Here is a 53,113-nt window from a genome sequence, read left to right on the forward strand (position 1 = left end):
GCTCGGGCGGATACTTCCTCGTTCCCATGATGTCCTTCCTCGGTCTCCACATAAAACCTGGTTCGGAAGTGTCCGGAGAAACGGGGGAGGCTCAGCCCTGAGGATACGGAATGCTCACTGCAGCACGTTTCGGCGTCCGCGCGGATCAGGCGTTCAAAATGCGCGTTAACTGTCCCAGCAATCCAACACCGCCGTCGGCCCAGGCGGCGGGGAAGGGTCGTCGGCTCGGCTCACACCGGCGCTGAGCGACGGGCGGTGTCAGGGAGCGTCGGAGCGCTGCTGCGTCTCGGCCACCAGCAGTTCGGTCGGGTGGACTGACCCGTCGGTGATCGACCGGGCGAGCACCCGCAGCGTGACCCCCAGCAGGTGGGCGTGATCGTCGATCAGCGCCCGCGCCCGCCCGGGGGCGATGTCCAGGGTGCCGGCGACGATCCCGGTGGCCTGCCCCACGTGCACACGGTCGTTGAGTAGTGTCAGTGTCCGCTCCGACAGCCGGCCGACGCGGTGCTCACCGCACTCGTGGGTCAACTCCAGCAACGCCAGGTCGGCGAGAACGGTCGTCCGACGGCGGCGTTCGGAATCGAACGCGGGGGGTTCGGTGAACAGAATGTTGAGCCCACCGACCGTGTGTCCATCGAGGATCATCGGCACCGCGAGGATGGCCCGGAACCCGATCTCGGTTGCCACCGTTCGGAATTCGGGCCATCGGTCGGCGTCGGTGTCCAGATTCTGGACGGCGATGACCTCGGCGGCGGCGATGCATTCGGCGCACGGTCCGCTCTCGCTCTGTGATTGCAGCAGCTCCACCAGGCGGGCCCGCTCGTCGGAGGCCGCCACCACGGCGAGACCCCGCGGGGGTCGACGATCATGATTCCCGACGCGGCCGCCGACAGCAGATCGGCGCAGATCTCGGTGATGCGGTAGAGCACCGCACCCATATCGGTGTGCCCGTCCACGAGCGCACCGGTGATCTCCGAGATCGCATCGATCAAAGGTGACGGCGTGGACGACTGGTTCTCCTGCATGCGATCACCTCCTCCGTATCCATGATCTCACTCACCCAACTCGATCTCACTCACCCAACTCGTCGAAGTCGATGCGACGGGCAACCACGTCGCGGGCGAGGTCCAGGACCGACCCTCCACGTCCGAACGCATGCGCGCGCAGGCTGGTGAAGGCGTCGGCCAGGGTGATGTTGTGGCGGGCGGCCAGCATCCCGGTCGCGATGTGCACGTCGTGGTTGGAGCCGGGACGGCGGATCCACTCCTGATCGGCGGCCTCCGCCCGGTCCGTGCTCCCCAACAGGACCAGGGCGATCAGGTCGGCCAACGCGGCGGCGTCGGCGTGCACCCCCGCCGGCAGAGCCCCGGGCGTGCGCCGATACAGATCCACGGTGCCCAGCGCGATGGCGCCGAGTTGCAACGGAAACGCGAACACCGCCGCCACCCCCGCCGACCGCGCCGCCTCGGTGAAGACCGGCCACCGATCGTCCGCCACGGAAAGGTCGTCGATCAGCACTGGGTTGCCCTGGGTGAAGGCCTGTATCCCGGGTCCTTCGCCGAGGGTGTACTGCTGGTCCTCGAGCCGGCCCGCCCACTCGGCGCTGGCACCGAGCATGTCCTGGGCGGACGTGGTCGCCCGCAACGTCACCACCACCGCATCGATCCCGGCCAGCAACTCCGCACAGTTGCGGCACACCGACCGGCCCCAAGTGTCCTGTCCGGGGCTACCCGCGGCGCCGGAGACCGCCCGCCACAGCACATGCCGCCGGTCGTCCTCCACCACACCGTCCTCTTTCCTCTTTCCTCGCTGTCGCTCACCCTACGGTCGGGCCGGCCGACGGGGCACAGGACACCGAAGCGTCACCGCAAGAAAGACAACCACCGGCCGGTATCGACCCGAGTGCCCTTCTCGCGCACTGCCTACACGTGCACCTGTCCTGCCGGTGCCCGCCGAGCCGAACCGGCCCGGTCCCGTGTTTGCCCGCGCAGCACGGGGTATTCCCACGGCAGACACTCTGATGCTCCGGATCACCAGAGTCCTCGAGGCTGCACCAGTTCTGACCAGCAGCTGGTGCAGCCGCCCCAGGCGGATTGCCGGGAACGGCAACCGCCTTCGGCGAAACCATCGTCACACCACACGACCCTCGAGCGGCACCGGTACGCGGGATCGGATATTGGTAACAGCGCAGCCGGCGATCACGACGTTGATCTCGTGCGGACACTGATACTGATCGGGACGGCCCTCGGACTCGGCGCGGGCCTGGTGTGTACGAGCCTGTTCGCCTGGTGGTTGTCGTACCCGGTGCATTTCTACGTGGGCTCCTACGAACCGCTCGGTGCCGAGGGAACCACCGGGCATATGGACTCCGTGGACCCCGTACCCTTTCTCGCGGCGGGCCTCATTGTCAGCACGATCCTCGGAGCAGTGTCCGGTTATATCTCCGCGCGCCGCGGCTGGCGGCTGACGCGTCCGAGCGCCTACCGTCCGCAACCTTGACATCGTCAGGTGATGATGCCGGAGACTGCCGCTCAGGTGTCGTGGGACGCAGCGGAATCGGTTGCGTCTGCGGGGTCAGTGGTCGTGGTGGTGCACGGTCAGCAGCAGGTGATCGACTCGGCGCCGGAGCCCGGCCTCGTCGGGCTCGAGACCGGTGAGGCCGGCGACGAACTGTTCGGCGATCGTGCGGAGCCGGGTGTTGGTCTCCTGCGAGCGCCAGGTCAGGATGTCGAACGCCCGGTCTGCGCTGATCCCGTAGACCAGCATCAGCGCACCCTTGGCCTGCTCGATCACCGCCCGGGACTGCGCGAGTTCGGCGACCGCCTCGTCGACGGAGTCCTTCACATCGTTTTTGTGTGAGTCGGTGATGTCGATGTAGAACCCGGTCGTGCCGATCACCTGGCCGGTGTCGTCGTACAGGCGGTCGCCGACGACCACGACCTGGCGAACTGTGCCGGCGGTGTCGACGATGCGATGCTTGCTGCTGAATGGTTCGGCAGCGTTGATCATCCGATCCAGCACCTGGGCGACACGCGGGTGGTCCTCGGGATGCTTGTGGGAGAGCAACAATTCGGTGGTCGGCGTCACCTCGCAGGGTTGGTACCCGTGCATCTGAGCGACAGTGTCCGACCACTCCCACCGCTGCCCATCCAGGAAGAACCGGAAACTGCCCACCCGCTGCGGCTCGCCGCCACCAACCACCTGCTCTGAATTCACGCCTATTTCTTAGCGCATCGGTAGCCGGAAGGTTGCACGGGGCTATGGGGCCGTGACCAGGCCCACCGACCGCGCACGCCCGAACGAAACCCGCCCTTCGGGTGGCCGGCCGCGTCGAATGGAACGGTCGTGGCGTTCGGTCGTGCTGGAGTCTGGTCTGGGGTCCAGCGGTAGGCGCTGGGCGAGCACCCAGAGCTTTGGGCAGCGGTGGGTGTTTTGTCCAGGAACTGCTACCTCAGTAATGTTTTACCAAAGGAGCGGGGACTTCCGGCATACGCACAACCTCAGGGAAGGCGGTCGCAGATGAAATTCCGACAGCACCTGGACAGTGGTATCGGTGTCCTACGGCTGACGGTCGACGCGGGGCTCGCTCTCACATCGATGGTGGTCGCAGTTCCCGTCGCGTTCGTGGTCGGCAAGTCGGTGGCGATCGGACGGAGAATACGTGGGCAGGCGCCGCCCGCCGTGCCGCCGGAGTCGACGACGCACGATCTCGGGACGGTCGTCACATACCGGTGACGGACCGGGGGCGGCTGTTTATGCTCCGGGAGTGGTAGCTCAGGAGAAGGTGGGGAACACATGGCCGAGATGAGCGAGAAGACACCGGAACTCGGTGAGGCGCCGCGCGTCGGTGCCCGGGTCCGGGTCCGCAGGCTGTCGGAGACGGCGGCAACCGTGCGGTCGTCGAGGACTATGCCGACCTGATTCCTGGGCAGGACCGGGGGCACGAGTGGGCGCCAGTGCATCGGTGGGCGGTGGCCCTTGATGACGGGCGGCTGATTTTCGCCGACACCGATGACCTCACCGCTGATCCGTCACCTGATACTTCCGAGGCGCAAGAGGGCGATCGGGGTCGAGTAGCACTGTCGAGTAGCACTGAGGAGAGCCCGACGGGCTTGGCCACGCGAATCGGTGACTGTCCCGTGTGTACCACCAGGTCGCGGTGTCACCGAGGCCTTGCGCGGGCACGCGACGACATTCTCGGCCCGCGCGCGGCGAAGACGGCCCCGTTCAGGGGCCGAAAGGGGTTGGCGGCCGGCAAAAGGGGTCTGTTTGCAGCGCCGGGACCAGGAAGCCGGTCTGCAGCGTAGGAGGTGAGTACCCCATGCGCCCGCGGGTCGGCAGTCCGCCTGGACTGTCGGCGGACATGAAAAACTGCCCATAGGCGGACACGAAAACGCCCACAGGCGGACATGAAACTGCCCACTGGCGGACACGGGTTTCTGCCCACTGGCGGACACGAAACTACCCACCCGGGTCTGTCCGCCTGATACGGCACGTTCGATTTTCTTCCCGATCGCCTCCCCGGATCGGGGCCTCTCCTCGGGTTCGCTCGACGGTGCTACCACGCCGAGAATGCGAGCCCACCGAGGAGAGGCCACCGTGAAGTCTGCCAAGGAAGTCATGGAAATTCTTGCTGCCTACGACCTGACGAAGTCCTACCGTGCCGCCGCCGCACTGGCGGGGTGCTCCCATCACACCGTCGCCCGCCTCGTCGCCGAACGCGACACCGCCGATGCGCCGACCCCACCGCGGGAGAAGAGACCGATGCTGATCGACGAATATCTACCGAAAATCGAAGAATGGGTGGAACATTCGAAGGGCCGGGTCCGCGCCGACATCGCCCACGACAAACTGCTCGCCCTCGGATTCACCGGCACCGAACGCACCACCCGCCGTGCCGTGGCCCGGATCAAACGCGCCTACCGGCTCGGCCACACCAGGGTGCACAGGCCGTGGATCACCGAACCCGGCCTCTGGTTGCAGTACGACTTCGGCGACGGCCCGGTCGTCGACGGCACCAAGACGGTGCTGCTGTGCGCGTGGCTGGCCTGGTGCCGGCACCGGGTGGTGATCCCGTTGCGCGACCGCACCGCCCCGTCCGTCTATGCGGGCCTGGACCGGACCTTCCGCCGGATCGGCGGTGTCCCGACGTATCTGCTCACCGACAACGAGAAGATGGTCACCACCGAACACGTCGCCTCGGTCGCCGTCCGCAACCCCGGCGTGGTCTCCTTCGCCCGGTTCTACGGCCTGGTCGTCAAGACCTGCCTGCCCGCCGACCCGGCCACCAAGGGCGGGGTGGAGAACACCGTCAAGCTCGCCAAGGCCGACCTGGTGCCCACCGACCACAACCTCGCCGCCGAGTACGACAGTTTCGATGACCTCGAGGCCGCCTGCACCGCGTTCTGCGAGCAGGTCAACACCCGCCTGCACCGCACCACCCGCCGCATCCCGGCGGAGATGCTCGCCGAGGAACGCCTCCACCTGCATCCGGTTCCCGCCGCCGCACACACCGTGACCTGGGGTGTGACCCGCACGGTCCCGGACAACACACCGATGGTCGCGTTCGAGAACGGCCAGTACTCGGTGCCGCACATCCTGCGCGGGCAGACGGTGTTCGTCCGCGCGCACGGCGCCGGGGCCTCCGAACGGGTCGTCTTCGTCCACCACGGCGAGGGTGGGCCGGTCGAGGTCGCGCGCCACCGGCGGGCCCGCCCCGGTTCCCCGCAGATCTGCGACGAGCACTTCCCGCCGGCCCCGGCCGGGGTGCTGGGCCGTCAGCCGATCCCGCGGACCGACGCCGAACGCGCCTTCTGCGGCATCGGTGCCGGTGCCCGGCTGTGGTTGTGTGAGGCCGCCGAGGCCGGCACCGGGAAGATCCGCGTGAAGATGGAGCACGCGGTCACTCTGGCCAAGCTGCTCGGCGCCGACCGGGTCGACTGGGCGCTGGGGCACGCCGCCGCCTACGGCCGCTTCGCTGAGGGCGACCTGATGGCGATCCTCGATGCCCACCCCGCCGGCGCCGCCTCGGATCTGACCCATCGGGCCGACGAATCGCGGTCCCTGGCCCAGGGCACCAGCGGCTGGGCCGCCCTAGGTGACGGGGTTCCCGACGAGGAGGCCACCGAACTCTAGAGACACCACCCGCATGAACACGAAAAGCTCTGCACCACAAACTAATCGAGTTCACAGTCCGATTCAACCGGCACCCGAAGGAGACCCTCGTGACCACCGCACCACCGGCGGCGCCGCCGCTGCCGACCGACCTGGAAACCCTGCTGCACCGGCTGCGGCTGCCGCACATCCGCCGCGCCGCCCCCGACGTGCTGGCCACCGCCCGCGCCCAGCGGTGGGAACCCGCCGAGGTCCTCAAGGCGCTGCTCACCGAGGAGGCCGCCGGGCGGGAGCGCTCGGCGCTGGCCACCCGCCGCGCCGCCGCCGCGTTTCCCACCGGCAAGACCTTCGACGCCTGGAAACCGGAACTGTCGTCCATCCCGGCGCCGACGCAGCAGGCGCTGCGCACCCTGGAATGGATCGAGCGGCGCGAGAACCTGGTGGTCTGCGGCCCGTCCGGCACGGGCAAGACCTTCTTCCTCGAGGCCCTCGGCCAGCACGCCGTCGAACGAGGACGGAAGGTGTTGTGGTTCACCCTCGAAGACCTCGGCGCCCTGATCCGCCGGCACCGCGCCGACGACTCGGTCTCGGGGGCTCTGACCAAGCTGCTGCGCGCCGATCTCGTGGTCATTGATGACATCGGCCTGTTGCCGGTGGCCGCCGACGCCGCCGAGGGCCTCTACCGGTTGGTCGACGCCGCATATGAGAAACGCGCCCTGGCGCTGTCGTCGAATCTTCATCCGGCTGGATTCGACGAGCTGATGCCCAAGACCCTGGCCACCGCCACCGTCGATCGGCTCATGCACCACGCCCACCTGTGTCAGACCAGCGGTAAATCGATCCGGATGAGCCAAGCCCTCGCCGGCACCGGCGTCGACCCACTCACCTGACCACAACACAACACCGTGGGCAGTTTCGTGTCCGCCAGTGGGCAGAAACGGATGTCCGCCAGTGGGCAGAAACGTGTCCGCCTATGGGCAGGTTTCGTGTCCGCCAGTGGGCGGGAACGAATGTCCGTTGACACTGGACAACATTCGGCGTCCGCCTCGGGTGATTGCAGACCCAGCACGCGCGTTTCACCCCACTCGGGCCGAGCACGTCAGGGGGTGGAGACGACTCACCACACTCCCCATCGCCCGAAGATCGGGTGAACCCGATCCGGACCGGGAGTACCCCAACCGCCCCGACTGAACAGGACACCGATGTGGGCTTGGCGGTACCCCCTGCGGGGCGTAGTCGTCGTCCAGCCTGGACGTGTGCACCGCGATGAGCCGCGATCTTCACGCGGTGTTCGTTGCCACCACGGGGTGTGGTCGGGCACGATCGAAGGTCATGCGCGTGCGGAGGTGGCCCGAGACCCCGGCACCGGCCTGCGGCGGCAGCGAGGTGCACGGCCACCGTCTCCTGGCCACCGGTCACCATGTGACGCTGGATCTGACCCGAGTCGTCGCCTACGACACCGGCCTCGCCGTGCACCTGGGGTTGACCGCCACCGCCGGCCCGGCCCGGCGGGCCCGCCACCAGAGTCGTCCGTTGACCGACCCGCGGGACATGTCCGCACGGTGGTCCTTTCTCGACGTGTGGCTCGGCATCGATCATCTCGTGGTCGCCGACCCCTACCGTCCTCGCCCCGACGTCCACGCCTCGGCCCCCGGACGGTGCACCTACCGCACCGAACCCCAGTACTGGATCCCCACCGACTCTCAGGTGTCGGTCCAGGCGATCACCCTCACTGCCGAGTGGCGTGAGATCGGGTTGGAGCCCACCCTCGCCACCATCGCCCTCGACCGCCCCGTCAACCCGCGACGCACTCCGTCGCGATTCTGATCAGCTCCGCTCACCGCGCGAGAGCGAACCTCTTGCGGCCTCGGGCGCGGTGGGGAACCGGAACGCCAGCCGATCCACCAGCCTGTGCACCTCATACAGCTGCGCGCGCAGCCTCTGGGCGTCGGTCCGCGGCCGTTGCCCCTCACCCCGATCTACTGGGCCCGCTGCCCGTGCCTGCGCCTCGGCTGTTTCGATCCGGCCGCTCAGGGTGTCGATCTCGGCGATCAGCGCACCGAGGAACATCGTCGCCTGGGCAACATCGGGATCAGCATGGTCGATCGGTGTCATCCGGGGTCACTTTCTGTGCGCAACAACTCGTGGCCGGATGGCCGTCGGCGGCGGAGACCGCGCCCCGCGGCGGTCAGGCGCGGACATCGTGCGCCCGCGGCGGCCCTGGTCAAACCACGCACCCCCGCTCGCAGGGCGCACGGCCGACGGCGAGACCGAAATTGTCGATAGCCCTCGACGATATGAGGAGCTGGGCTGAGGCCTCCTCCCGAGTACCACTCCTGGATCTCCCTGCGCATCGGGCGTGCTTCGCGGGCGTAGAGCGGGAAGCACGCCGACTCCAGCGACAACGCTCTGGTGGGCGGCTGCTCGGTTGGAACACGCGCGATCTGGGCATGCGTCAGGTAATGGCACCGGGTGCTGCCGTGCCGAATGCGGTGACCGACGACAGGGAGGTAGCGATGAGCAGACCACTGACCGGCCGTGGCGGGGAGGACGACCCGCGCCGGGTCGAGCCCGGCATCGACGACCGTCCCGTCGATGGCCGTCCCGTCGATGGCCGTCCCGTTGTCGTCGAGGAGGAGCGGGTGGTGACCAAGCCCGCGCGCACGAGCGCGGCGGCGGCGTTCGCGCTCGCCATCGGGGTGGCCGCGTTCGTGTGTGTGCTGATCGTGATCCTCTCCCCGGTCGGGCTGGTCCTGGGCATCATCGGGGTGATCCTCGGGGTCCTCGGCCTGCGAGCGGCCCGCCGGGTGGGGATCACCGGGAAGGGTGTGGCGATCGCCGGGCTGGTGCTGAGCGCATTGGCGATCGTCATCTCGATCGCCTTCGCCGCAGGCGTGGTCACCGTCCTCAACAACGAGGGTGCCGTCGACCGGATCGAGCAACAGGTGGACCAGATGCGCGACAAAATCCCCGACCACGTCGAGGTCCCGCAACCCTGACGCCCCCAAACACCGGCTGAGAGAACATCGTGGTTACTGACACCTTGCCCGCCGACCTCGCCGGCACCATCCGGTGGATGACGTTGCCGCGCGGAATCCTGGCGGTGCTGTTCGGCGCCGGCGCGCTGGTCTGGCCCGGCATCACCGTATGGGGCCTGACCGTGGTCTTCGGTGTCTACGCGATTACGGACGGGCTGACCTCCGTCGTCTCGGCGGCGTCGTGCCGTGGTGACGGGCCGTGGACGTGGTGGGTGGCCGGGGGCGTTGCCGCCGTCGTGGCCGGGGGGTTGGCACTGGCCTGGCCCGACATCACCGCGCTCGCGTTGCTCTACGTGATCGCCTGCTACGCCATCGTTTCCGGGTTGTTCGGCGCCGTCGGCGCGCTCGAGGTCCACACCCTTGCGGGTCGACGGTGGATGCTCGCGGCCTGCCTTCTCGTCCTGTGCGGCGTCTTCCTGTTACTCGCGCCGGGTGCCGGCATCCTGGGCATCGCGGCGGTGGTCGGCGGGTACGCCATCGTGGTGGGCGCGGTGCTGATCGTCGGAGCAGTGCAGGTCCGCAACTGAAGAGACATCACATCACATCACATCCCAGGCCATCGCCGCCGCGGTGACGTCCGAGGGAGGCCGGTTGATCACGGGCCGCTAAAGACGTTCACCGGGTCACGCCGGTGACAGCGGACGGCACCGTCCCACCACCTCGCAGTGCTGTTGCTTTTCGCACCGCAACACTGAGAAGGGTAATCCGGACGCGGGCTGGATACGACGAGTGGTGCACGACCCGACTCCACGCCGGCCCAGGAGCCACGGGCTCCGCAACCTGACCGTGTGACGCCGCTACACACTGTGCGATTCGGGCCGGCCTGCCGATTGTGCACTCCACTATTGCGTCTGGGGGGTCGGGCGTATGTGAAACTGGACTGAAGAGCCTGTCTGAGGGGCTTCGACAGGTTCCCGCCTACCGTTCCGGGCGGGGCGGCAGTGGCCTTGCTGCCCGCGAAACGTGGCCCGTGCTGGGTCTGTACACGCGCCGCCGGCGGCGATCGGCGGGGTTCCTGCTGCCCACGAATTGAGATGTCGCCGTGACTAACTACTGAGCGTCAACCACGGGCGGCGCTGAGAACGGTTGACGGCGGCTCGCCCCCGCTCTTCCGTGGCGGGCCCGCGGCGACGGTCTCTCCCAATTATTCGACCGGTGTTGGTCATACGGTGAAAATGACGGGTGCGGTGCCGTGCCGCGGTCGACAACTCGAGCTACCTGCCGTGTCACGAATCCACGGAAGTAGTCGAGTTTCGGTGGGTCGACCAGACCGGGGAGTAGGAGGTCCCAGGCCGTGGCCAGACGGACGGGCAGATCGTCGAGGTGGCCGGTGGCCGCGGCCAGGAGGCGGACCCCGGCAAGGGTTTCCACCAAAAGTAGGGCGACGGCGTCGGGGTCTTCGTCGCGGAGATCGCCTTCGGTGAGGGCGCGGCGGGCGAGTTCTCGGTAGTCGGATAACCAGGCGGCGAGCAGGGTCGTCTCCGACCCGGGGCGGTCGGGAATCTGGGTGAGCAGGCGGAACGTCGCCGCGACCATGGGGTCGTTGACGGCGGGATCGAGCAGCAGGCACGAGATGCCGATCAGCGCGTCGACCGCGGGGATCCGGGAGGCGAGAAACGGTCCACACGCGATCTGGAATCGGGCACTGCCCGACTCGATGACCGCGCAGGCGAGGGCTTCCTTGGAGCCGAAATGGTCGTACAACGCGCCCTTGCTGACCTGAGCGTCGGTGGTGATCGTGTCCAGCCGGGCATCTGCGTAGCCGACACCGGTGAACACCGTCGCCGCTGCCCGTAGCAGCGCCTCACGCGTGATTTCCGCCCGCTTCTGCATCACGTGCCCTCCGAAAGGCGATTACCCATTTTTCGTCGGACCGATTACCCCTGTTCTCGTCCGGGAAATCGTCGACTTCGCGCCGCATATGTGCCGGAGACGAGAGGACGAGGTCCTCGACCTGAGAGCGCGGCCGGGAGGTCAAGGACCAGATCAACCTCGGCACGAACCGGCACGCCAGCGCCGTTTCGGCGGGAGAGGAGACCCGGTTCCTGCCCGGCCGACCATCAGCGTTCGCGGTAGAAGTGCGCATTTTTCCATCGCCGATCACGGGCAGAATCAGTTCCGAGAATGATCACGATGAACCTCGTCTCGCTGCGATGTGCATCCTCAACCTCGACCGAGCCCGGGGACTGGGCAATCGCATCGTGACACGCGCACGCTGAGAAATCGCTGAAAAACCGCCGGTGTTGCCGGGAACGGTGGGATGGGCCTCTGCTGCGAAGACCATCGCGGCAGTGATGACGCCGACGCGATGGCCGTGCGCTGGGTATCGCCGCCACGTTCGGGACGACCTGTGCGTTAGACGGCCAGAATTCTTCGAAAGGCCTTCTACCTATTGCTATTTCAAAGTTGGCTAGGAGCGGGAGATCTGAAGTCGGGGACACCCTACGTCACAGACGGACCCTTCGATGGGCGTGCCCAGTACCGCGCGACCATGAGCCGCCCAGATATCCTGACACCGCTTCACGGTCACCTCATCGGCCTCGGCGAGAAGGGCATCGAGGAGCGTCCTGGGATCCTCCCGCCACTCCTGCTCGATGGACCGGATTCCCTCGAACGTCGAACGGTAGCCGCGGAGGGGCCGGCCGCGGGTGTTACCAGTCGGCCCGCGCGTCAGGGGTGGAAATCGATCATTCGAGCCTCCCGTGCCCGGGCGTCACGGCGTCGTTCGAGTCGGCGCCTTCGTTGTGGTTCGGCGCTGCGGCGATGCCTTCGGAGCCGATACCGGTGCCGGTGCAGGTGCATTGGTTCCGGAACCTCGCCCCAGCCGAGGGGGCGGCGGTCGACGCACCGCTCGCCCGAAGTCGTGTTGCTGGTGGTCGCGGACAACGTTCACGGTAGCCGACCGATCACCTTGGGCGGTGGAACGCGCGATTCCCGTCGCGGTGAGTGGTGGTTTCCCTGTTGGGAATTCAGGGAAAGCGGGCGTCAGGGTCGGTGCTCGACCGGTCGGGACATCCGATCCAGGTTCTGCGGGTTGTCACCCCAGCCCGCGGGACCGTCCCTCTACTCTGGTCGCCGCGTTCTTTTCGTGGGCGGTGAGCAGTAGATGATCGAACCGGGTGCGCAGGCCCGGGCCGGGTTCGCACTCGCCGAGGCCGGTGACGAGCTGTTCGGCTAGGGTGCGGAGCCGGGTGTTGGTCTGCTGGGAACGCCAGGCGAGGACGTCGAAGGCGCGGTCGGCGGGGATGCCGTAGATCAGCATCAGGGCGCCCTTGGCCTGCTCGATCACCGCCCGCGATTCGGTGAGTGAGGCGACCGCCTCGTCGACCGACTTTTTCACATCGCCGTGGTAGAAGTCGGTGATGTCGATGTAGAACCCGCTCGTGCCGATCACCGTACCGGTGTCGTCGTGCAGGTGGTCGCCGATGACCACGACGTGGTGGACTGTGCCGGCGGTGTCGAAGATGCGGTGTTTGCTGCTGAACGGTTCGGCGTTGTTGATCATCCGGTCCAGGACCCGGGTAACGCGCGGCCGGTCGTCGGGGTGCTTGTGGGAGAGCACCATTTCGGTGGTCGGTGTCACCTCGCTGGGCCGGTACCCGTGCATCTCGGCGACGGCGTCGGACCATTCCCACCGCTGCCCGTTCAGGAAGAAGCGGAAGCTGCCCATCCGCTGCGGCTCGCCGCCATCGAACACCTGCTCTGAATTCACACGTAGTTTTTAGCGCATCCGGTAACCGGAGAGTTGAAGGGGTCCGCGCGGCCGTGACCGGGCCCACCGACCGCGCACACCGCGCCCATCGGGTCCGCACGGCCACCAGCTCTTGTTTTCCGGGAGAGCGCTTCGGGTACTGGGAGCTTCAGCGATGGTCCGTGAAGGAAGGACCGAGGCTTTCGCTACTACCGAACCCACAGGAGACACGATGCGCAAGACCATTGTCGCCACCTTTGCCGCTACCGCGATCATGTTCGTGGCGTCGGCGTAGCCCATGCCACCGTCCCGAAGCCGCAACCGGCGCCTCTGTCGTGGCGCAGCAGGCACAGGACGAGAACAGTGACAGCGAAGACAGCGACAAGACCGGGCTGTGGGGGCTTCTGGGCCTCGCCGGGTTGCTGGGGCTCGCCGGGCTCAAGCGTCGAAACGACCCGACGGCCAATGTCGGGACCGACCCGACCGTGCGGACCAACGTGGAGACCGACCCGCCTCGCCGCCCCTGACATTCTGCGCGTCGATGCCCCCGGCTCACGAGGCCGGGGGCATCACGTGTCAGCTGGCATAATCCCTCGCGATCAACCGGCGGGAGACTGGTATACCGGCGGGCGATCCGCCGCGATCGGCTCCCCGTGTGGGATGCATCGTGAGTGGGGTAACCGAGGTGGTGGCGCTGATAGCAAGCCTGATCGGCCGCCATCACCGGGTCACCGACTACGAGGTCGGACGGGAGAAGCTCCGCGAAGATGCCCGGGCTGCCCGGGCGTTCGGCGCTCCGATGATGGCCAAGGCACCCATACCTCCGCCTCAGGGCTCGATAGTGGCCGCAGGACGCCGATCACGTGGAAGGGGAAGGCCACCACCCTGGTGCGGTGTCCACCTGGCGGATGCCCGATCGATCATTGTGCGAAGTCGGGGGTGTCCTTCACCGGTGCGGTTACGGCGTGCACGATCGCGAAGGATGGTCACCCATCGTCGACAGCCCAACCTCAGTTGGTTCCTGGTCGTGTCGTCGGGTGTCTTTCGCGTCGAAGTAGTCGCCGCCCTTGCGTTTGACGTCGTCGGTTCCCCAGTCCCGGTGGTGCGGCACCGGAGTCATCCGGGGAATGTGCTTGCGGCAATGAATGTAGGCCTCGTCGACGTCGACGACCACCCACTGCTGCGGGGTGCGGCCCCTTCCACAGTCGCGGGGGAGACCGGGCAGGTGCGAGCGCAAGACCTCGTCCTCGACGATCCGGGCCGACCCGTTGATGTGCAGCCCGACGAGGTCGTCGACGAAGTCGACGAGCATGAGTCCGACGTGCGGGTTCTCGCGGATGTTGCCCAGGCTCGCCATCACACCGTTGCCCCGGTACTCGGGGTAGGCGAGAGTCGTCGAGTCGATCACGTGCAGAAAGCCGGGTGCGCCCGCGCGCAGGCTGTTGTCGCAGTTCCCGGTCGCGTCGGCGGTGGCGACGAACGCGAGCTCCTGGCGGCCGACGAAGTCGACCATGGCCGGGTTGAGGTGGTCGAGAACCTGGTCGTCGTAGAACCGTGCCGCACGACTGGCGGTGCCGTACCGGTTCTGCAGGTGTCGTTCTCCGGCACTTCCGATCTGACCCATCTGTCTCCCCGCTTCGGCATCGTTCGGCCGGTCCACCCTACGGGGGCCGATACCGCGCGCTTCGACACGTGCCGTGGCTGCGACTCCCATGACCTGCGAAGATGATCGGTCAATTCGGCTGCCTCACAGTCGAACCGAGACCCTCGTGAGCGAATCCGTCGAGGAGCCCGCGGCTGAGGATCGACACGCGACCGAGGGAGAGGGGTGAGCTCGAACTGGCTGTCTGACCATGACGACAACCGCAGCGTCCCACACCGGGCTGGCAGTGCAGTGGGCCGCCCCAGTCCGCGCCACTGCGTTGCGGCGGCGGGGTCGGGGGCACGCCCAGGTGGCTGCATGGTCAGCCACCTGGGCGTCCCTCAGCGCAATACCCCGTGTCGTCAGCCGAATCCGCTCGGATCCGGGTGAAGGTGTAACCGAGAAGCGGGACGTGCCTCCCACTCGGCGACCTGCGTGGTGGCGTTCGCATATCGTTCCGATGCCAGCGGGGGACGGGCGCCGATCGCGGACTCGACCAGCGCGCGGGCGACGTTCAGCACACTGAGGTGGTGACGGCGTGCGACATCGAGCAGTTCCTCGAACGCCTCGGTGTGGCCGCACCGGCGTAGGGCGATGAGAATGCCTTCGGCCAGCGACAGCGTTTCCCGGGCGTCCATCGCACGGTCGGCACCGACCCCGGCACGCCCGGCGCCCGGGTCAGGTTCGGAGACCGTCGACATGGCATCATCTCCCGCGCTGTGGCTTCACTTCGCCGGCCGCAAAAGTGGACTGCGCCCCACATGGGGCGTACCCGAGCACGGTGGCATCCACACAGAAGAGGATCTGTGCGCGCTTCCTCCGGGACCTCCGTCACCGGCGGCGTTGCCGCACACCGCACGGTCGTCGTATCCCGTCACCCACGACACGACCCCCTCCTCTCCGACCGCCAGGAAACCCGGACACTCGCGAATCCTGTACACGCAGGTCAGGCGACCTGACCCGATGTGGGTGTATTCGGTTCAGGTGCATCAGTGGGTGGGCATAGGGTGGGTCGAAGGCCAACAATGGCTGTTCGGTCCAGGTATCGATCAGTGAGGTGCGGTGATGAGCGATTCCGGCGACGGGAACATCGGTCGGACCATGGCTGACCTCGCACGCAGTCTCTCCGCCCCACGGACCCTCGACGAGCGTTTGCGAGCCGTCACCGCGACCGTGGTCGAGCTGATGCCCTGTGAGGCGTGCTCGGGCATTCTCCTGGTCTCCGGCGGCAACCACTTCGAGTCGGTGGCGACGACGTCGGACCTGCTTCCCGAACTCGACCACCTTCAGCAGGTGCTCGGTCAGGGTCCGTGTGTGGCGGCGGCGGTCAACAATCTGGTGGTGCGAACCGACGACTTCCGCTCCGAGCCTCGATGGCCGCAGTTCGCCGAGGCAGCGGTCGGCCTCGGCCTGCTCAGCTCGATCTCCGTTCAGCTGTACACCTCGGGCGGGAAGATGGGGGCGCTGAATCTGTTCGGATTCGAACCGAACGCGTTCGGCCCGGAGGAGGAAGCGACGGTCGAGTCCTTCGCCGCCCATGCCGCGTTGGCGTTGATGGCGGCCCGCACCGAGGAGCAGTTGCGGTCGGCGGTGGTCTCGCGCGATGTCATCGGGCAGGCCAAGGGAATGCTGATGGAGCGATTCGATGTCGACGCGATCCGTGCCTTCGAGATGCTTTCGAAGCTTTCGCAGGAAACGAATACCCGCCTCAGCGTCCTCGCGCAGAAGGTTATCGAGCGTCGCAGCTAGCGTGCCGATAGAGATCGGGGCCGGCTCCCCGACGAGGCAGGCGTGCTCACCCCGGCCACCGCGCTCGGCGATGTCCTGGGAGGAACCGGCGCAGCCTCGACGGTGAATACCCCGCTCACGCCGCCCTACGCACCCGCCTCCACCCATTTTCGGTGCCCCGTTCCCTGGCGTCCCTGGTCGGTGGGTTCGTCCGAGGTTCCCGACAGCAGAAGATTCCTGAACAACCTGATCGGGGGCGAAGCGTATGCCAGTGTTCGTTCCCGCGGCACCTAACGATCTCATGAAAAAATGAAAACTAGCATCCGTCAACAGGTGCTGACGAACAGCACGAGCAGTGCGGCTACCGCGTGCAGAACCAGCACCACACCATCGTGACCACGAGACTTTCCGTTGAATCGCACGTATCGGACTCCGCACGGCGCAGCACCATCCCGGCTGCGACCGTGGGTTGACGGCTGAAAGAGTAGCTGACCAGTGAACGGGCTGGTTCGGCGCAGGGCGGCGGATCCTCGTTGCCCGAAGGGTTCCTCTGCGCCGCCGCGCCCGGCCGGGTCAGGGGCGGTCGTGGGCCATTGTGCGGAGAAAGATGCGGAAGCTGGTGGGGAGCCGGTGGTCACCGGCCTGGTCGCGGACGAAGAAGCTCCGGCCGGCCTTGTGTGTGAGCAGGCGGGTGATGGCGAGGCTGAGGGTTCCATCGGTGGTGAGCTTGAGCAGGGCGGTGCGGTCGGTGTCCTCGATCTGCGCCCAGAGGCTGTGGTAGCTGAGCTGCTGGGGATGGACGGTGGCGGTGGCAGGAAGCCAGTACGTGAAGGTGACGTGCCGGATCAGTGCGGTTCCGGTCGTCCCGGTGGTGCGTAGATCGAGGTTCGTCCAGCCGTAGGTGCCGCGTTCGGTGAGTTCGGTGGCGGCGATGTCGAACAGGTCGTGTGGTGGGCATGCGGTGGGGAGGTCGAGGACCAGTTGGCACATTCCCATGAGCCCCACGATAGGTGCCGAAGGTCGTTCTGGCGGGCGAGACCGGGTGCCGGGCGGTGCCGAAGCGTGCGATTGGTGGTGTGGGGGTCGGTGAAAATGTTGTTCGTCGCGGCGGGAATCCGGACGATTCACACGCCGCCTCCTCGCGGCGGCTGTCACCGACGGTCGCTGAAGCAACTGCTGCCCGACCACGCTAGACATCGATGATATTGCGTCGCATCACTTGTCGCGGGCGATGCCGTCCTTGTCTCGGTCGGGCTCGTCGAGTGTTCGAGTTCGCCCCGACAGATCGGTGCTGCGCCGGCCGCTTTCGCTTCGGCGCAGGACGCGTAGCTGATAGACGATTGCGGAACGGTGTGGATCGGCGTCGGGGATTCGTCGGAATCATGATGGCGCTGGCGGGGGAGCGACGACGACGGTTGTGGGGCGCGACCGGCGCTGCCGGTTGTACGACGGTCGATGTAGTGGTCACCGGAAGGGCGGCGGCTGTCGTGGCGGGCGCCGCGCTCGAGGTGGTCGTTGGTCGTGCGCTCGACGCGTCGACGAGCCGGGCTACGGATGACGTGGTGCTCGATTGGCTTGTTTTGGCTCTCCTCGCGACTCGATCCCGCTGGGCTAGCCATTACCCACGCTGGTCGGCGTCGCTGTCCGAGCACCGAAGCCAGGTAGTGAGATCGTTCACTGTGCAGCAGCCGGACGGTGTCGTTGTATAGGCTAAACTCCATAGGAATGGATGTCGCGTCGTGCGCTTCGGCTCAGGCGGTCCCGGATTCGAAAAGTACGCTCGCCGATTCGTGGCCGGTGTAGGGAACGTCCGCGTGACGCTAATGGTCACAGGCACACTCAGCTGCAACGACTTGGTCATCGCCCAGGGTGGGTACCGCCGCCTTCTCGGATCCGGCGCTGACATCGCTGCTGATGAAGAGCCGAAAGAGTGTCTGTGATTGTCCAGTCAGTCCAGGTTCAGCCCATGCTTCTACGCCATCAGACGGACCGCACATTCCAGCACTGACTTACTCGGTCGACATCGCGCCGTCCGACTGCACCCATTACACCTGAATCGAGGAACCGAATGACCGTCGATCACGACAAGTGCGAACTTCCAGTTTTCTCCGCGCAGCGAACGCTGACTGACAGCACCCCACCGCCGGTCGCCGAGGCGTCACGTATCGGTGATTCACCCTCGCCGACATCCGCCGAGATCCACCAGTCACTCTTCAGCGACGAATGAAGCGGACGCTGCGCCCACGGCAACGGGACGCAGACGGGGTATTCGTCGGGGAAGGTTGCGTCAATCGGGGTTCGCTCGTGATCACGAGCGGCGAAGGCCCGGTCGTCGTGCGACGAACCATCCCTATCGGCCGCATCGCCACCCGTCATCAATCAACGAGAGCCGATCCATCGACGGACCGCCCCGCGACGGCGACGGAACCCACTCACCCCCGGCGGGTAAAATCCCGGGTCAGCTACTCCAGAATTTCTGTAGTGGCGAGTGTAGACATTGGAGTGTCGCTGTTGTAGGGTTCCTGTCGTCGCAAGAAAGAGTTCACGAGGTGCGGGAGGGGACGAACTACCCGCAGAGCAGTACCGCAAGACGGATGTGCCGGGGCACAAGAGGGTTGATGTGAGTGTGTGAGGCCCCGGCACCTTCCGGTCGGCGGCCGGGCGGCCCGACGAGCCCGACAGTCGGAAAGAAGTGCAGTGAATAGGAAGTGAAAACCCGCTCCGGCCCCCGGTGCCTCACGGCGCCGGGGGCCCTGTCCGCCTGAAAAGGGGCCACCCCATTCAGGAAGATACGCCCGACCGAAGCGCGGCCGGGAAGTTCGACGACGAGGACTACCCGGCCTACAGCATGGGTCACGCCGCCGAGATCCTCGGCGTGACACAGGCATTCCTGCGCAGCCTCGACGCCGCGAAGCTGCTTGCCCCCGGACGCTCGGAGGGCGGCCATCGCCGCTACTCCCGATATCAGTTGCGTCTGGCCGCCCGCGCCCGCGAACTGATCGACCAGGGCGCCGCACTCGATTCCGCGTGCCGCATCATCATCCTCGAAGACCAACTCGCCGAGGCCCGACGCATCAACACCGAACTCCAGCACACCCACCGCCCCAAGTCGGATCAGCCCGGCCCCGCATCCGGCTGAAACACCACCGCCTGTTGCCGAACGGGAGATGAAGATGTCCAAGGACCAACCCGCGGGAGCGTTCGACAGCACGGTGTCGCATGCGGTCCCCGATGGTGATTCAGATTCGCTGCGTACCGCAGACTGCGGTCGAGTCCGCTACGCCGGCCGCGGGCGCTGACAAGCTCCCGCAGTTCTCCGCGGGTGGACCCCGAACTGCTGCGGCAGGTGAAAATCGAAGTAGCCACCCGCGGAACGACGTTGCAGGCAGCGGCGGCCGAAGCATTCCGGCTGTGGCTGTCCTCGAAGTAGGCCCGTATACGGGCATGGGACACATCCAAGGTGAGTGCAAGTGTCTCACGTCATTCTTTCGAGAACATGACCACCACACGGGATTTCGTGATACCCGCCTGATCGTGGTCGGCTCCGGCCGAGTCGCCGGGGGCGGTGCGAAGCCGCCGGGTGGTCCTGCGGGGTACTGCCCCGAATATCTCGGGTCGTTGATGGTGATCGAGGGTGCGGGCATCGGTACAGGCGTCGCCCAGTTCGGTGAGCGCGGGCACAGATGGCCGCCGGCGGGTGGCGAGTTGGGCGAGCATATCGGCGCCGAGGTCTTCGGCGCGCGCGAAGACCTCCAGCCCGCGCCGGTAGCGCAGGACCGCGGCGTTCTCCCAGTGGCGGGCGAGTGCGCGTTCGCGGCGGGGGAGGCCAGCGACAGCTGCGAAAAATCGTTCCTGGGCTTGGCGTGCTCTGTCCCGTAACTCGGTGGTTGCGGCATCGCGGCGGTCGGGGGTGAGGCCGCGGCGCGGGATCAGCGCTTCCCGGAACTCGTGTGCAGCGTAGGCGAGGTTTTCGAGATCCACGGGGTGGGCGCGCATGCGTCGCGTGAGTCCAAGCGCCATGCGGGGCAGTCTAACCGGACCATACCGCCGCGATTGTGATGCCAGCCGACCGCCAGCCATGCCAGGCCTCGCCGTGTGAGAACTCGCACCGGCGGCACCGGATCGCTATCAGTGCTGGTGGTGTCGTATCCGCCCCTGGATTGTCCTTTGAACAGCAAAAATGACACGTCCCCTGCCCTGTGGTTCCGTGCGCTGGTAGTCTTGTCGCCGCGCTCCCACCCGGGAGATTCCTGAGGTCTGTCGTGGTCGGCTTCAGAAGTGGCAATGAGCTTGTGGCACAAGTGTATCCACGTGCCGCAGCCCTCCCCGGGTGGATCAACCGTCTCGATTCCGCCCCAGGGCGTCGTCCTCGATTTTGCGGGGCACTGCGACCAGCTGTCTCTGGCAGGGGATCGGATCGAGACGGATGGAGAAACCGCATGAGCAGGCAACAACGACGTGACTTCAAGGTCGCACCCTTCGCAGGGCGTGCAATTCAGGCACCCGAGGAAGCAGCGCCCGCAGACCGTGGTCCGGCTCCCGGCCAGCCTTCCTGGTCAGGCCGTCGTGGGAATGGTGATCTCGGCTCTGCCGTCGATGGCCGATAGCAAATAGTGCGGGCAGGTGACCACCTGCCGAGGAACGGGAATCACCCGGCGGTCGGTGTCGACGTAGAGGCGGTATACGAGCTGCCCACGTCGATGGACGCCGGTGCCCGGGTCGACGGCGCCGAGGAAGTACCCGTGCGCGGAGTCAACGGTCGAGAAGATCGCCCGCGCCCACTCGGCGGGCTCCGCCGGCGGCAGATACCGCGGCACGCCCGTCTGCGCGTCGACGATGTGCACGATGACCGTGACGGCGAACCCGGTCGCCGCCGGAAACCACTCCGCGGCCGCAACGTCGAACGGTGCGACGGTCGTGTGCACCTGCAGCTCGATGTCCGTTCCGGTGCGCGCCGCAGCTGTGATGATGTGGGGATCCGCCGAAGCATCCTGTACGGCCAGGTTCGGCAGCGCCTGGTGGTCGTCGGCGCGGATGCTGCCGGGATCAGCGGACATGGGGCAAGGGTACGGGCCGCCGATACGCGGCCCGCGGGGTGACGGCGATTCGTCCGACCGGCGCCCGATCCTGCAGAATGGGGTTTGACCTGCAGTGATGACAGGTCCCCTAACGGAAGGACTGGGCCGGTACCGGAGTGCGCGCAGGTTCGATTGGGCCGTCGCATGCGGACTCCTCCGATTTCAGCTGGTCGCGGCGGTACACGGCGCCAAGTAGCCCTGCCCTCGATTTCGCTCGAAACTGATGGATTCCATGAGTTACGCGTGCAATCCGCGAGTTTCTCGCAGATTCCGATACTTGCCGCGGTTGGGAGCACATGTCTGCACCGTTTGACGCCCGTTACGTTATTTACGGTACGGATACCGTCACGGGTGCTCCCCGGTCGCGGTGTGTGAGGGATTCGGTTTGGTGACCTCGTACATCATGTGCGGCCCTCGAACTCGGCTTTCAGCCGGTCTAGGAGGTGACCCGCGTGGTGTTGGTTTCGAGCTGTCGGCGGATAGCGTGGCCGAGGGTTTGGGTGGTGGCGGTGCCGCCGATGTCGGGGGTGAGGGTGTCGCCGCCGGCGGCGAGGACGTCTTCGACTGCGGTCATGATGGCGGCGGCGGCCGCGGCCTCACCGAGGTGGTCGAGCATCATGCTTGCGCTCCAGATCTGTCCGATCGGGTTGGCGATGCCCTTGCCGGCGATGTCGGGGGCCGATCCGTGGACCGGTTCGAACAGGCTCGGGAAGGTGCGCTCGGGGTTGATGTTTCCGCTGGGTGCCACGCCGATGGTGCCGGTGCAGGCCGGGCCGAGGTCGGAGAGGATGTCGCCGAAGAGGTTGCTGGCGACGACGACGTCGAACCAGTCCGGGTGCAGGACGAAGTTCGCGGTGAGGATGTCGATGTGGTACTTGTCCACTGCGACATCGGCGAAGTTCTGGGCCATTGCTTCGACGCGCTGATCCCAGTACGGCATCGTGATGGAGATGCCGTTGCTCTTGGTCGCGGAGGTGAGGTGCTTCTTGGGCCGGGACTGGGCGAGGTCGAAGGCGTACTTGAGGATTCGGTCCACACCGGTGCGGGTCATGACCGTTTCCTGGATGACGGTTTCGCGGTCGGTGCCCTCGAAGATCTTGCCGCCGATGCTCGAGTATTCGCCCTCGGTGTTTTCCCGCACGACGTAGAAGTCGACGTCGCCGGGTTCGCGGCCTGTCAGTGGGCTGGTGATGCCGGGCAGGAGTTTGACCGGGCGCAGGCTCACGTACTGGTCGAAGTGGCGGCGGAACTGCAGCAGGCTTCCCCAGAGGCTGATGTGGTCGGGGACCACGTCGGGCCAGCCGACGGCGCCGAAGAAGATGGCGTCGAACTGGTTGAGCTGGTCGAACCAGCCGTCGGGCAGCATCGTGCCGGTCTTGGTGTAGTAGTCGGCGCTGGCGTAGTCGAACTGCTCGTAGTCGAGCCGGAAGTCGAATGCCGACGCCGCGGCTTCGAGGACCCGCAGCCCTTCGGGGACGACCTCCGTGCCGATGCCGTCGCCGGGGATGACTGCGATCCGATGTGTTGCGCCCATGTGTGGTGGCTTCCCTTCAGGGTCCAGAAATTCTGGCGTGCAGCACTATCGGCTGCCGCTGGGGATGATTCGGGTGTTTGGTTGTGGAGGCCGGTGAGGCCTGCCGGTCAGGCGAGCTCGCGTGAGGTCGCACCCTCGCGTTCTTCGAGGGCGCGGATGGCGCTGGCGGTGAGGCTTTCGGTGATGTGTCGGCGCATCAGCTCGCCGGTGCCGGCCGCATCTCCCGCGACGACCAGGTCGAACAGCTGGTGGTGCTCGTCGAGGTCGCGGATGCGGGGTTCGTCTCCGGGCGGGAGTTCGAGTCCGACGCGGCGGTACCGGTCGGATTTGTCCCAGACGTCGTCGAGTAATCGGATCAGCACGTCGTTGTGGGAGGCGACGTAGAGGGCGCGGTGGAATTCGCGGTGGGCTTGCAGGCCTTCTTCGCCCCATGTACGGGTGACCGGCACCAGTCGGTTCAGGGCGGAGCGCATGAACAGGATGTCCTGGTCGGTGCGCCGTGCGGCGGCCAGTTCGGCGGCGGTGGGGTCGAGGGAGAGTCGGACCTCGAAGAGCTGGCGGGCCTCCTGTGCGCTCATCTGTGCCACTCGCACGTCGCGGTGCGAGTCCATCTCCACGAGCCCTTCGCTGCTCAGGCGGCGGATCGCCTCCCGCAGCGGGGTGATGCTCATCTTGAGGCTGTCGGCGAGTTCGTACTGCGCCAGGCGTGATCCCGGGGTGAGCTCGCCGCTCAAGATCAGCCGACGTAGCTCGCCGTATGCAACGTCGCCCTTGCTGGAATAGACGTTCATGACGTTCGTCGGCTGCATGTGCCCTCCCTCGCCTAAATCCTCGGTCTGTGCTCCCGGCCACAAATTGACTCTTGTGTCCGGCGCCACGATCAGTCTAACATCGCTCTTGCATCTTATAAGTCTTATAAGCGTTATAAGACAACTGAAAGTGAGGAGAGGAAGCACATGAAGATCATTTCCGTACACGAGGGCATCGTCCCGATCAGCTCGTCCATCCGGAATGCCTGGATCGACTTCAGCAAGATGGACTGCTCGATCGTCGCGATCGTCAGCGATGTGATGCGGGACGGCGAGCCGATCGTCGGCTACGGCTTCAACTCCAACGGCCGCTACAGCGCCGGCGAGATCCTGCGCCGCCGCGCCATTCCCCGGCTCCTCGACGCCGACCCCGAAGCGCTGCTCGACGAGGCCGGCGACCTGGATCCGACCCGCGCCTGGGACATCATGATGCGCAACGAGAAGCCGGGTGGTCACGGCGAGCGCTCGGTCGCGGTCGGTGTCATGGACATGGCCCTGTTCGACCTGGCGGCGAAGATCGCAGACAAGCCGCTCTACCGCTACCTCTCCGACAAGTACGGGGACGGCCGGCCCGACGACTCGGTCTTCGTCTACGCCGCCGGCGGCTACTACGCGCCCGGCAAGACCCTGAAAGACCTGCAGGACGAGATGCGCGGCTTCCTCGACATGGGCTACAACGTGGTCAAGATGAAGATCGGCGGCGCCGACCTCGCGGAGGATCTGCAGCGCATCGACGCCGTCCTCGAGGTCCTCGGCGGTGACGGCTCGCGCCTCGCGGTCGACGTCAACGGACGCTTCGACTTGGCGACCGCCCTCGAATACGGCAAGGCCATCGAGCCCTACAACCTGTTCTGGTACGAGGAGGTCGGCGACCCGCTCGACTACCGCCTCAACGCCGTGCTGTCCGAGAACTACTCCGGCCGCATCGCCACCGGCGAGAACCTCTTCTCGCTGCAGGACGCCCGGAACCTGATCCGCTACGCCGGTATGCGTCCCGACCGCGACATCATCCAGGTCGACCCCGCCCTGAGCTACGGCCTCACCGAATACCTGCGGGTGCAGCAGATGTTGAAGGACCACGGGTGGTCCTCGCGCCAGTGCATCCCGCACGGTGGACACCAGTTCTCCCTGCACATCGCGGCCGCGCTGAAGCTGGGCGGCAACGAGTCCTACCCGGGCGAATTCCAGCCGACCGGCGGTTTCGCCGACGGTGCGGTCGTCGAGAACAGCCGGGTCGGGCTCACCGAGATCCCCGGCATCGGGTTCGAGGGCAAGGCCGCCTTCTACAAGGTGCTCCGCGCACTGCACCACTGATCCCCAACCTCCATGGTTCCGGCTGGATGCGGGGACCGCCACCTGGTCCGATGTGCGAAGGAGCACTCGCGATGACTACTACCACCATGTCCCCGAGCCACACCGAACCTGAACGCTCGCGGCTCAGCCGGCTGATGCGCGAGTTGTGGTTCCAAGTGCTGCTGGGGGCGGTCCTCGGAATCACGGTCGGCGTCCTGCTCCCGGACGTCGGCGCCGCGCTCAGCCCGTTGAACGACTGGTTCATCGGCATCGTCAAGATGATCGTCGTCCCGGTCGTGTTCTGTGTGGTCACACAGAGCATTGCGTCGATGGACAGCCTCCGGAAGGCCGGCCGGATCGGCGCCAAGGCGCTCGGCTACTTCATGGTCCTGTCGCTGCTGTCGATGCTCATCGGGCTGGTCGTGGCCAACGTCTTCAAGCCCGGTGCGGGCATGAACATCAATCTCGCCGAGCTCGACGCCGAGAGCATTCCCGGCGCCGGCCAGGCCCACGGCGCGGTCGACTTCATCGACCGCATCATCCCGACCAACCTGTTCGGTGCCGTCACCGGCAACGAAATCCTTGCCGCACTGCTGGTCTCGATCGTGTTCGGCTGCGCCCTCAACGTCTCCGGCGAGAAGGCCGCACCGATCAACGAAGGCATCTCGGCGCTGACCTCCGTGGTGTTCAAGATCGTCGGCTGGGTGATGCGGCTGGCCCCGATCGGCACCTTCGGCGCGCTGGCCTCGGTCGTCGCCAAGTACGGCGCCGAGAGCCTGCAGCAGCTCGGCTACCTGATCCTGCTGTTCACCGGCACCTGCGTCGTGTACGTCATCGTGGTGCTGGGGGTCATCAGCCGGGCCTGCGGTGTCGGCCTGTTCTCGCTGATGCGGTACCTCAAGGCCGAACTGCTGGTCGCGCTGAGCACCTGCTCGAGCGAGGCGGTGCTGCCGCAACTGGTCCGCAAGCTCGAGGACCTCGGTGTCGGTAAGCCGGTCGTCGGCATCGTGATCCCGTCCGGGTTCTCGTTCAACCTCGACGGATCCGCGGTCTATCTGACGATGGCCTCACTGTTTCTCGCCCAGGCAGTCGGAATCGACCTGTCCTGGCAGCAGCAGCTGGTCATGGTCGGCGTGATGATGCTGACCAGCAAGGGGACCGCCGGTATCGCGGGCGGTGCGTTCATCGTCCTCGCCAGCACGATCACCGCCGTCGGCCACGTCCCGCTCGCCGCGCTCGCTTTGATCGTCGGTGTCGACCGCATCCTCAACGAGGGCCGGGTCTTCATCAACGTTCTCGGCAACGCGATGGCCACCATCGTGATCGGCAAGTGGGAGAACGACTTCGACGCCGAGAAGGCCCGAGCAGTGCTCGGTGCCGGGCCCGGCAAGCACGAAGAAGCCGGAAAGTAACCAACAGTGCTGACATGACAGGGCGAGGCGGCCGCGGCGACGCGGCCACCTCGCCCTGCCGCATTCCGCAACAAACACGAACTCGAGAGGAAATGACCTGTATGTCACGCGTTCTGGTGACCACCGACTACCTCGGTCCCGGTGACGAAATCGACGACCTGCTGCGCCGGCACGGACACGAGGTGACCCACGCACCCGCCCGCGGTGCCCGCAGCCCCGCGGAAGCGTTGGCCTTGTTCGACGGAATCGACGGCGCGGTCATCGCGAGCGAACCGGTCACCGCCGACATGCTGAGCCACGCGACTTCCCTGAAAGTCATCGCACGCAGCGGCGTCGGCTACGACTCCGTCGATCTCGCGGCGGCCGCCCGCCACGGCATCCGGGTGTGCAACACCCCCGGCGTCAACCACGACGCGGTCGCCGAAATGACCATTGCGCTGATCCTGACGACCGCCCGCGCACTCCCCCATATCCTTGCCGGGGTCCGTGCGGGCCGCTGGCCCCGTGACGCCGGCCGCGAATTGCGCGGATCGACCCTCGGTGTCATCGGCTACGGACCCAGTGGCCGGGCCGTGGCCCAACTCGGTCTGGCGTTCGGGATGTCGGTGGCCGTACACACCGCACACCCCACCGACGACCCGGGCATCGAATTCGTCGACCTCGACACCGTCACCGCCACCGCGGACTACCTGTCCCTGCACACCCGCGCCGCCGCCCAGGCCGAGCACCTGATCGATCGCAAGCGCCTGCAGGCGATGAAGAACACCGCGGTCCTGATCAACACCGCCCGAGGCAGCATGGTCGACGAGGACGCCCTCGCCGACGCCCTCGAAGCCGGGGACATCGCCGCCGCCGCACTCGACGTCGTCACCCGAGAACCCCTCCCCGCCGACAGCCGACTCCGCGGCCTCGACAACGTGCTCATCACCTCACACCTGGCGGGTCAGACCGTCGAGGCCCGCACCCGCGCCGGCCTCGCCGCCGCCCAGGCCGTGATCGACGTCCTCGCCGGCCGCGAACCCGCCCACCCCGTCGACCAGAAATCGGTAGGACATTGACCGAGAAACTCTCGATACCACCTCGCACGGTCGGGGCTGACATCTCCCGCACCTGGCTGTTGGTCAACGCAACTCGGACCGACACCTTCGACGACGCCGACCGGTCCCGGGCCGATCAGATCGTGCTCGACATCGAAGACGCCGTCGACCCCACCGCAAAGCCTGCCGCCCGCGCCGACGTCGCCCGATGGCTGGAAGCACGATCGGCGTGGGTGCGGATCAACGACCGCTCGACCCCGTTCTGGTCCGACGACGTCGACACCGTGAAGGGCCTTCCCGGCCTGGCCGGGGTAATGCTCGCCAAGACCGAGTCCGCCGAGCACATGACCGAAACCTTCGACCGCCTCGGCGGCGCGACCCCGGTGCTCGGACTGATCGAATCCGCCCTGGGCATCGAGGACGCCCCACAGATCGCACGCGCCCGAGGCGCCTTCCGCCTGGCCTTCGGCAGCGGCGACTACCGGCGCGACACCGGCACCGGAGCCGACGACCTCGCCATGGCCTACCCGCGCTCACGCCTGGTCATCGCCAGCCGACTCGGTAACCTCCCCGGCCCGATCGACGGACCCACCGTCAGCAACGACCACGCAGTCCTCCGCGAGAAGTCCACGCTGGCCACCACTCTCGGACTGACCGGCAAGCTGTGCCTGGACATCGACCACCTGCCCGTCGTCAACGCCGCAATCAGCCCAACCCCGGACGACGCCACCTGGGCGCGGGACTTCCTCGCCGACTTCGAGGCCCGTGGCCGCATCATCCGCGACGGCAGCGACCTACCCCGCCTCGGCCGCGCCCAGAAGATCACCCGACTGGCCAGTGCGTTCGGTGTCCTTCCCGTCTGATTGCCAGGCCCAGCAGATTCCGGGCCGCCGCGCTCCTGACCTGCGATGAACTAGTATCCGGCGGTGGGGGAGCGGCATGCCGAGTATCACACTCTCGACCGCGCCGTACCCACCGGTCGCCGAATTCTGGGACTGCCACTTCGCGCCAGCGACCGACACGTCGAAGCCGAGTCGGCCATACCGAGCAGGTCGGGTGCGAGGTACCGTCCTCGATCGCGCAGATCGGCGATGGAAGTGCGCCAAATGTAGGACAGCGACGGATTGCTCTGCAGGAGAGGGATAGTGTCACCGGTGCCCTCGTCGACAGAGGCCATGTCAACTTCGCCGACCTTCTGCGTTCGCTTTTGATACATCATTTCTCCTTCCCGCCCGACCGGTCGGATGGGGCAGGGCGGCGCCGTGGGTTAGGAGTTCTTGGCTTGTCTGATGAGAAGGCACATCAACGCCCCCAAACCGCTGACGACGGCAGCGGACGTGAACAGGATTGCGTAAGTTGTACTCGTGGCCACCCGCTGGTCGGTGACCGCGACACTGGTGAGAAACGTCGTGGCGACCGTTGCTCCGGATGCCTGGCCCACGGTGCGGATCATGGTGTTGATTCCGAGCGCTGTCGCGATTCTCCCGGTCGGTGTCAGAGTGGGCACGAATTGGGAGCAGCAGCTGAAGCCGATCCCGATGCCACCGCCGACGGCGACGTAGGACCACATGACCGCCCAGACGGATTCATGTCCGAGAGCGAGGATCACGGCTCCGATGAACAGGCATATCATCGCGAGCATCGCGGTAGCACGATCGCCGTACTTGCGAACGAGCGTCGCGGCAATTCGTCCCCCCGCAATCACCGCGAGAGTGTTCGGGACCATGTACAGCGTGGCTTCGATAACCGGAATTTCCATGCCACCGCCCGTTTGCCGCGAGCCGAGCATGATCGCGGGGACGACGATGTAGAACAGGAAGGAAATGAACCCGAGCAGGAACGCCAAGGCGTTGACGACACCCAGATTTCCGAGGACCAGGAAACGTATGTCCAGGAGAGGAATCGGGAGCCTCAGTTCAACGAGGACTAATGCCGTCGTTCCGCCCGCAGCAACGAGGAAGATGATGGCGGTCTGCCACGACGACCAACCGAATGTCGATCCTTGCGAGATCCCTAGCAGTAACGACGACAGTGCCAGCACGAAGAGTGCGGTCCCGGCCCAATCGATGGGATCCGTCGTTCGGCTCCGTTCGGCCGTGTTCGGCACGAAGAGGATGCTAGCTACTAGCGCAAGTAGGCCCGTTATCGCCATGGTCCCGAAGAGGCCTCGCCACCCGAACACATCGGTAATTATTCCGCCCGAGATGAGTGCGATTGCTGAACCAAGCCCGAGTACGCCTGACAACCAGCCGGTGGCGGATCGCTGTGACTCGCCGGAGAAGTTGTGCTGCACGATCGCCAGCGCCAGGGGGAACGTTCCCGTACCCACCGCTTGGATTGCGCGGGCTACCAGCAAAGTAGTGAGGTTGGGAGACAGTACAGCAAATGCCGATGCCGCTGTCATCATGGCAAGGGCAAATAGGAGAACGCGCCGGTGTCCGAAGCGATCACCGAGTAGACCCATGATCGGAACGAGCACGGCACCGAACAACAGATTGGTAGTGACGATCCACCCCACCGCTGTCGGGCTTACCGACATCGACTCGCCCAATTTCGGCAGGACAGGTATTACCAGGGTCTGGGTAAGCAGAAAGCTCAAGACGGCGAGGCACAATGAGGGAAGCGTTGCACGACTGTGCAGCCTCGACCGGGATGATCGTCGTGCGAGGGTCCGGGTCATCGTGCAACCACAGTTCGAAGTGCCGATCGGTGGCAGATCCGATAGTTGGCGCACCCCGGGCTGAGCCTGACTGCAGGTGCGAACTCCATTTTGCCTTGAAACATGATGGTCCAATCGACAAGGGGACTTATCTGGAAGGCTGGGAATTGGGACCCGCCCTGCATCACAGTTGACCACACGCCGAGTACTGATGGTAGTAGTCTGCAAACTGTCAACATCGTGCAATCTGATGAAGGCACGGATGAAACCACATCGGCCGTCGAGTCGCCGCGTAAATTTTTCGGCGCAGACGTGAGGGTCACTGGACGGAGGATCTGGTCGCCGTCCTAATGCGGATGCGTCTGCCCCACCTCCGGGTTGCTGCACCGCAGGTGTCGGCCACCGCGAAAGCGCAGCGGTGGGATCTCGCAGAGATGCTCGAGGTCCGACTGGCAAGGGGCCGCCGGCAGGTTGGCGATCGCGGTGGAGTTGCGGCGCTGCCACACCTCCATCGAAATCACGTTCAACTACCCCGCCGATGTGCACTTCTGTCTCGCGGCACCCAAGGCGGCCGCACGCGCCGACGTGCTCGCTGACGCCCGCCGCACCCGCCCCACCCGCTTCGGTATGACGGACCCATGTCGAAGAACCTGGCCGTACCAACCGCCGCCTGGATCAACAAACCCTTCATTCAGGCTGTGGAATGGGGTCAGGCGACCGCTGTCGGGATCACCCATATCAGAGACTTCCGACCAGGCTGACCGCGCCGCGAGCACCGCGCCAGACCTCACGCCGGGCGAAGAAGGATCGAGGCGCCAGCAAACAGACAACTGTTGACAGTGAGCGAAGGGCGAGTTACGGTATCCAGCGTTATGTGGCGCGTATCTCATAGCGCCAGGCCCTCAACCATCGGTCGGCCGACACACATCCCATAAATTCGACCCAAGGAGGAGCAGCGTGAGCGTTCCGGCCAACACCAAGTTTGACTTCAAGAGCATCGATCATCTCGCCATCACGGTGAGCGACATGAAGCGAGCCGTGGAGTTCTATCACGACAAGCTCGGCATGCCGATCCTCTGGACGATGGAGTACAAGAATGATGAGGGCGAGGTCATTGGACAGCACTGGTATTTCGGTGTCGGCAACGATGGCTCGCACCTCGCGCTCTTTTACTGGAAGGACGGCTACCAAACCGTCCCGGGGCGTCCGGGCCATCCGGTGAAGCCGATCAACAAGCGCGCCTATCCAATCGCCGAGCTCATGCACTTCAACCTTCGCGTAGATGCGGATCGTATCGAGGAGTACTGCGACCGTCTCAAATCGGTCGACATCCCCTTCAGTCACACGGTCCGGTACGAGAACCCCGAGCGTCCGGGCCAACTCGTTGCCGAGAAGCGCGAAAACGAGTTTCTGCCTGCCCGTGAGGGTGCCCTGATGAGCTCTGTGTATTTCACGGATCCCGACGGCATTGAGCTCGAGTTCAACGCGTGGTTTCCGATCTGGCAGTCCTGGCCGAACGACGCCATTCCCATGAACGACGAAGTCTCGGTCTGACGTTTCTCGTTTGTCGGGGTCGGTCGGAGCCTGCGTTCCGACCGACCCCGACCGGCGGCTGGACGCCAAAAGGATTGAAAACCGACGGAGAGGAACGTCGCCGAGATGAATTTTCAGCAAGTTGATCGACCCGTCCGGGTCGAAATAGACGACGCAGTGTGGACACTGGAACTGTCGCGTCCGGAACGTCGCAACGCCATCGACCTTGTCATGATTGACCAATTGCACGAGGCATTGGACAGGATCGAGCACGCGACCGTGGCACCGCGCGCCGTCGTACTCACAGGTGCTGGCGGGAGCTTTTGCAGCGGAGCCGACCTAAAGGCTCGCTCGGGGATGGCGCCTGAGGATCGGGCCGCACATGCCTCGCGCATCGCGCAGAGCGCAGCGCGCATCGCACACCTAGCGATGCCCACCATCGCGGTCGTGGACGGTTTCGCGCTTGGAGCCGGGTGTGAACTCTCGCTCGCATGCGACATCCGGATCGCGACGGACCGTGCGGTCTTCGGGCTGCCGGAGACGGCAGTCGGTGTTATTCCTGGTGCCGGCGGAACCCAGCGACTAACTCGCCTGGTCGGACCCGCTCGGGCCAAAGAGATGATCTTCTGGGGCTTGCGAGTCTCCGGCGCTGAGGCCGAACGCACAGGTCTCGCCCAACGATTCTGTCCCTCTGCCGATGCCGCGGCAGAGGAATTGAAGAACCTGCTCGACGATCTCGCATCGCGAGCACCGCTCGCCATTGCTGCTGCCAAGCGAGCTATCGATGCCGGCATCGAGCTGCCGCTCGATGAGGCCCTCCGGCTCGAGTCTGAGCTGGTGGCTCCCTTATTCGGCACTCACGACTACCAGGAAGGCGTCGACGCGTTCGCGGAACGCCGACCGCCCCGCTTCCGCGGCTACTGAGCGATCGCCGCAGAACTGCTAATTTTTCGATTTGTCTGCCAAGTGTTCGCAGTTGGCACACCACGAACCACCAAGGAGTTCCAGATGCCACGTTTGAAGCAGGTCTCCCGGACCGAAGTGACCGATGAGCGCATTCTCGCCCAGTACGACAAGGCATTCGGGAGCAAAGACCCTGTCGCCGAGCCCGGTACCCACGGCGGAACGCCAGGCCACTGGTGGACGGTTTACGCACTCGACCCCCAGCTCTTCGGCCTGATGCAGGACCGTCAAGCCTGGCAGTTCAGCGAGGAGCGGCTTGTCCCGCCGGTGCTGCGCGAGCTGGCCATTACGCGGGCTGGCTGGGTGGTGGGATCCCAGTTCGTTTTCTCCCAGCACACCAAGATGCTGCGTAAACTGGGCGTCGACGAAGAGATGGTTACCTCTGTGCCGCACTGGGGTTCGGCGTCGTGCTACAGCGACATCGAGCGGGCCGTTCTGGCCTATACCGACGACCTGGTCGCCAACACTGGGCGCACCACCGACGAACTTTTTGAGAAGCTCAAGAAGGAACTTAGCGACCGCGCAATCCTCGAGTTGACGTTCATGATCCTGACGTACCAGTCCTCGGCCACGATGGCGAGGGCCCTGCGCCTGGAATTTGATGACCGTCCTGAACAGGTCGTAGAGATCAAATGATTGCGATGACCGGGAGTCGCAGTGATCCGCCGCGACCGCACTTGCTCAGCAGGACCTACAAGGAAGTGGAGCGATGACTGCCAGGAGAGAAGCTCAGCGTCGTGACTTCCGTGCGCTGATCGAATCCGGCGAGACGGTGGTCGTCCCCGGGGCAGCCAATTCCCTGACCGCGCGGATCATTGCGGATCTTGACTACAAGTCCGTCTACGTGACTGGTGCCGGCGTGGCGAACACTTACCTGGGAGTTCCTGATATCGGTCTACTGACTCTCAGTCAGCTTGCTGATCACGTGTCTGCGATGAGCGAGGCCGTGGACATCCCGATGGTCGTGGACGCCGACACAGGGTTCGGCAACGAGGTCAACGCATGGCACACCGTGCGGATCCTCGAGAAGGCAGGTGCCAGCGCCCTGCAGATAGAGGACCAGACTTTCCCCAAACGGTGTGGGCACTTCGAAGGAAAGGAGACCATCAGCGCTGAAGAGATGGTCTCCAAGATCGGAGCAGCGATTGATGCCCGTACCGATGAGAACCTGCTGATCGTCGCCCGCACTGACGCGCGCTACATCGAAGGCATCGACGAGGCGTGCCGCCGCGCATCGATGTACCGGGATGCCGGCGCCGATGTGACGTTTGTGGAAGCACCCCAGGACATCGACGAGATCGAACGGATCGCCAAAGAGGTCGAGGGTCCCAAGGTGCTGAACATCGTGCAGGGCGGCAAGACCCCCGAACTGAGTTGGGAGCACGCCCACGACCTGGGGTTCTCCATACTGCTCTACGCCAACCTCGCACTTCTCGCGGGCGTGCATGGGATTCGCGAGTCCCTGACTGGATTGAAGGAGCATCGCGGTGCCGACAGTGGCGCACCGCGCGCAACTTGGGAGCAACGCCAGGCTCTGGTCCGCAAGGACTTCTTCGACGGGCTCGAAGGTAGGTTCGGCCGATACTGATAAATGCGGCCACGCGGCCTGCCGACGAAACGAGGGACAGCAGAAATCGCCACAAGAGTGGGAAGCGGCGGGACTGAGTACGCTGATGCGAAGACCACGGCTCTGGCCGTGTGGAATACCAGGGCTCGATTCTGGGTGGATGCGGGGACGGATGCGCCAGCGGGCTTGTACGAGGACTGCCTCCGTCGTGGTCGCCCGCGCCCGCGCAGCAGGGCTCACCATTGCCAGCGTGCCGAGCGGGTTCACTCCCGCCGACGTCAACGACTTCCTGAGTCACCGCCACGATGGGCGAGCGCATCAAGACAGCAGGCGAAGCCCAAGTCCGCCGACGCAGCAGCTTCCACGCCGCCCTGACATCGGTTAACGAGGACATCGAGGTGTGCAAGGCGCATGTGAAGCGCGTTTCGACGCAGACCTCAATGATCTTCCTGGCCAATAAGGTTCACCCGCCTATGCCCTGGCCACCCCACACAACTGTGGTGTGGTGCTAATGGCGGTGTGGGAGGCTCCGACCTGGACTAGACTTCATCGTCCCTTCCGGCTTTGTGCCGAACCCGACATCCACCACTTCCTGGTTTGGTCCATCTTCCCCAAGCAGGTACGTACGCCGCCAGCGAAGAGTTCATGGGCTCCCTTTGTAGAGTCCCCGCGCGACGCACGCGCGAGCAGTCGGTCAGCCCCTGGGCGCGCACAGGCGATGTATAAGTTGATGTCGAGACTGGTCTCTGATAGCCGGGTCTCGCCAACACGAGCGATGTGGCCAGGCTCTGCCATCGCTGCCGCCATGACTGATCCGGCGACGGAAGTTTGCACCGTCGCGTCGATCGGCCCACCAGTTGCACGGCGCCGCCGTGGTGGGAGTTCGCGACGCGCGCTGCAAGTGCGGATCCTTCGCTCCAGGGCTACTGCATGGAAATCCACATCACCGGGGTAGGGCTTCTCGGGGTTGGGGTTCAGCAGCTGCTCCACGGCTTGGTCTCGCAAGATCTGGCGGATCTGGCTCTCCTGGTCCGTTGTGCTTGGTCGCAGGATGCGCTACCTGTGCCTCGAGGAGGATGCGGATCCCGTACATGGTGCGTCGCCTCTCCAGGCGAGACGTCGCGAACATAGGCTCCGCGGTTGCCCTCGAACTCGATGGGACCTTTCGCGCTCAGCTGCTGGACAGCGTCGCGCATGGGTCCTCGGCTGATGTCGCGCAGCGCCGGCCAGTCCTACCTCGTTAATTCAAGCGCCGACTCGGGATCTCCCTTCCATATCATCGCTCTGCAGCAGCTCAAAGGGCTGTGGGGGAACGGAGTTGGATACAACGTGCGCCGATTTACACTCGCGGCTTCGCCGTTTGCGACTGCCCATGCCCGGCGCCTGATGAGGCTGTGTGTCAGTCGACGGTCTATGTACTGCGACTCCATCTGATTTTAGTTATCTGTTGACAGTTGTCTGAGTGCAGCGTTAGCGTATGTGACATCCAGCACGTGTGTGAGCAATGCACGTGCGCGCTACGAGGCTCAGGCCTCAAAAGAAAGGATCGTTACCGTGGGTGACCTTGATGGACGTCGAATTGTGATCACTGGAGCAGCCAGCGGCGTGGGCGCCGGGCTGGTCGCCGGGCTCACCGAACGAGGAGCCCGTGTCGTTGGCTTCGACCTCGACGCCGAAGCAGGTCAGGCTAATGCCGACAAACACGGCACGGGGTTCGCGGCCTGCGACATCAGTGATCCTGAGTCGGTGGCAACTGCTTTCCAGGAAGCCGATCGTGTGCTCGGTGGCCTCGACTGCTTCATCAACGCCGCGGGTGTTGCCCCCGCCGAGGCTGCGGCCTCGACCCCGCTCGAGCTCTGGGAACTGTGCCACCGCGTCAACGCGACCGGCACATTCTTGACCAACCTCAAGGCATTCGAGCGGCTGAAGGACAACGGTGGCCGCATCATCAACTTCGCGTCGGCAGCAGGCATGGCCGCCTACCCGAGCAAGGCCGCCTACGCGGCAAGCAAGGGCTCGGTGCTCGCCTGGGTAAGAACGATTGCCGTTGAGTGGGCACCCTTCGGCATCACCGTCAACGCCATCGGGCCGCTCATGTGGACCTCGATGTACGACAAGACTCGCGCCGGCATCGCCCCCGAGAACCTCCCCGCGCATGACGCCCTAATTAAGTCGATCATCCCCATGGGTCGCATGGGGCAGGTGGAATCCGACCTTGTCCCCGTCCTCGCGTTCCTCGCCGGTGAAGGGTCGGGCTTCATCACGGGCCAGACGATCATGATCGACGGCGGCCAGACCCAGGTCCGCTGAGACCGGCGAGGGAGAGCGGAGATAACAATGGCCACATATGACGTCAACCTCCTGATCGCAGGGGAACTCGTGCCCGGCAAAGGCGCGCAGATCACGGTCGACAACCCGGCCACCGAGGAGACCCTGGCCACCTTTGACGGGGCATCGGAGGACCAGGTCGACGCGGCGATCGAAGCAGCCCGGCGAGCGTTCGACTCGGGCGTGTGGAGCGACCCCGAACTGCGCAGGGATCGACTGCAGCGAATCGCAGACTTGCTCGAAAAGCACGAGGACGAACTCAACAAGATCATCATCAGCGAGGTCGGCACGCCGATCTCCCTCAGCACCTACCTGCAGGCCCGCGAGCCCGTGGCTGTCTTCCGCTCCTTCGCCGACTACGCCGTACGGGACTGGACAGACTACCTCGGCGTGAAGGACGGTCCGCTGCGCAGCGACGCGATCATCCGACGCCTACCTACCGGCGTAGTCTCGGCCATCGCGGCCTACAACTACCCCGTCCTCTTCGCCGCCGCCAAACTCGGCGCCGCCTTCGCGGCTGGCTGCACCGCAGTGCTGACGCCGAGCCCGCAAGCGCCCCTGGGCATTCTATTCCTGGCGCGGCTGCTTCAGGAAGCAGACCTTCCGCCGGGAGTGGTCAATGTTGTGGCGGGCGGCGTCGATGTCGCCCAACGCATGACGACCCACCCCGATGTGGACAAGGTAAGTTTCACCGGCAGCGCCTCTGTCGGCCGCCAAATCATGGCGCAGGCAGCACCCGGGCTCAAACGGCTTGTCCTCGAACTTGGCGGCAAGTCTCCCTCGATCATCCTTCCCGATGTCGATGCACCGTCGATTGCTGACCAGGTGCACGCCCGCTATGCGCGGAACGCGGGTCAGGGTTGCTCATCTCCGACGCGCATCCTCGTCCACAAGTCCCAGATCGACGACTTCATCGACGCCAGCAAACCTGTCCTCGCGGAGATGAAGGTCGGAGACCCCTGGGACCCGAGCACCGTCGCCGGTCCTCTCATCACCTCCCGCCACCGCGAGCGTGTCGAGGGCTTCGTGGACCGCGCTGTCGCCGACGGGGGCTCCATCGTCGCCGGAGGTGGACGCCCGGACATCGAGCGTGGCTGGTTCATGAACGCTGCTCTGATCGCAGGTCTCGACAACTCCGCTGAGATCTGCCGCGAGGAACTCTTTGGCCCCGTGGGCGTCGTTCTTCCCTACAACACCATCGACGAGGCCATCGAGATCGCAAACGATTCCCAGTACGGCCTGGCCGCGACCATCTACGGCGACGCTGACACAGCCAAGGAGATCTCACCGCGACTACGCGTCGGTACGGTCATGGTCAACGGCTGGATCGGACGACCGGACCAGAGTTCTGGCGGGTTCAAGGCCAGCGGCATCGGCCGCGAAATGGGCGCTCAAGGCGTTCTCGAGTTCCTCGAAGGCCAGTATGTCGCCTGGCCCGAACCTGCGGAAGGTCTCTGATGACTGTCGTATCCTACGATGCGCGACTCGGCCAGCCGAGCTTCAACGCGCAAGAGACCGAATCGAGCGAGCTGGACTCCATCCTGGAGAAGGCAGCGCGAACTGCCGAGATCCTGGCACGCACCGCACCGGCGGAGCGTCGTACGTGGCTGTATGCACTGGCCGATGCACTTGAGGCCGCTGCCGATGAGGTGGTGGTCATCGCCGACCGCGAGACCGGTGCTGGAGAGCAACGGCTCCGAGGTGAGTTGGCGCGTACCGCACAGCAGTTGCGCTACTTCGGTGACGTCGTGGTGGAGGGTTCTTGTTTCGAGCTCACCCGCGACGAGACGCTTCCAGACGTTCCTCCGCTCGTCCGCATCAATCACCCCCTCGGTCCAGTGGCAGTCTTCGGGGCGAGCAACTTCCCGTTCTTCATGGGAGTGCTCGGCAATGACACCGCTTCGGCGCTCGCCAGTGGCTGCCCAGTGGTCACCAAGGTGCACAGCGCCCACCTCGAGCTCGGTCTTCGACTCGCCGAGATCGCACAGGAAACCCTTCGCGCGGCCGGAGCACCCGATGCGCTGCTGCAGGCCGTGGTAGGACGTCGAAGTGGCATCGAACTCGTGAAGGCACCCCAGGTCTCGGCGGTTGGCTTCACCGGTTCGCAGGCAGGCGGACTGGCGTTGTGGCGGGCGGCAAACGACCGCGATCGGGTGATCCCGGTCTACGCCGAGATGGGGACCGTCAACCCCGTCGTGGTCACCCCTGATGGCGCTCAGGACATGGAGGAAGTGGCCAGCCGATTCGTCGCCGGATTCACGCTGGGCTTCGGTCAGTACTGCACCAAACCCGGTCTGCTGTTCGCCCCGTGCGGCGTCGGAGCGGCAGAACTGATCGGCAAGGCACTGAAAGAGGCTGATCCCGAGCCGGTGATGTTGACTCAGGCCATTGCGTCGGACGTTGCTGCTGGCGTGGCCGACATGGTTGCGGCCGGCGCGGAATTGGTCACGTCGGTGGGCTCTGAAATTACGGGATGGAGCGCACCGGCGGCGGTGCTGACCGCTCCAATCGAGGCGCTGACTGCAGGAAGTCGCCTGCTGGAGGAGACCTTTGGTGCGGTTGCCGTCGTCGTCGAGTACGACGATGAGGAGCAGCTCATCGTCGCCCTGCGACGACTGCAGCCGTCATTGGCGGCCAGCGTCCTCACCGGGGGTCCCTCTGATAGTGCCGCCGGACGTATGGCATCGGTCCTGGCTGAGCGAGTGGGCCGGGTGATATTCGACGGATGGGCCATGGGTGCATCGGTGACGTGGGCTCAGCAGCACGGTGGTCCCTGGCCATCGACATCGGCGCCCAGCACGACCTCCTTGGGTGCCTACGCGATTGGGCGCTTCGTTCGCCCGATCGCCTACCAGAGTGGGCACGACGCATGGCTCCCAGAGCCCGCCCGATCGGACAACCCCTGGTCATTGCCGGCACGGATCGACGGCGTCTGGACGCCAGCCTAACCACGAGCGTGGCTCACAACTAAAGTCATTCAACCGTTTTCGCGGCACAGAAGGTGAAGTTATGACCAGTGACCAGCAGTCGGCACAGGGTGTCAATGACTGGACGCCCACCGAGGAACGATTCACAAACCTGCGAACCCCGGAGTGGGAAGCGGAGATGGGGCGGCTGCGGAAGCAGTGTCCTGTGGCGCACACCGAGTTGTTCGGCGGTTTCTACACGCTCTCGCGATACGAGGATGTTGCCAAGGCATCCCGGGACTTCCGCACCTACCGCTCCGGCCAGCCCTTCATCCGGGTGCCCGGGATGTCCGGACTCATCCCGAGTTCGCTCAACCCGCCGGAGCACGGCCCCTACCGCAAGGTGCTCAACACCTACTTCAGACCCGAGATCATGAATGAACTCGAAGATGCCATCACCAGATACGCTGTCGATGGAATCTCCGAACTCACCGCTGCCGGCTGCGGCGACGCCGTCGCGGCGATCTGCAAGCCCGTCCCTGCGCGGGCGCTCGCTACGTGGCTGCGACTCGGCGAGGACGCACACACGCAACTGCTTGGACACTTCACGCAGCTCGGCGGCGACTTCGATGATCCCGAGCGGATGAATGAGCTGATGTTCTCGGTCTTCGCCGGTCACATCAGCAAAGTCGTAGCCGATCGCCGCGCGAACCCCCGGGATTCTGCCGTGGATGTCCTCCAGGGGATACTCGAAATGGAGGTCGACGGGGTACCCACGAGCGACGAGACTGCCGTGGCCGTGGGCGTCGCACTGATCGGCGCGGGTCACGCCACCACAGCCGACGCGCTGGGATCGGCGATCTACCGCCTTGCGCAGGACCAGGAGCTCCAGCAGCGCCTGCGGGACAACCCGGACTTAATTGTTCCTGCATCGGAGGAGTTCCTGCGCCTGGACTCCCCGCTTCCTGAGCGGGGCCGTCACACATCGACCGATGTCGAACTGCACGGCGTGACGATTCCCGAAGGTTCGCTGGTAGCCCTGAACTACGGATCGGCCAACCACGACGAGGAGAAGTTCGAGCGTCCCACGGACTGTTTGATCGATCGCGCCCCCAACCAGCACCTCGCCTTCGGATTCGGGCCGCACCAGTGCGCCGGAGCACCCCTCGCGCGACTCGAGTTGCGAGTCGTGTTGACGGAACTGCTCGCGCGCACGTCCTCGTTCTCACTCGCCGGGGAACCCGAGTCCGTGCGTGGACTGATGATGAACGGCCTCGAGACCCTGCCGCTCGTCATCGAAGGCGCATAACGCGGTGGGGCCCGCCGCATCGTCGAACATCACCGTTGGTGACGCGCTGCGTCGCTGTTGCGAGAGGAAGAACTAGATGAGCACGCCGTCCGTCATTGTGGTCGGGGCAGGACCAGTGGGGCTGGCGACAGCGCTGGAACTGGGACTTCGCGGCCAGGAGGTACTGGTCCTCGAAGCGGGGAATGGCCAGGTCCACCATCCAAGGGCGGGCGGTGTCAACAGTCGCACGATGGAGTTCGTCCGGCGCTGGGGCTTGTCAGATCAGGTGCGCGGCTGTGGATTCCCAGCCGATTACCCGCTCGACATCGTCTTCAGCACGGGCCTTGACCGGCACGAGCTGTACCGCCACGAGGTAAAGCCCCTTGGGCTGATGCCCACGCCGCCCCAGACGCCCGAGCGTCGTCAGCGGTGCCCCCAACTGTGGTTCGATCCCATCCTGACCGAGGCTGCTTCGAAACTTCCGAATGTCGACCTGCGGTTCAACGTCACCGTAGACCGCCTCGAATCGCACTCCGACGGCGTGACAGCGCACTTCACCGATGCCGCAGGTCAGGCAGGCACGGTGGATGCGCGGTATGCAGTGGCGTGTGACGGAGCCGCCAGCCCCCTGCGGTCGGCCCTCGGTATCGAGATGTCCGGCATCCCGCTGCTCAATCGCTCGATCGGAGTCTTCTTCCGGTCCAAGAACCTCGTCGAACGCGCGGGGGTTCGCCCCTCCGCGCGCTGGGTCTTCATCTCGCCCGAGGGCCCGATCGGCAATCTGACGGTGGTCAATGGTGACGACCTGTGGCGGTTCACCCACATCCTTGAAGGGACGGATCGGCAGGAGTTGGACGTGGCCGGCGTCGAGCGCGTGATGCGCCGGGCCCTCGGCCCCGAACCGGACATCGAGATCCTCGACATCGCGCCTTGGCGCCGCTCGCAACTGGTGGCTGACAGCTATCGCTCGGGGAACATCTTCCTTGCGGGCGATAGTGCACACACGATGTCGCCCACCGGTGGTCACGGTTCGAACACCGGGATCGGGGATGCGGTCGATCTCGCGTGGAAGTTGGACGCCCGACTTCGAGGTTGGGGCGGCGAGGATCTTCTCGATTCCTACGAGCTCGAGCGCCGTCCGATCGCGCAGAGGAACGCCTCGGCGGCGACCCGAAACTTTTACGGCTGGTATGCGAAGTCGGACACGAGCCTCATCATGGAAGAGAGCGACGAGGCCGAGAGCGTGCGTCGGCAAGTTGGCCAAGAGCTCTTCGACGGCACCCGCGAGGAGTGGGAGTCGATCGGGGTCGCACTCGGATACCGCTACGAGAACTCACCCATCGTGGTGGGCGACGACTCGCCGGAACCAGAAGACACGTTCGGCACCTACACACCGACGAATCGTGCCGGCCACCGCGCACCGCATGCCTGGATTGATGAAACCACGTCCGTCCTCGACTGGTTCGGGGAGGGATTCATGCTCCTGCACCAAGGGAGCGAGGCGCCACCTCAGCTAATCGACAGTGCCCGGAAACTCGGAGTTCCTCTCGCGGCAAAGAAATTACCCTCCTCCCTCACTGACCTGTACCCGACCGAGCTCACGCTCGTCCGTCCCGACGGGCACGTCGCGTGGCGAGGTGACACCGGGTCCGTCGATGAGCGCACGCTGCTCCTTCGAGTGGCAGGCCGCACAGCCGAGCAGGAAGCAGACGGAGCCGGTATGGGCGAGCGGCTTTGAGGTCGAACTGGCCCCCACCGGCGAGGTTCTGTCGGTGGACCTCGACGAGGCAATCCCCGACGTACTCGAAGAACACCGCATCGAGGTCTTTTCGTCCCGACGAGACGGCACGTGCGAGAGGGACGTCATCTCCGACGACATTGAGCACCGTGACTCAGTGGCCTCGCCGGAGGAGCAGGCCGCGAACGACACCACATCCGTGTGTGTTTCGCGCGCCCGATGCCCTCGCGTCGCCCTCGACGCACGGTGCGGATCGACACGAACTTTTGACACGATGATGGGAGTAGATGCATGAGCGCCACAGGAGTCAGTACATCCGAGAGGTCCTCGACTGTGTGGCCGGTCGACGAGCGCGCGAGCGGCATCCTGGGAGGGATCAAGGTCCTCGACCTCAGCCGAGTCGTCGCCGGACCGTACTGTGCCCAGATGTTGTCGGACCACGGGGCCAACGTGATCAAGGTCGAGAGCCCTGCGGGCGACGACACTCGGCAGTGGGGCAAGCTCACGCCGGATGGTTCCTCGAGCAGTTACTACTACGGACTGAATCGCAACAAGGCCAACATCGAGTTGGACCTGGCGACCGAAGAGGGCCAGGAGGTGCTCGGGCGGCTCATTCACGAGGCGGACGTGGTCATCGAGAACTTCAAAGTCGGGACGATGGAGCGATGGGGCCTCGACTACGAGACCGTCCTGGCTCCACGCCACCCGCAACTGGTCTACTGCCGCATCAGCGGTTTCGGAGCCGATGGCCCCCTGGGCGGGCTGCCAGGGTACGACGCTGTGCTCCAGGCGTACGGCGGCCTCATGAGCGTGAACGGATATTCCGACCGGGGTCCGTTGCGGGTCGGTGTGCCCATCGTCGACATCGTCGCAGCAAACCTTGCCTTCAGCGGAATCATGCTGGCGCTCTACGAGCGCCGTGACTCTGGCCTGGGGCAGTTCGTGGACACGACTTTGCTCGACTCGGTCGTCTCGATGCTGCTCCCGCACTCACTGTTGTGGGCCATGGATGGTGATCGACCCGAGCGGACCGGAGAGGCACATCCGGCAGTCGCCCCCTACCAGACCTTCGAGACCGACCGGGGAGACTTCTTCCTCTGCGCCGGCAACCCGCGCCAGTTCACGTCCCTGATGAAGGTCCTAGGACGTCCTGAGGTGGTCGAGGATGCGAGGTTCTCCACGAACGAGGCGCGACTACGCAACGTCACGGAGTTGGCGAAGATCATCTCGGACCAGATCAGTGGCCGCGACCTCGAGGCGCTGACTCGCGAACTGAACGAGGCGGGTGTGCCTGCAGCGGAGGTGAAGGAGATCCCTCATGCGCTGCAGAGTTCCCAGGTAAAGCACCGGGATCTCTTCATCGACAGTGGTGACTACCGAGGCGTTGGTGTTCCCATCAAGCTAAGCCGATCCGCGGCTCGGAAACCGTCTGCGGCCGTCCCCAAGGGGGCCCACAATGACCAAGTGCTTCGTGCGCTCGGGATCGGCGATGCCGGCGTAGTCTCGGCCCGTGTCGGCTGAGATACCGGCGTCGTGCCGGCTCAGGCCGGATGCATCGCATCCTCGGCCGTCTTCGCCCGGGGGTGGAGGGGCTACGCCGATGCCCCAGGGTGATGCACTCAGAGTCATCGATGCGCAAATTCACCTCGCCGAGACGTTCGGAGAGAGTGATCTGCGCGCACTCCTGGCAACCGAGCCGGTCGACCTGCTGATGGTTGACGAGTACTGGTATCGGGACAACCCCGAGTACTCGATGCCTTCCATTCCACTGGAGCAGGGCGGTTATCGGCCGCTGTCACCATTGGCCGAATACCTCGCGGTGAGCGAGCCGAGCCGGTTCGGCGTGCTGCGAAGGATCGATCGACACGATCCAGAGGCCGCGGCGCTGATCAGGCTGCTTGCAGATCTCCCGTCCCCGCGGGGGATTCGGTTCAACCTCCGGGACGCCGCCGAACGTTGCCTGTTCGCCGACGGAGCGTACGACGAATTGCTCGCGGTCGCGGCTGAGCGAGGCGTGGTCGTGTGCCTCCTGCAGCCCAACCCCGAGAGTGCCGCGCGCGCAGTCGATGTCATCGATGGGTTGCAGGTAGTCTTGGACCATTGTGGCTACCCCGAGGCTCCCAGTGATTGGGAGGCGGTCCTCGACGTTGGTGGGCACCCGTCGATCTCACTCAAGTGGGCACATGGGGCGCGCCTGCAGTGGGACGGGTATGGGGAGCGGGTTCAACTGAGCCGTGCGGTGAGTGCCTTCGGAACCGAGGGCGTGCTGTGGGCGAGTGATCTCACGATGGACGGGTCCGGTCGCAGCTGGTCGGATCTGCTGAAAATCGTGACGGAGCACCCCGAGTTTTCCTCTGCGCAGAAGCATCACCTCTTGTATGAAAATGCGCGACGCCTCTTCACCGATTGATGACGGCCAACTGTTGACAGATAGCAGTAGCGGCTTTAATGTTGCCCCTGTCACATTGGCAGCACGCGCGAAAGTGAGCACGGTCGATGAGCGAAACCAAGAGCGACTTGGTGGATTACCAGGCGCTTGCGCGCCTTGACGGCCAGGTCCACGCGATCGTCGGGGGAGGCAGTGGGATCGGTCTGGAGTCGGCTCGGGCGTTGGCGGCGTTCGGAGCGACAGTGATCTGCCTGGACTCGGACCCGGCCGCTGCCGAGAACGCGGCTGCCGAGGTGGGGGGTACGCCGGCCGTCGCTGATGTCCGCGACGATGAGGCCTTTGCGGAAGCGCTCACATCCGCCGTGCAAGAGCACGGCCGTCTCGACGGCGTGATCGATGTGGTCGGGCGCGGCCGTCACGGCCACATCAGTGAGTTCGACCGCAAGGATTTCGACGAGGTCTACGAACTCGGTGCCGTGCAGGCGCTGGCCTGTCTCCGGCTTGGCGCCAAGCTCATGACCGGACCCGGCAGCATCGTTTTCGTTGCGTCAGTCAACGGAGGCCGAAGTTCGGCCTTCAATGCGGTGTACGGCAGTTCGAAGGCCGCAATCCTGTCGCTTGTCAGATCAGCAGCAGTGGAACTTGGGCCCGTGGGGATTCGCGTCAACGCCGTCTCGCCCGGAGTCACGAGGACACCACTGCTCAGGTCGGAGGAGTACGCCTCGCTGCTCCGTGCGAACACCGCGATCACGCCACTCGGCAGGCTCGCCGAGCCCTCCGACATCGCCTCTGCGCTGCTCTACCTGTCACTTCCGTTGGCAAAGCACGTGACGGGTCAAGACATCGTTGTCGACGGTGGCCTGAGCCAGCGCTCCGCGCAAGTACCCGTGGGTGGATGGGGCGCCTGGAGCGACGCTCTCACCGAACCGCAAGAGCCCCTTGAGATCTCCCGACCCTGAAGAGTCGGGATCCGCTTGAAAGGAACGCAGTGCACTCAAACGACGAAATGGTGCGTGTCGACGCATCGGCCGAAGAGAAGATCAAGGTTTGGCTGCGCAGCTTCGAGACTGCTCTGGCCGACCGCGACGCGGCGACCTTCGATGAGCTGTTCGAAGAAAAGGCCGCCTGGCGCGACCTCATCGCCCTGACATGGGACCTGCGGCAGCGCTGGTCGCGCGAAACCCTGCGCGAGGAGATGTTCCGGCACAACGACGCGGCCAAGCTCCGCGACATAGAGATCGACCCCGAGCGCACCGCGCCGAACTACCTCGACGTCGAGCGAAGCAGGATCGAGGTGTTCTTCCGCTTCACACTTGCGCACGGCAACGGTCGCGGGCTGGTCCAGTTGCGAGTCCAGGAAGACGGTGGGTTGCGAGCGATCACCATCGGAACGAGCCTGGCTGCACTTGACGGAATTCCGGAACCGGGCGCGGGCGTCCCGCACCCCCGCCAGGGAATTGACCCGATCAACCCCGGCGAGACCTGGGGACGCCGCAGCGTGACCAAGAGTGACTTCACCCAGCGCGACCCCGAGGTCCTCATCATCGGAGGCGGACAGGCCGGTGTCAGCCTCACCGCCCGGCTCGAGCGCCTCGGCGTGGCCTCGTTGGTGATCGATCGCCACCAACGCCCCGGTGACAGCTGGCGACGCAGGTACGGCTCGCTTGCACTGCATACCCCGACTCCGGCCAACAATCTGCCCTTCCTCCAATTGCCGAAGACACACCCCAACTTCATGTCGAAGGACCAGTGGGCCGACTGGATAGAGGCCTACGTTCGCGCGATGGACCTCAACTACTGGTCGAGCACCGAGGCCCGTAGCGCCGTCTACAACGAGACCAAAAATGAATGGGACGTCGAGCTCCAGCTCGCAGACGGACAGACGCGGACGATGCACCCGAAGCACGTCGTGATCGCCATGGGCGGCGTGGGCGTGCGCCCGATCCGACCGTCGCTGCCGGGCCTGGACAGCTTCTCGGGCACTGTGCTGCACTCCAGCGACCTGACGGACAGCACCAACTTCAAGGACCAGCGGGTCATGGTGGTGGGGACGTCGACGAGCGGCCACGACATCGCATTGGAAGCCGTCAACAACGGGGGATCCAGCTGGATGCTCCAGCGCTCTTCCACCACGGTCGTCAACATCACCGAGGCCATCAATTTCAATGCGGACTACACCTCCGGCGAACGCAGCGAGCAGGAGATCGACGAGCGCCGGAACATGAACTGGATCTATCCGAAGGTCCTGGAGAAGGTCCAGACCTACGCTGCCGAGGCCGACCAGCGTCACGAGGAGTTCTACGACGACCTCCGCAAAGCTGGCCTGCAGGTCACCAGCGACGACTGGACCCAGAACTGGGCGATCAAGGTCTTCCGTGACTTCTCCGGGTACTACCTGAACGTCGGTGCCTCCGAGGCGATTATCGAAGGACGGATAAAGGTCGTCCAGGCAGTTGACCTCGAGAGTTTCGTGCCCGAAGGGGTTCGCCTCAACGATGGTTCGGTCATCGAGCTGGACGCCGTCGTACTCGCGACGGGGTTCGCCAACCTCCGCGAGGAAATCGCCGGACTCGTCGGACCCGACGTGGCTAATCGAGTCGGCGACGTCGGCGGCATGTCGCCCGATGACGGCGAACTGCGCAACAACTGCCGTCCCACCGCGCAGGCCGGACTCTGGTTCATCCAGGGCGGCATCATGGATGTTCGTCGTTATTGTGGGCTGCTCGCGCTGCAGTTGAAGGCGAACCTGGACGGGACGATTCCGACACTGGTGCGCACCGCGGACGGGGACCTGGCCGTATCGAAGAGCGATGACGGCCTTCCCTACCCGGCTGTCGTCGGCGCGGACGCACCATGAGGTCCCAGCCATGACGCGCTTCGCCGTGCAACGGATCCTTCTCGTTGTTCCGCTACTGCTCATCCTGACTCTGCTTGTGTTCCTGCTGGTTCGGGCTTCTCCGGGGGACCCCGCCGCGACCATTGCCGGTCCCGACGCGACGGCAGAGTCGATCGCGGAAATTCGTACCGACCTCGGGCTCGACCGACCCTTGCCAGTGCAATACATCTCCTACGTGACTGACCTCGCCAAAGGCGATCTCGGGACATCCTTCACCACGCGACAGCCGGTCACCGAGATGATCGGAGAGCGACTCCCGCGGACCCTCAGCATCGCCCTACTGGCGATGTTGCTGTCCATTGGCTTGAGCATCCCGCTGGGAGTATTCGCGGCCAGTCGACCAGGATCGCGGTTGGACCGGGCGATCACTGCAGGATCGGCGCTGGCCATCGCCATCCCCCCCTTCGTGTTTGCTGCCGTGCTGATCCTCCTGCTCGCCCTGGGGAGTGGCGCATTGTTCCCGCCGGGCGGCTACGCGCCGATGTCAATGGGGTTCGGCGAATGGCTCCGATATGCGACCCTCCCTGCGCTGGCGCTCGCCCTGGTCGGCCTGGCCGAGCTCACTCGGGTTCTGCGAAGCTCGATGGTAGAGGCGTTCGAACAGGATTACATCAGGACGGCCCGAGCCAAGGGCCTTGGGCGAAGCGTCATTGTGCTCAAGCATGCGGGCAAGAACGCGGCGAGCGTCTATCTGACGGTGCTGGGTCTGCAGATCGGTCGCGTACTCGGAGCCGCGGTCATCATCGAGGCAATGTTCAACATCAACGGATTCAGCCAGTTGGGATACGAGGCAGTCCTCAACCGAGACCTCCCGACCCTCCAGGGTGTGGTACTCGTCAGCGGCGCCGTGGTTCTCTTGGTCAACCTCGCGGTCGACCTGTCGTACGGAATCGTCAATCCAAGGATTAGGGCAAAATGAGCGCCGCAATCACCGCATCACGTCGTGTTCGCGTCAGCCGTCGTCTTCATCGCTCCCGCATGGTTCGGCGAATGCTCGCGGACAAGGCGGGAATCTTCAGCCTGATCATCGTGATCTTGATCTGCACGATTGGGCTGCTCTCTCTGGTGTGGACGCCTTACGATCCACTGGCGTCGGACCTCCAGGCCCGACTTGAAGGGCCGTCCGCCGCGCACTGGCTCGGGACGGACACCGTCGGGCGCGACATCCTGAGCCGGCTGATGGTGGCGACGTGGGTCACGATGAAGGCGATTGCGATCGCAATCGCCATCGCGCTGGGGTTCGGGATGGTAATCGGCGTACTTGCGGGTTACCTCGAGGGCATCACCGATGCGGTGACCTCGCGCTTCAACGACGTATTGATGGCGCTGCCGCCGGTCTTGTTCGCCGTGGCAATCGTGGGTGTTCTCGGCAGCGGACTTACCAACGCGATGATCGCGATCGGCATCCTTCTGCTGCCCCGGTTCCTGCGCCTGTCACGACTGACCACGTTAGAGTCCAAGCACGAGGACTTCGTGGAGGCTGCGCGTTGCAGCGGTGCCGGTCCGGCGCGGATCCTGATTCGTCACATCCTGCCCGGTAGCACCTCGGTGCTGCTGGTACAGACATCACTTGCTGCGGCAGTCGCGGTGATCGGAGAGGCGAGCCTGAGCTTCCTTGGACTCGGAGTGCAGCCGCCGACGCCGAGTTGGGGATCGATGACCAAGGATGGATTCGACATACTCAGCACTTCGGCCTGGAGCATCCTGCCCCCGTCAGTAATGCTGATCGCTGTCGTGCTGGCGCTCTCGGTCCTGGGTGACAGCCTCCGTGATGCGAGTGGACGATGACTGGAACGGTGAACGAGATGCTGAAGACCGAACTGCACGAGCCACTCCTCGCCCTTGACTCAGTGGCAGTTGATGTCAAGACAGAGGGTGAACCCCTACGCCTGATCGATGACGTCTCCTTCACGGTGAACCGTGGGGAGACCGTAGGTCTCGTGGGGGAGTCCGGCTCGGGGAAGACGGTGACTTCCCTGGCCATCATGCGACTGCTCCCCGCAGGATCCACAACCTCCGGATCGATCCGGCTGAACGGCCAGGAACTCACTGGGCTGTCGACGAAACAACTCAACCAGTTGCGCGGATCCAAGATGGCCATGGTCTTCCAGGAGCCACGACGCAGCCTGAACTCGGTCTTTACCGTTGGAGACCAGGTCGCCGAGGCCGTGCGCAAGAACGCCGGCATGTCCCGCAAGAACGCCCGCGCCCGGGTCGTTGAGTTGTTCGACCTTGTCCAGATCCCCGACGCGCGACGCCGCATTCGGCAGTATCCGCATGAGTTCAGCGGCGGGATGTGCCAACGGGTGATGCTCGCCATGGCGCTTGCGGGATCGCCGGAGCTTTTGATCGCTGACGAGCCGACAACAGCGCTGGATGTCACCGTTCAGCGGCAGGTTCTGGGCCTCATAGACGATCTGCAGCGCTCTCTCGGCCTTGGAGTCCTCTTGATCACACATGACCTCGGGCTCGTCGCCGAGGTCTGCGAGCGTTCGATCGTGATGTATGCGGGTCGACCGGTGGAAGAAGCACCTGTGCTCGACCTCTTTGACCGGCCTCAACACCCCTACACGGCCGGACTGCTCAATGCGATCCCGGATCCCTTGAAGAGCCGCAGCCGACTCGGCGCTATTCCCGGAACCGTTCCGTCCGCTCGAGCATTTGTTGATTCATGTCGATTCGCACCTCGATGCCCGGCGCAGCAGCACGAATGTACGGACAACTTTGTTTCGCTGGAGGAGACCACACCACAGCGAAAGGTCCGTTGTGTTCGCAGCCATGAGGTGAACGTGGAGGAGATGTTCCGTGCCTGAGTACCAGCAAGAGTCGAGTGCAAAACAGCCGGCGCTGGAGCTGCGTGGGGTTCGCAAGAGCTTCGTGACGCAACGCAGCATCCTCGGTCGCGTGACCGAGAGGTTCGATGCCGTCAAAGGAGTCGACCTCACTGTCGCGCAGGGCGAAACCCTGGCCGTAGTGGGTGAGTCCGGCGCCGGCAAGTCAACAGTGGGCAGGATGGCCCTTGGCCTGGAACACCCCGATTCGGGTCAGGTGAAACTTCTCGGGACCGATCTCGCACGAATTTCCGGCCGCGAGATGCGACGCTTCCGGGCTCGAGCGGCGATGATCTTCCAGGATCCCTTCAAGTCCCTAGACCCACACTGTACGATCCGCTACTCGCTTCACGAGCCCCTCCTCTCACAAGGCATGGGCAACCGTGACGAGCGCGATGAGCGAGTTACCGCGCTGCTCTCCCAAGTCGGGTTCCCGGTGGAGCGACTCGACAGCTATCCCTATGAGATGTCGGGTGGGCAGCTCCAGCGAGTGGCGATTGCCCGCGCGCTAACCACCGAGCCGGACCTGATCGTGTGCGACGAACCCGTGGCAGCGTTGGACATGTCGATCAGGGCACAGGTCATCAATCTCCTTCGGGACATCCAGGTTGAACGGAACCTCGCCTACCTGTTCGTGACTCACGACCTGTCCCTGGTTCGGGTGATCGCGGACCGGGTCGCCGTGATGCGTCGGGGTGAGGTCGTTGAATGTCGCCCGGTCGAGGAGTTGTACGAGGACCCGCAGCACGAGTACACCCGCGAGTTGCTGCAAGCCGTCCCCGCCCCGCACCCGCGGAATCGTCGCTTGCTCGCTGGTCGCCCAGTAGCTGCCGCCGTTTCTTGACCTGTCCGGACCACCGGTCCAGACATTTGGGTACGCCTGACGCCCAGTGCAGTCACGGAGCCGCCGAAACAGCCCGCCACATTCGATCATTCAGATCGGCCTCGAAATACTATGCAGTCCGGGACCGGAAGTCCTTGAGCGATTTTGGAATGTCTATGAATCCTGAGCCGACGGGTTCGCCGCGACCGGGCCGAGGTCGGTCCAACGATGGGCCACACGACTTGCTCTGTTTCGTCATTCCGGTCCTCCGGTGCAACACCCTGGCCTGCGCCGATCTGTCGGTCGATTCGGCCCACGCCAGGGATCGGCGCGAGGATCGGCGTGAACCTTTGGGTGTCACCGTGCTCATCACGACCTGGGCGGCTAGCCAGCTTGAAGTGGATCTGGCGCAATTGCCGTGATTCTGTTGTTGGCCTTCGCTATACGGTGTGGAGGATGCGCATGTGGAGAAGGTCCAGGTTTGCGCGTCCGTAGATTTGGCGTTTGAGCACTTTTGTGCGGTCGATGTGTCCTTCACAGGCCCGGAGCTGTAGGACCATGTCAGCCCTGCGGTGACGGCATCTAGTTCTCGGCGCAAACCTGTGACGGACGACCGCAGTGCCCGATCTCCTTTGGTGTCGACGGCCATCATCCAAGCGCCGAGGTCGTCCCGCGACGGTCGATCATGATCTCGGCGAAGTCGTGGACAAAGCTGTCGTGTTTTAGCCGAGACGGGACTGCGCTCCAGCAGCGCATCGAGCTGAATGTGGTCGTCGGCGGAGTGCCGATCCGGGTGGCGGGTCAGCCTGTCCGGCCCTGGCCAATCCGATCGCTGTGACCATCGCCCCGAGCGTGGGAGTGCGTCGTGACCGTGCTCGGGGCAGGCCCGGTACCTTTCCGGCGAAAGTCTTTGCCGTGCAATCAATGGTGTCGCAGAAGAACCGACGCACCCGAAGGTCGATCATGACCGGATGTCCACCGATCCGGTGTCGGCCAGCTGCCGGCGGTACAGGGAATGCACGCGAGCGGACTCACCATCACAGCGCGGACATCGTCCCGGGTCGCCCTACGGCTCTGCGGTGATTCGGATCGTGGAACCGACCCGACGCACCACCGCGACAACGAGACCACCATATGGTGCAGCAACGCCCGCATGCCTCGAAACCACACGCCGACTATCCTCACCCGCCGCAGTTCAGCGCACCTGGCGGCCTCCGTCAGCCGACTGGATTGCCGGGCGGGGGCGGGTATGCACTCGCCAAAAGGTGCATCTCGTCTTGGATGCCGTTCGATTCAGGGAGGACCTGCCACAAGCGTTCGATGAACCGGCGCGATGTCATTCCGAAGTGCACAAGGACGTCCTCCTCGGAAGGGCCGCCGAATGGTGCCCACCTTCTTGCGAAGTCGATTAGGCGTTCCGCCTCCGCCTCAGAATGGGTGCGTTTGCGGTTGGCTTCGAGCCAAGCGAGGCGACGCCTCTGACGCCACCTCTGATACTCACGAGAGTTCATGGCAATTCACGCAGCTAAATTAATGGGGACTTGCGGGAGGGTTGGAAGATCGGAGACCACGGCAGCGAGGAACATGCCCGGAGTGGCAGCCGCGTTCGCCTGACTGTCAAAGCACTTATGTAACGCCGCACTAGCGGTTGCGCCGCCAGATACTAACGTCGAAGAACGGCTCCCCGCGGTCGCTACCCGGGTGCATCGTGGGACACGAAACCCCTCTCTGTCAACCTGGTCTGAGACACAATCTGTGTCTGTAATCAGTGAGGTTTTGAGGGCGAGTTCGGAGTAGGAAGCATTGAGTAGCGAAG

The 53,113-nt window shown here is 65.0% G+C and carries 46 protein-coding genes; 32 read left to right on the top strand and 14 right to left on the bottom strand.

The window, feature by feature from the left end; genetic code table 11:
• Positions 1-258 precede the first annotated feature (258 nt).
• Complete coding sequence (locus ACFVJ3_RS39945) at positions 259-906, bottom strand: GAF domain-containing protein (RefSeq protein ID WP_378457361.1); 648 nt, start codon at positions 904-906, stop codon at positions 259-261.
• Between the two features lie 165 nt (positions 907-1,071).
• Complete coding sequence (locus ACFVJ3_RS39950; protein ID WP_378457322.1) at positions 1,072-1,785, bottom strand: ANTAR domain-containing protein; 714 nt, start codon at positions 1,783-1,785, stop codon at positions 1,072-1,074.
• Positions 1,786-2,214: 429 nt separating this feature from the next.
• Between ACFVJ3_RS39950 and ACFVJ3_RS39955 the strand changes: the two genes are divergently transcribed.
• Positions 2,215-2,499, top strand: a complete 285-nt coding sequence (locus ACFVJ3_RS39955; RefSeq protein ID WP_378457323.1) for a hypothetical protein — start codon at positions 2,215-2,217, stop codon at positions 2,497-2,499.
• Positions 2,500-2,574: 75 nt separating this feature from the next.
• Here the strand turns inward: ACFVJ3_RS39955 and ACFVJ3_RS39960 are convergent, their stop codons facing one another.
• On the bottom strand, positions 2,575-3,216 hold the full coding sequence (locus ACFVJ3_RS39960) for a PAS and ANTAR domain-containing protein (RefSeq protein ID WP_378457324.1): 642 nt from the start codon (positions 3,214-3,216) through the stop codon (positions 2,575-2,577).
• Between the two features lie 303 nt (positions 3,217-3,519).
• Here ACFVJ3_RS39960 and ACFVJ3_RS39965 point away from each other — a divergent pair, with 303 nt between their 5' ends.
• The 5 genes from ACFVJ3_RS39965 to ACFVJ3_RS39985 all read left to right on the top strand — a co-directional run bounded on the left by ACFVJ3_RS39965 (position 3,520) and on the right by ACFVJ3_RS39985 (position 7,941).
• Positions 3,520-3,735: a hypothetical protein gene (locus ACFVJ3_RS39965; RefSeq protein ID WP_378457325.1), complete on the top strand. Its 216-nt coding sequence runs from the start codon at positions 3,520-3,522 to the stop codon at positions 3,733-3,735.
• Positions 3,736-3,795: 60 nt separating this feature from the next.
• Entirely contained in the window at positions 3,796-3,921 is a 126-nt protein-coding gene (locus ACFVJ3_RS39970) for a hypothetical protein (RefSeq protein WP_378457326.1), read from the top strand.
• 678 nt (positions 3,922-4,599) lie between these two features.
• Positions 4,600-6,135 (top strand): IS21 family transposase, encoded by a 1,536-nt coding sequence (gene istA, locus ACFVJ3_RS39975; RefSeq protein ID WP_378457327.1) that lies wholly within the window; start codon positions 4,600-4,602, stop codon positions 6,133-6,135.
• Between the two features lie 89 nt (positions 6,136-6,224).
• Positions 6,225-7,004 carry an IS21-like element helper ATPase IstB gene (istB, locus tag ACFVJ3_RS39980; RefSeq protein WP_005241291.1) on the top strand — a complete coding sequence of 260 codons (780 nt, stop codon included), beginning with the start codon at positions 6,225-6,227 and terminating at the stop codon, positions 7,002-7,004.
• Between the two features lie 442 nt (positions 7,005-7,446).
• Positions 7,447-7,941 (top strand): serine/threonine protein kinase, encoded by a 495-nt coding sequence (locus tag ACFVJ3_RS39985; protein WP_378457328.1) that lies wholly within the window; start codon positions 7,447-7,449, stop codon positions 7,939-7,941.
• Here the strand turns inward: ACFVJ3_RS39985 and ACFVJ3_RS39990 are convergent, their stop codons facing one another.
• Positions 7,942-8,229: a hypothetical protein gene (locus ACFVJ3_RS39990; RefSeq protein WP_378457329.1), complete on the bottom strand. Its 288-nt coding sequence runs from the start codon at positions 8,227-8,229 to the stop codon at positions 7,942-7,944. It lies immediately after the preceding gene.
• A gap of 401 nt (positions 8,230-8,630) precedes the next feature.
• Here ACFVJ3_RS39990 and ACFVJ3_RS39995 point away from each other — a divergent pair, with 401 nt between their 5' ends.
• A complete protein-coding gene (locus ACFVJ3_RS39995; RefSeq protein ID WP_378457330.1) occupies positions 8,631-9,113 on the top strand; it encodes a DUF4190 domain-containing protein in 483 nt (160 codons plus the stop codon).
• Between the two features lie 29 nt (positions 9,114-9,142).
• On the top strand, positions 9,143-9,679 hold the full coding sequence (locus ACFVJ3_RS40000) for an HdeD family acid-resistance protein (RefSeq protein WP_378457331.1): 537 nt from the start codon (positions 9,143-9,145) through the stop codon (positions 9,677-9,679).
• A 523-nt stretch (positions 9,680-10,202) separates the two neighbouring features.
• Here the strand turns inward: ACFVJ3_RS40000 and ACFVJ3_RS40005 are convergent.
• Both ACFVJ3_RS40005 and ACFVJ3_RS40010 read right to left on the bottom strand, forming a co-directional pair.
• A complete protein-coding gene (locus tag ACFVJ3_RS40005) occupies positions 10,203-10,985 on the bottom strand; it encodes a TetR family transcriptional regulator (protein WP_378457362.1) in 783 nt (260 codons plus the stop codon).
• A 1,204-nt stretch (positions 10,986-12,189) separates the two neighbouring features.
• Complete coding sequence (locus tag ACFVJ3_RS40010) at positions 12,190-12,864, bottom strand: PAS and ANTAR domain-containing protein (protein ID WP_378457332.1); 675 nt, start codon at positions 12,862-12,864, stop codon at positions 12,190-12,192.
• Between the two features lie 314 nt (positions 12,865-13,178).
• Here ACFVJ3_RS40010 and ACFVJ3_RS40015 point away from each other — a divergent pair, with 314 nt between their 5' ends.
• Entirely contained in the window at positions 13,179-13,370 is a 192-nt protein-coding gene (locus tag ACFVJ3_RS40015) for a WGxxGxxG family protein (RefSeq protein ID WP_378457333.1), read from the top strand.
• A gap of 431 nt (positions 13,371-13,801) precedes the next feature.
• Here ACFVJ3_RS40015 and ACFVJ3_RS40020 read toward each other — a convergent pair whose 3' ends face one another.
• Both ACFVJ3_RS40020 and ACFVJ3_RS40025 read right to left on the bottom strand, forming a co-directional pair.
• On the bottom strand, positions 13,802-14,467 hold the full coding sequence (locus tag ACFVJ3_RS40020) for a pyridoxamine 5'-phosphate oxidase family protein (RefSeq protein ID WP_378457334.1): 666 nt from the start codon (positions 14,465-14,467) through the stop codon (positions 13,802-13,804).
• Between the two features lie 380 nt (positions 14,468-14,847).
• Positions 14,848-15,186: an ANTAR domain-containing protein gene (locus ACFVJ3_RS40025; protein ID WP_378457335.1), complete on the bottom strand. Its 339-nt coding sequence runs from the start codon at positions 15,184-15,186 to the stop codon at positions 14,848-14,850.
• 364 nt (positions 15,187-15,550) lie between these two features.
• On the opposite strand from ACFVJ3_RS40025, the gene ACFVJ3_RS40030 reads away from it, so the two are divergent.
• On the top strand, positions 15,551-16,234 hold the full coding sequence (locus ACFVJ3_RS40030; RefSeq protein ID WP_378457336.1) for an ANTAR domain-containing protein: 684 nt from the start codon (positions 15,551-15,553) through the stop codon (positions 16,232-16,234).
• Positions 16,235-16,786: 552 nt separating this feature from the next.
• Here the strand turns inward: ACFVJ3_RS40030 and ACFVJ3_RS40035 are convergent.
• Complete coding sequence (locus ACFVJ3_RS40035; protein WP_378457337.1) at positions 16,787-17,209, bottom strand: hypothetical protein; 423 nt, start codon at positions 17,207-17,209, stop codon at positions 16,787-16,789.
• A gap of 1,735 nt (positions 17,210-18,944) precedes the next feature.
• Here ACFVJ3_RS40035 and ACFVJ3_RS40040 point away from each other — a divergent pair.
• Positions 18,945-19,352 (top strand): helix-turn-helix domain-containing protein, encoded by a 408-nt coding sequence (locus ACFVJ3_RS40040; protein ID WP_378457338.1) that lies wholly within the window; start codon positions 18,945-18,947, stop codon positions 19,350-19,352.
• A gap of 341 nt (positions 19,353-19,693) precedes the next feature.
• Here ACFVJ3_RS40040 and ACFVJ3_RS40045 read toward each other — a convergent pair whose 3' ends face one another.
• The 4 genes from ACFVJ3_RS40045 to ACFVJ3_RS40060 all read right to left on the bottom strand — a co-directional run bounded on the left by ACFVJ3_RS40045 (position 19,694) and on the right by ACFVJ3_RS40060 (position 23,634).
• Entirely contained in the window at positions 19,694-20,233 is a 540-nt protein-coding gene (locus ACFVJ3_RS40045) for a hypothetical protein (protein ID WP_378457339.1), read from the bottom strand.
• Between the two features lie 536 nt (positions 20,234-20,769).
• On the bottom strand, positions 20,770-21,270 hold the full coding sequence (locus ACFVJ3_RS40050; RefSeq protein ID WP_378457340.1) for an N-formylglutamate amidohydrolase: 501 nt from the start codon (positions 21,268-21,270) through the stop codon (positions 20,770-20,772).
• Positions 21,271-21,727: 457 nt separating this feature from the next.
• The gene (locus tag ACFVJ3_RS40055) at positions 21,728-22,825 is read right to left on the bottom strand and encodes a tartrate dehydrogenase (protein ID WP_378457341.1); all 1,098 of its coding nucleotides are present in this window, start codon (positions 22,823-22,825) and stop codon (positions 21,728-21,730) included.
• 107 nt (positions 22,826-22,932) lie between these two features.
• Complete coding sequence (locus ACFVJ3_RS40060; RefSeq protein WP_378457342.1) at positions 22,933-23,634, bottom strand: GntR family transcriptional regulator; 702 nt, start codon at positions 23,632-23,634, stop codon at positions 22,933-22,935.
• A gap of 147 nt (positions 23,635-23,781) precedes the next feature.
• Here ACFVJ3_RS40060 and ACFVJ3_RS40065 point away from each other — a divergent pair, with 147 nt between their 5' ends.
• The 4 genes from ACFVJ3_RS40065 (at position 23,782) to ACFVJ3_RS40080 (ending at position 28,239) form a co-directional block, all read left to right on the top strand.
• Positions 23,782-24,948, top strand: coding sequence for a mandelate racemase/muconate lactonizing enzyme family protein (locus ACFVJ3_RS40065; RefSeq protein ID WP_378457343.1), 1,167 nt, complete (start codon positions 23,782-23,784; stop codon positions 24,946-24,948).
• Positions 24,949-25,019: 71 nt separating this feature from the next.
• A complete protein-coding gene (locus tag ACFVJ3_RS40070; protein ID WP_378457344.1) occupies positions 25,020-26,339 on the top strand; it encodes a cation:dicarboxylate symporter family transporter in 1,320 nt (439 codons plus the stop codon).
• A gap of 101 nt (positions 26,340-26,440) precedes the next feature.
• Entirely contained in the window at positions 26,441-27,397 is a 957-nt protein-coding gene (locus tag ACFVJ3_RS40075) for a phosphoglycerate dehydrogenase (RefSeq protein ID WP_378457345.1), read from the top strand.
• Entirely contained in the window at positions 27,394-28,239 is an 846-nt protein-coding gene (locus ACFVJ3_RS40080; protein ID WP_378457346.1) for an HpcH/HpaI aldolase/citrate lyase family protein, read from the top strand. Before ACFVJ3_RS40075 ends, ACFVJ3_RS40080 begins: the two co-directional genes overlap by 4 nt.
• 404 nt (positions 28,240-28,643) lie before the next feature.
• Here the strand turns inward: ACFVJ3_RS40080 and ACFVJ3_RS40085 are convergent, their stop codons facing one another.
• The gene (locus ACFVJ3_RS40085; protein ID WP_378457363.1) at positions 28,644-30,056 is read right to left on the bottom strand and encodes an MFS transporter; all 1,413 of its coding nucleotides are present in this window, start codon (positions 30,054-30,056) and stop codon (positions 28,644-28,646) included.
• 936 nt (positions 30,057-30,992) lie between these two features.
• Between ACFVJ3_RS40085 and ACFVJ3_RS40090 the strand changes: the two genes are divergently transcribed.
• The 17 genes from ACFVJ3_RS40090 (at position 30,993) to ACFVJ3_RS40170 (ending at position 51,318) form a co-directional block, all read left to right on the top strand.
• Positions 30,993-31,589 carry a VOC family protein gene (locus tag ACFVJ3_RS40090; RefSeq protein WP_378457347.1) on the top strand — a complete coding sequence of 199 codons (597 nt, stop codon included), beginning with the start codon at positions 30,993-30,995 and terminating at the stop codon, positions 31,587-31,589.
• Positions 31,590-31,694: 105 nt separating this feature from the next.
• Positions 31,695-32,492: an enoyl-CoA hydratase/isomerase family protein gene (locus ACFVJ3_RS40095; protein WP_378457348.1), complete on the top strand. Its 798-nt coding sequence runs from the start codon at positions 31,695-31,697 to the stop codon at positions 32,490-32,492.
• Between the two features lie 84 nt (positions 32,493-32,576).
• Positions 32,577-33,167: a carboxymuconolactone decarboxylase family protein gene (locus ACFVJ3_RS40100; RefSeq protein ID WP_141475854.1), complete on the top strand. Its 591-nt coding sequence runs from the start codon at positions 32,577-32,579 to the stop codon at positions 33,165-33,167.
• A 73-nt stretch (positions 33,168-33,240) separates the two neighbouring features.
• Positions 33,241-34,119, top strand: a complete 879-nt coding sequence (locus ACFVJ3_RS40105) for an oxaloacetate decarboxylase (protein WP_378457349.1) — start codon at positions 33,241-33,243, stop codon at positions 34,117-34,119.
• 1,476 nt (positions 34,120-35,595) lie between these two features.
• Complete coding sequence (locus tag ACFVJ3_RS40110; RefSeq protein WP_378457350.1) at positions 35,596-36,408, top strand: SDR family NAD(P)-dependent oxidoreductase; 813 nt, start codon at positions 35,596-35,598, stop codon at positions 36,406-36,408.
• A gap of 27 nt (positions 36,409-36,435) precedes the next feature.
• Complete coding sequence (locus tag ACFVJ3_RS40115) at positions 36,436-37,884, top strand: aldehyde dehydrogenase family protein (protein ID WP_141470128.1); 1,449 nt, start codon at positions 36,436-36,438, stop codon at positions 37,882-37,884.
• Positions 37,884-39,374 (top strand): aldehyde dehydrogenase family protein, encoded by a 1,491-nt coding sequence (locus ACFVJ3_RS40120; protein WP_378457351.1) that lies wholly within the window; start codon positions 37,884-37,886, stop codon positions 39,372-39,374. The genes ACFVJ3_RS40115 and ACFVJ3_RS40120 overlap by 1 nt, the downstream gene beginning before the upstream one ends.
• A 61-nt stretch (positions 39,375-39,435) precedes the next feature.
• A complete protein-coding gene (locus ACFVJ3_RS40125) occupies positions 39,436-40,641 on the top strand; it encodes a cytochrome P450 (RefSeq protein ID WP_141470126.1) in 1,206 nt (401 codons plus the stop codon).
• Between the two features lie 76 nt (positions 40,642-40,717).
• A complete protein-coding gene (locus ACFVJ3_RS40130) occupies positions 40,718-42,358 on the top strand; it encodes an FAD-dependent oxidoreductase (protein ID WP_378457352.1) in 1,641 nt (546 codons plus the stop codon).
• A gap of 291 nt (positions 42,359-42,649) precedes the next feature.
• Positions 42,650-43,879, top strand: coding sequence for a CaiB/BaiF CoA transferase family protein (locus ACFVJ3_RS40135; protein WP_378457353.1), 1,230 nt, complete (start codon positions 42,650-42,652; stop codon positions 43,877-43,879).
• A gap of 79 nt (positions 43,880-43,958) precedes the next feature.
• Positions 43,959-44,768, top strand: a complete 810-nt coding sequence (locus ACFVJ3_RS40140; RefSeq protein WP_378457354.1) for an amidohydrolase family protein — start codon at positions 43,959-43,961, stop codon at positions 44,766-44,768.
• An 86-nt stretch (positions 44,769-44,854) separates the two neighbouring features.
• Positions 44,855-45,706: an SDR family NAD(P)-dependent oxidoreductase gene (locus ACFVJ3_RS40145; protein ID WP_378457355.1), complete on the top strand. Its 852-nt coding sequence runs from the start codon at positions 44,855-44,857 to the stop codon at positions 45,704-45,706.
• 29 nt (positions 45,707-45,735) lie between these two features.
• Complete coding sequence (locus ACFVJ3_RS40150) at positions 45,736-47,604, top strand: NAD(P)-binding domain-containing protein (protein ID WP_378457356.1); 1,869 nt, start codon at positions 45,736-45,738, stop codon at positions 47,602-47,604.
• Between the two features lie 10 nt (positions 47,605-47,614).
• The gene (locus ACFVJ3_RS40155; protein ID WP_378457357.1) at positions 47,615-48,562 is read left to right on the top strand and encodes an ABC transporter permease; all 948 of its coding nucleotides are present in this window, start codon (positions 47,615-47,617) and stop codon (positions 48,560-48,562) included.
• Positions 48,563-48,633: 71 nt separating this feature from the next.
• Positions 48,634-49,431 carry an ABC transporter permease gene (locus ACFVJ3_RS40160; protein WP_378457358.1) on the top strand — a complete coding sequence of 266 codons (798 nt, stop codon included), beginning with the start codon at positions 48,634-48,636 and terminating at the stop codon, positions 49,429-49,431.
• A 17-nt stretch (positions 49,432-49,448) separates the two neighbouring features.
• Positions 49,449-50,456 carry an ABC transporter ATP-binding protein gene (locus tag ACFVJ3_RS40165; RefSeq protein WP_378457359.1) on the top strand — a complete coding sequence of 336 codons (1,008 nt, stop codon included), beginning with the start codon at positions 49,449-49,451 and terminating at the stop codon, positions 50,454-50,456.
• Entirely contained in the window at positions 50,449-51,318 is an 870-nt protein-coding gene (locus ACFVJ3_RS40170; RefSeq protein ID WP_378457360.1) for an ATP-binding cassette domain-containing protein, read from the top strand. Before ACFVJ3_RS40165 ends, ACFVJ3_RS40170 begins: the two co-directional genes overlap by 8 nt.
• The last annotated feature ends 1,795 nt before the right edge of the window (positions 51,319-53,113 follow it).

This window comes from Rhodococcus sp. NPDC127593 (assembly GCF_042671975.1).
Lineage (GTDB): Bacteria > Actinomycetota > Actinomycetes > Mycobacteriales > Mycobacteriaceae > Rhodococcus_F.

Coding starts and splice junctions, on each gene's coding strand:
- ACFVJ3_RS39965 (WP_378457325.1), top strand. CDS start 3,520: ATGAAATTCCGACAGCACCTGGACAGTGGTATCGGTGTCCTACGGCTG.
- ACFVJ3_RS39970 (WP_378457326.1), top strand. CDS start 3,796: ATGGCCGAGATGAGCGAGAAGACACCGGAACTCGGTGAGGCGCCGCGC.
- ACFVJ3_RS39985 (WP_378457328.1), top strand. CDS start 7,447: ATGCGCGTGCGGAGGTGGCCCGAGACCCCGGCACCGGCCTGCGGCGGC.
- ACFVJ3_RS39990 (WP_378457329.1), bottom strand. CDS start 8,229: ATGACACCGATCGACCATGCTGATCCCGATGTTGCCCAGGCGACGATG.
- ACFVJ3_RS39995 (WP_378457330.1), top strand. CDS start 8,631: ATGAGCAGACCACTGACCGGCCGTGGCGGGGAGGACGACCCGCGCCGG.
- ACFVJ3_RS40005 (WP_378457362.1), bottom strand. CDS start 10,985: ATGCAGAAGCGGGCGGAAATCACGCGTGAGGCGCTGCTACGGGCAGCG.
- ACFVJ3_RS40020 (WP_378457334.1), bottom strand. CDS start 14,467: ATGGGTCAGATCGGAAGTGCCGGAGAACGACACCTGCAGAACCGGTAC.
- ACFVJ3_RS40025 (WP_378457335.1), bottom strand. CDS start 15,186: ATGTCGACGGTCTCCGAACCTGACCCGGGCGCCGGGCGTGCCGGGGTC.
- ACFVJ3_RS40030 (WP_378457336.1), top strand. CDS start 15,551: ATGAGCGATTCCGGCGACGGGAACATCGGTCGGACCATGGCTGACCTC.
- ACFVJ3_RS40035 (WP_378457337.1), bottom strand. CDS start 17,209: ATGGGAATGTGCCAACTGGTCCTCGACCTCCCCACCGCATGCCCACCA.
- ACFVJ3_RS40045 (WP_378457339.1), bottom strand. CDS start 20,233: ATGGCGCTTGGACTCACGCGACGCATGCGCGCCCACCCCGTGGATCTC.
- ACFVJ3_RS40050 (WP_378457340.1), bottom strand. CDS start 21,270: ATGTCCGCTGATCCCGGCAGCATCCGCGCCGACGACCACCAGGCGCTG.
- ACFVJ3_RS40055 (WP_378457341.1), bottom strand. CDS start 22,825: ATGGGCGCAACACATCGGATCGCAGTCATCCCCGGCGACGGCATCGGC.
- ACFVJ3_RS40060 (WP_378457342.1), bottom strand. CDS start 23,634: ATGCAGCCGACGAACGTCATGAACGTCTATTCCAGCAAGGGCGACGTT.
- ACFVJ3_RS40065 (WP_378457343.1), top strand. CDS start 23,782: ATGAAGATCATTTCCGTACACGAGGGCATCGTCCCGATCAGCTCGTCC.
- ACFVJ3_RS40070 (WP_378457344.1), top strand. CDS start 25,020: ATGACTACTACCACCATGTCCCCGAGCCACACCGAACCTGAACGCTCG.
- ACFVJ3_RS40075 (WP_378457345.1), top strand. CDS start 26,441: ATGTCACGCGTTCTGGTGACCACCGACTACCTCGGTCCCGGTGACGAA.
- ACFVJ3_RS40085 (WP_378457363.1), bottom strand. CDS start 30,056: ATGACCCGGACCCTCGCACGACGATCATCCCGGTCGAGGCTGCACAGT.
- ACFVJ3_RS40095 (WP_378457348.1), top strand. CDS start 31,695: ATGAATTTTCAGCAAGTTGATCGACCCGTCCGGGTCGAAATAGACGAC.
- ACFVJ3_RS40100 (WP_141475854.1), top strand. CDS start 32,577: ATGCCACGTTTGAAGCAGGTCTCCCGGACCGAAGTGACCGATGAGCGC.
- ACFVJ3_RS40105 (WP_378457349.1), top strand. CDS start 33,241: ATGACTGCCAGGAGAGAAGCTCAGCGTCGTGACTTCCGTGCGCTGATC.
- ACFVJ3_RS40115 (WP_141470128.1), top strand. CDS start 36,436: ATGGCCACATATGACGTCAACCTCCTGATCGCAGGGGAACTCGTGCCC.
- ACFVJ3_RS40120 (WP_378457351.1), top strand. CDS start 37,884: ATGACTGTCGTATCCTACGATGCGCGACTCGGCCAGCCGAGCTTCAAC.
- ACFVJ3_RS40125 (WP_141470126.1), top strand. CDS start 39,436: ATGACCAGTGACCAGCAGTCGGCACAGGGTGTCAATGACTGGACGCCC.
- ACFVJ3_RS40130 (WP_378457352.1), top strand. CDS start 40,718: ATGAGCACGCCGTCCGTCATTGTGGTCGGGGCAGGACCAGTGGGGCTG.
- ACFVJ3_RS40135 (WP_378457353.1), top strand. CDS start 42,650: ATGAGCGCCACAGGAGTCAGTACATCCGAGAGGTCCTCGACTGTGTGG.
- ACFVJ3_RS40140 (WP_378457354.1), top strand. CDS start 43,959: ATGCCCCAGGGTGATGCACTCAGAGTCATCGATGCGCAAATTCACCTC.
- ACFVJ3_RS40145 (WP_378457355.1), top strand. CDS start 44,855: ATGAGCGAAACCAAGAGCGACTTGGTGGATTACCAGGCGCTTGCGCGC.
- ACFVJ3_RS40155 (WP_378457357.1), top strand. CDS start 47,615: ATGACGCGCTTCGCCGTGCAACGGATCCTTCTCGTTGTTCCGCTACTG.
- ACFVJ3_RS40160 (WP_378457358.1), top strand. CDS start 48,634: ATGCTCGCGGACAAGGCGGGAATCTTCAGCCTGATCATCGTGATCTTG.
- ACFVJ3_RS40165 (WP_378457359.1), top strand. CDS start 49,449: ATGCTGAAGACCGAACTGCACGAGCCACTCCTCGCCCTTGACTCAGTG.